Here is a 45,041-nt window from a genome sequence, read left to right as displayed (position 1 = left end):
GCCATGGGATGGGATGATCGCCGTTAGCTTTAAGAGTGGGTGACCCCTAGTAGGGACTCGCTTGCGCGAAAAGAGCTTTTCACGCGGGACGTCTAATTTTATCGACATAGACTATCCGGAGATGATGCGGGGTAAGCGCGATGCGATGGCGGAGCAGCGTGCGACATCAGTTTATACACGCTGCGCAACATGGTTGAACGCTGCTTTAACAAGGCAAAAAGCAACTGTCGCCTAGCAACCCGTTATGCCCCCGACGGCATTCTTCGTTTTCATCTTCATTGGCCGCTTCAGGACTTGGCTTCACCATTTATCAAAGTGAGTTAGAGACACTGTAAGGTAATCGTATATTTCTGGTAAATTGAGACGGTGCCAGTGCCATAGCTACGGAATCGCTGGCCGGGAATGCGCTGGAATTCGCGATAGGGGCGGTTGTCACAGGCTCGTTTTGCCTTTCGCGCGATTTGCTTTTCGAAGCCACCTTCGGTATCCCAAAGGCTCCATCCGAGATAGCGATCGGCGGTAATGCTGCGCAGCGCGATGGGCGTTGCGGATGGATAGGCCTGCGACGTAAGGGCAATTGGTGCGCTTGTCGGAGTAGCTACGGCGGGCGCATAGGTTCCAGCATAGCCTGGCGCAGCGTAGGTCTGAGGACTGTAAGGCAGAGCCAGCTGGTCTGAGCTTCCTACGTCCGTCGTGCAGGCACCAAGCAATATCAAGGCGCAAAATGCACTGAAAACAAATTTCATTTTAATTTCTCCGAAGTCGAACGAATGTTTATATTGTTCTTTTGTTTCTTACATTCCCCAAGCGGCCTGCCATCTAACGATAAAATCGGTCAATCGTGTTTTTTAAACAAGCGACTTTTGTTTTGAGCTACGTGTGAGGTAGCGCAAAACTTTGATCGACCCGCGAACCAGAACCTTCCTAGCGTGATAGCAACACGGTTGCCTACTTCCTCAACCACGACAACCGCGCCACCGAGGCCGCAAGCACCGTCTCTGCCGGTAAAGCCCAGCTTGCCGCCCAACTTGGTGTGAACCCCACCGAATATACTCTGGCCGAGCTGGTCACTGCTGACAGCGCTCTGCGCAACGACAGCGCGCAGAATGCAGCCTTCATCCTCTCGGGCGATGCCCGCAACGAGGTTGCACCGCTGCCGGTTCCCTATCTGGGCCAAGGTCGGGACTGATCCCGACCGTTCGAGGTCCACACGCTGCACGTCGGGAGATGTGCATCTCCAGTGAAGAAGGGCGATCCTAAGGGCCGCCCTTTTTGTCTTCCGTTCCATAATACCCGTTGAAGGCTCTAATGCTTTAAGCCTGTTCTACTGCATATCGCTGCTCCGGCGACAACCTGTATGGGAAACGGTGACCATCTCAGAGCTACATATTTAGTGAAGCAGGAGGGGCTAAGAGTTGATAGTGTATCGAACGTAGTCTCCCAGATCAGCGGCTAGCACGTTTAAGTACTGCTCTCTGGCTGCCATATATCGGTTATAATCTTGCCGATACTTGCCATAGAAGATCATCCACTCTTCCGTATTCGGAACTGGGGGGGATGTCACGTCGTAGTATTTGCGCAGCGTAGCGATCGTGTCGATATAATCTGCAATTGCCGTCGAGGTGTCTGGTAATGATCGACTGAGTGCCTCCATGGAACGAATATATGTCTGTGCCGCAGTTGCATATTCGCGCCCTGCAGTCGGCAACGGTTGACCATCAAACACCATGTCGATTTGCTGCAATTTCACTTCAAACTGTTCTTGGGCTGCAACGACCGCGCTCCATTGCTTATGCAGCATCTCTTCATGGCTAGACCGAAACTCCCAGAAGCCTGTAAGGAGTTGGACGATAATGGTTACGGCCGCGCCGACAATTATCCCAAGAACTTGGAAGCGTACGAAGCCCCACGCGGCCTTTTGACCGAGGGCGCTCCATTCCTTCCGAGTGCTCGGAACCTTGATCATCTTTCAACCTCGACAGTTACATTCGTCCGCGCGCCAGTGTTATCGTGCGCTTCGCGCAGAAGGTTACAGGTCCGCTGAAAATCTTCCTCTGCAGTTGACAGCAACGTTAGCATATTTTCAGTGAGTCGACTGACTTCCTGACTGCATACATCGGCTACTTCTGCCGATCCGCTGTTGCTTACCTCGACCACTGTATCTTGAGCGAATGCTGTTGCATCGAAACCCACTGACGCCAATATTGCTAGCGTTGAACCTATTACCAAAGGCACAACTGACCGGTCGAATACAGCCAAAAAGCCCGGAGAATTAATGTCGATCTTCACTTGAAGATCGTCATGTTCAAGCTGTTCGAACGCCGCTTGTACTAGGCCAAGGAGTTCTGCCTCCCTACCGTCTGTTTCAAGGCGATCTACGTTTTCCGCGACCATTGTGACGAGCGCGTTGAGAACGTTCCCATCAAAAGGCGTGAAGTCGCGTTTGGTTGTGAAAATCCGTGATACAAACTTATCGTCAAGAACGAAGTCGTCGTAGCCGAGTTCAAAAATGCGGCGCTTTACAACGGAGTTGCTGATTTCAGCAAGGCCTGTCGGAGCCTTTGCCAGCTCGATCACCGATCTAGGGAGGTCAGCCATCTTCACCATTTTGAAGTGGCCGAAGCGGCGACCGTCGAACTCGAACCCTGTGAAACGGCGCGTACCTGGAATTTTGACTACAGCGCTGCCGATGGGAAGCAACTCTGCAATGATCGCGTCCCCGAAGTAGGATGGATTAGGGATTACTAAAACATCGCCCGCATTCAATTCATGAAAATAGGAACGGACGATGCCGTCAATCTGAGCATGACCTGATCGTTTATTGGCGTCGTGGTAGTCATTGACGCTTTGCGAGGGCCTATCCCCTTGCGCCTCGCCGGACTTTCGTAGCCAGCTGCTGAACGCGCGTGCCCGCTTTATCTTTGCTTCGACATTTGGATCACCGTCGAGACCATTCCGTAAGTCAAGGTCAAGCATCGGCAGGTCGGGGCCAATTGCTCGATGTTCTAACACTTGCTGAAACATGTGCCCTTGCTTTCCAGCTCTTGCTAGAAAGACACGCGCATCATTCGGAATAATCTTTGTGTTCAAATCAACGCGGAAACGGGTCAAAAAACGTTCTCCGATAATGAGTTTCCAGCACGTTTAGAGATCAAATTGGTTCAATGCCATATCAAATGTTACGCATAGCGAACGGAAGCCCTGTATCATTTTGGAAAGACTTTTCGAAACGGCAGCACATGTTAACGCTTTGCGGCGTCCGGCGGCTCAGTCCGTATTGCTATCGTTTGTACCGGATGTGTGGCGCACCCGTTCCGCGCGACTCCCTTCCCGTCTCTCCTGCATTCCATAACATCCATTCCACTCCCCAGCGCAACGCAGGCGGGAAACGGGGGGCTACAGGAGCGCCAAGGCCCCGCGATCCAAAAGATAGGCCTCTGCCTTGTTGCAGGCGTCGATATCCGGCGCTTTCATGGTCATCATCCGCTCCTGAAGAAGCATGAACGTACCGCTTTTGTGAGGCTCCATTCTGGCCAGAGCAGAGTTTGCCCCACGGGACAGGTCTTGCGGTGTCCAGCCCATCCACCCAAATGACCGGCGATCGTGGAAGAGGTTTTTCTGTAACCCGACATACATGGTCGGTTGGGCGACGATCCAGTCGACTTTCCAGATATCCATGACCCCGAACATGATATCACGCATGACCGTCCAGTTCTGATACCAGAAGTCTGTGTTATCGTGCATGGGCATTTGGAGCGTGATACTGCCGAAATCTCGACCGTTGCAGTACACCACGCGTTCAATCTCGCCCTCATAGGTGCCATCCGTGCGCACGGATAATGATATGGGTGCGTCAGGGTCATCTACTGTTTTGCGTTGATGCGCTGTAATCATGGATTTGAGGAAATTCTCGGGCGCATCGAAAAGAAATGTCGTATTCGGAGCGGCGGACAAGCGGTCAAGTTCGGCAATATCTTCAGCACTTTGATCATCCTGAAGGCTCATTTTATCCATGAGCGCTTGCCCGCGTGCGCTGATCTCTGTGTCCATTACGCCGAACCGCCCGAACAACGGATGTAAGGAGCGTACATGATTTGCAAGCCGTATGATGCGGTCGAACTCTTCGCGGATTGCATCAATGTCGCTGGCGGCCCGAACACCGGGTGTAAAACCCGCAATTCTGTACATGGTTACTCCTGAATATAGCCACTATGTGGGTCTGCATGGTTCGGATTTGGTGTGTAGATAGGCACAATCGGCACTCCTGCAGACTGGAATTCTTTGGTGAGAATAATGACCAGAGATATTTGGGCGCAGTGCCATTGTAGCTGAATGGGCGGACGCGGGCGTGCAGCTCCGTCTTGCCGCCTAGCCTCGCCAACCAACTGTATTTTTGCGGCGGGATCACCTGCTGCTCGTTTGAAACGCCAATCTACGGACGTGATGGAAGCATCGCTGAAAAATCCGCCATCATCGGTCTGCACAACTAACATGAAAGCATAATTGTCTTTGGCCTCGACCAGCGTACAGATCGGTTGCCAGAAACCGTCGAAATAGACGCCATTATAGTTGTATTCTACTCCGCGCGGAAAACCGGTGATGAATTGCTGATACTGTCTTGCGCGGGCTGACATGTTCCAGTTTCGCGCAAGGGGGTGTCCTCGATTGGCCTCACATGCTTCGCATTTAGCAGGGTCTGCTGCACAAGTGGCTTCCATCTCTTTAGCGAGCGCGTCTGCCTTCGCTTGATCGTCTGCAAACTGGTTATCGATGTCGGTATAGTCTTCCGGTGAAAGTGTGCCCGCTGTAACGGCCGCGCGATAGGCCGCTTGTGCTGCCCTGCTCGCGGCCATCTGTGCGGCGCGGCGGACGACCGTGCGAATGACTTGCCGTGCAGCCAAGCGCGCGCCAATCGCGCCAGCAACCCAGATTCCTCCCCAGACGACAGCAGGCAGAACCATTAATCGCGCTCCTCTTTTGCCATGGCGGTGAAGCGACGCTTAATGACGGTGTCGTAATCTCTGAAGGTCTGATCCGGGTCAGGAGATTGACGAAACATAGTCTCTATAATTTCGTGTCTGTGAAAACCTGGAGCCAGTGCGACAGCCGTGATGATGAATTTTGCACGTATCTGTCCGTTACGTAGCCCAAAGTCGTTTGCACTCATCCATGCATCCTGAACCTCGCGTTCGACAGCCGCGCGTTTGAGGTGAGAGACATGATCTGGAAAGGTCTCGATGATCTTGTCTGACAAGGCACTCCGACGGCGCATTGTAAGCATTTGGCCGATTTGCCGAACGTGCTCTGTAGTCAGCTGTCCGGGTCGATCCCACGCCTCTTCCATGGCGGTAAACTTGTACACATCCGACCCGACCCGGCTGACCACCGAAATGTCTGGTGAGATGAGTGCTTGTATATGTGGGATGCCAGCTTTCAGTAGTTGCCCAAGTAACCCGGGCTCCCAATACCGCAGGAAAAGCGCAGACTTGCGTTCTGCAACGCGGGGTCTGTGGAATTTTCTTAAATGGCGTGTCAGCTCCAACAGGCTTTTTGTCGATAGAAAAAACAGCCCTGGGTCTATGGACCACATTCCAGATGGCATTTTGTCAGAGAGAAGATCCCGCAGTAGAGCGTCGTGACGCTCTATGCGCGCGATCCATGGCAGTGCGTTTGCAGTTTCTTCTTCTGATGATGGGATCAGGCAGCATGCTTCATGAGGGTGCGACTGCAGTCTCTCCGGTAAGTCTGGGAGCAAAGCGCCGTCCAACATGACAAAGACCTCGCGCCCGTCTTGGAACAGAAGGTCCAAAAGAGCACTCGTATCTCTTGGTGTGAGATCCATAATTTCGGGCTGAAGCTGCATTTGTTCACTTAGGCGTTGTTACCGTATGGCGGCCGCATCAGATTAATTTCGAAGAACTTAAATTGTTGGCTCAGTTTTAACCGAAAAGCCGCCTCCGGAAACCCTTCTTTTGTGTAGGGGCTGCTAGCGCTGCTTTTTCTTGTGCAGTTCTTAAAGTGGAAAGTAGCCCCGTTATGGTGACGGACAAGCTTCGCTCTTATGGAGCCGCTAAAGTGGAGATTGTGCTCGGCCTGGAGCATCGCCAGCATAAAGGTCTAAACAACAGGAGCGAAGCATCGCACCGACACACCCGACGGCGAGAAAAGATGATGGGGCGCTTCAAATCCCCAAGGCAAGCGTAACGATTCCTGTTCGCTCATGACCAGATTACCTGTCTGTCCCACCCAAAACGCCACCGCCTGTCCGCCAAAGCGTACCGCCACGCGAGAAACGATGCTTTTGACTTATGGGCTGGCTATGCAGCAGAATTGGCCGCCTAAGTGGCAATGTTCACGCCAAGCTGAGTCTGAGCGTCAACAACCTGACAAAGCCTCGGCAGGAACTTGGCATTTCCGAACGCCGCGCCTGTCGGACTGTGGGACCGCACCGGTCGACACAACGCAAAATCCCGCTTGGTCATCAGGACGAATTCTGGATTTCAGGCCAATTTCTCCACCAGAAGAAGGTCGACGTCGCGCTCGAGCGCATGGGTAAGGATAGGCATCAAGGTCATTCGCGGTTTGCCTCGTCTGACGTCAGTATGTGCGTCGTCCCCGAGTTCCGCATCAATTTAACACTATTACTAATAGTGTTAAATTCGTAGTCCTCCACCAAGGCCGGATCCGCGGGGCAGGAAGCTTTCTGGGCTTTCCGGCTTAACAGTATTCGGGCATTCTGTTTCACATGAGTGAAATGCGTCTCCATGACACCGCTGGGAACCGGCTTTATCTAAACGCCGAAGAGCGGGCGGCCTATCTCGCCGCCGCCCGGCGTCAGCCCGCCCGTGACCGCACGCTTTGCGAGATGCTGCACTGGACCGGCTGTCGGCCGTCCGAGCTCCTCGAGATCACCCCGGCCCGGGTCGATCTTTCCGGTGGCAGTATCGCGATCCGCTCATTGAAGAAGAGAAAGGACGCCCAAGGGCGGCAGAAGGTGATCTTCCGCTCCGTGCCCGTCCCGACGGAATTCCTCGACACGCTCAACACCGCGCATGGCATCCGCGAGGCGCAGCGCTCGCGGAAGAAGGCAGCGCAGCCGATCTGGAACCTCGGCCGGGTGCGGGTCTGGCAGATCGTGAAGCGCGTCATGATCGAGGCGGGCGTTCCCGATGCCCCGCATCGTAGTCCGAAGGGGCTCAGGCACGGCTTCGGCGTGCATGCGACCGTTCAGGGCGTGCCGCTGCACATGCTGCAGCGCTGGCTCGGCCATGCGCAGCTCTCGACGACATCAATCTACGCGGATGCCGTCGGCAAGGAAGAACAGAACATCGCCGCCAGGATGTGGCGGTAGGTGACGCATGCCATCGGCGCTGTGCCAGAATGCGAAAATCCTTTTTCCTGTGCTTTATATCGTACGACCGATTTGCACCGCCCGCACTGCTGCCCCAATGAAATCAAGAGGATTGCCGCATAACAGCCGATCAATACGCCTCTCCCCACCCCAGAATCTTGGATTTGTGAAAAAAACAAGTTCACAGAATTTGCGAAAAAACCAAATATATCAATTGGTTGCATAATTATGAGGGGTCATCTAAGGCGCGCTTCAAGCAAGGAGTGCAATATGACCAATACCCATACTACCAGCAGTTATCCGCCAGATTGGCTGCCAGGTTTCGTCACCTGGAGCAGATGCCTGAGTGAAAGCGTCGACAGCGAAGACGTTGCCCCGATCGAGGTCTGGGATGGCGACAGCGGCGGCACGCGGTCTTCTCGGACGGAACGCACCATCATAACCACGCACGCCGGCCGCCTCCTCATGCTCATCCGTATGGCCGCCAGCTTCGGACCCGGGGAAAAGTTGCAGGAGCGGCTTCTGCGTTCTGGAGGCGTGAGTATGTGGGCCGGCATCAAGCCGCGCGAACTGTCCCTCATCGACTATCTTCTGAAACACGGCGTGCTGCCTCCAGACGTGCAGGTTTACACGCGCAGCCCGCACCGTCCGAGTGGGCCGGTCCTCCAGCTCTGCAAGCCCGACACCCAGAACACCGGGGAAGTTTCCAAGGCGCAGCAGGCCGCCTTTGAAAATCGCATCAGCGAAGCGCTGCCCTTGTCGGCCCCCATTTTGATCTTACTACCCAACGGACTGGAGCTGTCTGAACCTCTCCAGCGCATCCTGCCATATGCGGAACGCCTCGCACCCATTAATCGCATCATCATGCTCGTCCTGATCTGCGAGCTCTACAACGTTTCCAGCGCAGAGGACCGCGAAGCTGTCCTGCGCCTGCTGCCGGATGACGCCGCTCTGGCCCAAATCGCCCCCCCATCCATTCTCATGGCCTTGCGAGCGCCGACGGCCGTCGCGGCGGCCCAAGCGCTGCAAAAGATGGTCCAGCCTGATCATTCCGTGCGTCAGGATGGCCTCACCCTTGAAGAAATCGGAGGGTCGTCTCATGCGCATCGCATGGCGGGAGACCTCGCTGTGGATATTCAGGCATGCAAAACGGGTGGGGCACGCTGGTCGGAGATCCCGCGGTCCTTGCTGTTTTATGGCGAGCCAGGAACTGGTAAGACCGTGTTGGCGCAAGCCATCGCACGGTCGGCGGATGTGGAAATTGTCATTGCCAGCGCTGGCGAATGGCAATCACGCGGTCATCTCGGTGATATGCTTGGGGCCATGCTCAAGACATTCTCGGACGCGGCATCGCGCCGTCCCTGCATTGTTTTTCTCGACGAGATCGATTCATTTGGTGCCCGGGATGCCAAGGACAGTGAGCGTAACAGCAATTATCGAAGGCAGGTGATCAACACGTTACTGAGGGAAATCGATAAGTTCCTTGCACTCGACGGCACCGTTTTGGTTGGGGCCTGCAATGCCGTAGACACGCTCGATCCTGCGATCGTCCGGCCTGGCCGCTTCGACCAGATCGTGGAGCTCACGAGGCCGCCGCTTGCGCAGATTGCCCACATGCTCCGGCAGGTGTTTCCCGGTGCCGCGGATGTGACGCCCCTAGCGCGGCTCTGTGCTGGGCAGACACCGGCCGAGATCGACGCGACGCTTCGCGCGGCGAGGGCCAAGGCGCGCCGCGACGGGGCCCCCTTCGACGCCGACTTGCTCGCGGTACAGCTGGGCGGCGGGCGACTGGACCAGCCGGCCCTCGAGCGCCGCATTGCCCTGCACGAGGCCGGGCACACCCTGGTCGCGGCGCGGCTGCTCGGCGCCGCCGCCGTCGAGCGCGTGGTGATCGGACAGGAAGACGGACGGACGATACGACAGTCTGCACTCCGGGAGGGAACGCTGGCAGAGTTCGAGCGTGAAATGATGATGCATATGAGCGGCCGTGCCGCGGAGCGCCTTGTCCTTGGAAATGTCAGTGCTGGCAGCGGTGGCGGTCCGGGAAGCGATCTCGAGCGCGCCACGCACCTGCAGATGTTCTTCGATCGACAAACGGGACTTGGAATTCATGGCCCCGCCTGGCTCGGAGAACCTGACACGACCCGGATACCCGAAAAGTATTGGGGTCGCGTGCGCGTCAAGCTTTGGGGCTTCGAACAGAGAGCGGGTGAGCTCCTGCAACCGCACCGGGATCTGCTCGAACGCCTTGCTGAGGAGCTGCTTGTCCGGCGCGAGATGAATGCCGCAGAGCTGCGGCCCTGGCTCAGCGAACTGACCCTCAAAGCCTGATCCCTGCCTTTCTCCTTTCAAGAAACTTCGGAATACCTCACGTGTCATACTCTTCTCAGGGCGCTTCCGGCGCCCTCTTTTCCCATCTCTACCGCATCCTGTCGAATTCTCACCTTCCGCATCTGCCCGAGGCACCAGGAATCTACGTGCTCCTGATGAATGGCAATCTCTACATCGGAAAGAGCTGGAACCTGCTGCGTCGGGTGCCAGAGAGCCAGAATGAACGCCGCATCTGGGGCGCCGTGTATTTTCTGCCAATGAGCAAAATGCACCATGCCTTCAGTCTAGAAGAGAGAAAAATTCTTCTGAACCAAGTGGAAGCGAGTTGCATATCCGTTGCTCACACGATGATCCTAGGTCATCAATTGCCCTTGCTACTCGGCAACAGACAGCATGCGAAAACCCTGCCCTTGTCTGCCTGGGCATCGCAGCACCTGGTCTGGCCGCCGAGCCAGCGGCACGACGTCTCACTTGGCATCAATGCCATGACAACTATCTTTAAAGATGTCGGCGTGGCTGCGCGTCATTGCAAACTCCCCAGTCGCAAGATGCTCGCGTCCGTCCGGGGCATGGAGTTTTCTGAAAAATGGAGTGCATATGAACATGTTATTGCAAACTTGTTTCAGCCAAATTTTGCTGTGCCAAGACCAGGATGTTTCGAGGTAAAGAAGTTCAAGGTGCCTTCTATTGCAGTCAATGACATACTTCACGGGAGCATAAATCAAGCCGCATAAGAGGACGGACGGAATTGTCCTTTGCTAGGATGCGAAGGATAACATCGGAAACAGTGCAGGCGCAGGATCTACAAATGGTCGTGCAAACAGTCTTGGCTACCGCGATCGCGGTCAAAAATATAGCCTTTGGGGCACGCCCTGAACACAACGGCTAGACCTATGAAAGTTGTTGCCATTGGATGAGGCCGCAGCTGGAAGACCAGCTGCGAGGCCGGCCTTCCAGCTCAAACATCTTTTGGTATGTTTTGTCCGAATTCTCACTATGCTCAAGGTGCTCTTGATTGGATTTGAGGCTCCGATGTGCTTACAATGTTTGACGAAGCAGTCTCAGGTAATCGAGTGCCGTTCGATGAAACCTTGCTCTTTCACCTGATCGAAGATTCGAAAGCCCGGGTGCGCCTTCGGCTGCCATGTCCGGCCGAACTCGATGGCGCAGGCCGTTGGCACAGCCGGGAATACGGATAGCTCGACATCCATCCCGTGTTGATCTTTGATAGCGTCAAAGGTTTTTCCGACGACTTTGCGAAACTCTGACAAGTCGTTCTGGCTGCGCAGCTCCGAAGTGCCGAGCCGATTACTGCGAACTTCCCAAATGGAAACGTCGTCGTCACCATATGCGGCTATCACGCGCTCGTTGACGATTTCTGCTGAAACTGACAACTTCAGTGCGACCTTTTTCGATCCCGTTCTTCCCCTGAACATTGAGAAACCGAGAGGCGGTCGATCGTTCGGCCAGGCCCAGCCAGGTTTCGGTTCGCGGTGTTTGCCGTATAGGGAGACAGCCGAGAGGTCAGATAGAAGCCGACCCAGCTCCATCAAGATGGGCATCGGCGCAAAGCCAAAGATCGCCAGATGCTGGAGTTCTCCCTCCTCAAATCTTCCTCGGATTTCGCGATCATATTTCGAACGCAGAATCTTGAGCGCTGTCGGATAGTAATCAGGGTCACTGTCCTTGGTCGCAATGTCACGCATCTGGATGTCGATCGGGCGGCGGTCTGCCAGATAGAACTCATTCCTCATGGCCTCAATGCAGTCAGCCAGCGGGACGCTGGTTTCATTCTCTCCGATGGAAGCCGCGAACCGCACTACATGGGCAGGTTTAATTAAAGGATTTAAGAACAAATGCGCGACCTTGTCTTCGTGCTGGTGCTTCATCTGCCGCAAGACGCTGACGCTATATCGATCCCTCTTCTTCGGGTCATCGATCTCACGGTGGTGTGGATCACACATCAGCATGATGTTGTCAGGGTCGTCCGAGAGTTCATGAGACAGAATTGGGTCGCCGCGCTCTCCACCAGGATCGGAAGCTATTATGTGGGCAAGATAGGCATTGTTCTTTCGTAGGTCGCCGGAAATCAAGTCTTCATCAAGGCGTTTAGAACAGCCCGGGTATTGACAGTGACCAGCGGCACGGCCCCAGACGAGCATGCGGGTTTTGGTCTTTGGGCTAGCTCCTCTGGTCATCTTGGCCTCCTTCGGCAAGTCGACGCATTTCACGTATGTTGATTGGGCCCGGTGCATTGGCTCCTCGCCAGATGCCGTCGACATGCCAGAACTCATAATGGTGAAGCCATTCTGATGCCCAAGGGATGATCGTGTCCGAAATCCACATGGTATTGTCCCATTGACCCTCATCAGGGTCGAACAGGCAAAGCGCGGAGTTCTCTGGGACCTCGCTGTCCAAGATCAGATGGGGGATGTCGATATAATCCTCGCCGTTCCGCGGCTTTAAAGCTGGTTCGAGCAAGAAGACATACGGTACCGCAGCGGTTTCCAGCCAACTCCATTGGGCAAGTATCCGATACTCTCGCTGAAAGCCCCTGATCTGCCCTATCCATTGGATCGAGGGCGTCGCATTTAGGGTCAGCGGGCGATACACGCGCATCTCTAGGGATGGCCATCTATGCTCCATCCGCTGAACCTGGGATTCCGCTGATCTGGGCTTGCTCCGCTTCATTTCTTCCGCAGCTCACCTACATGGAAATTGTGGGCGGGCGCCTTGGAGGTTGCTGCAGCGCGTGCAGCGCCAGATAAAAGGAGCGATGGTGCTGCTACAAAGCCCTTCCCCAATTCAAACGTGCTTTTCTGCGGAGTATTCGACAAGCTGTCCATGTATGTCCTGACGGCGTTGCCACTGATCCGTTCCCCAAACAATCCATCGAAGATCTTCTGAATCTGTGCCACATCAGACGTCCGCGCCCGTTGGAGTTCGGTCGAGAGGTATCTCAGGTCCCCGCGGAACATTTCCATCTGGTACGTATTCTGAGGCCAGCGATCGTTGAAGTTCTCTTGTAGAAGCGCTGGATTGCGCTCTTCCGGACGACGGCCAGTATCGAGAGCGTACTTCATCCGTCGATCGAGTTCAGATCCAAGGTCTTCAAGCTGGGCGCAAATCCCGAATGCGTTCGGGGGGATTTGTGCGGCAACTTTTGACAGATAGACCGAGATGGGGCGTTTCTCGTTCCTATTGGCATACCTGAGGTTCAGATAACGCTTCATCAACTTCAGCGCGAGTACCTGTGGTGAATCTTGAATTGGGTCGACCGTCTCTGGCAGGTCGTCAATATCGGCATCGGCGACGATGATGCCGGGCCGCAGCCGATCCTTGATCTCAAGCTGCTTGCGCAGGCTGTGGACTTGGGCCCGGAACATCTGGCTGGGAAGAGAAATTTGCCCTTTGAACCATTCTGCAAATCCATAAGGGTTTACCTTGTGGCGTTCGTCGTGCCCCTCATCAGGGCTGTGATAGATGTCACCGACCCGTTCTGCCCTCGGCTTCAGCGCAGGATCCATAGGCGTCACATCGAGGTGCATGAACGCGAAGCGAAGTTGAATACACCGCGTGCAGCGTTCGATCTTTTGCACGTCTGGAAACCCTTGAAAGGCCTCGAAGAGTGCATCCAACACCCGGCGCGGTGACCAGCCGAACGGCGTATTGAACTCGAGAATGGCGTCCAAGTCGAAACGATCCTCATCCGCACCATGAACGATCGTGGTTCCAATCGCTCTGGAGCCCTGTGCGTAGACCAAAGCATTATCGACATAGAGGCGCAAAGGACTTCCTTCACGCTCAATGTGTGATGGGATCAGCTTGTAGCGCTTCTCAGCCACCCTGTTGTCGCGGGGGCTTAGCTCCATCTGAAGAACGGTCGCAATCAGAAGGGCGTCAAGCCCAGGGGACGTGTGATCAAGGGGCATGGACAACTCCTCTATTACCCAGTTGCCGATTGCCCCCCTCAATCGGTTAGGGTAACTATATATGGTGTATTTGCATTTAAATCAATACCACATGAGCCTATCGTTCCCCTTTTGTATTTTGTCAAGGTGTTTGATAGACATACGCAAGGCCTCGCTGCACTTTTCGGGGTGAGGTCATGGTGCTTTTTGTCCAACTGAAATCGGGTTTTACCTCTGCGCCATAGTTCACGGATCTCCCGAGGCTTTATTCACTAAGCCGTAAAGCCGTACGTTTTGATCCTGCATGAATACGTTACTCATCGCGTTGTCGTGCTAAATTATTTGGGACGAGGCTGCGGCATTATTCGCCAAGCGCGAATTGTTCCTGAGGTGGACGACTGGTGTGATCCCCTTAGCGATCCGGAGCACAAGACTTAAGTTTAGAAGATCGCTTTATTGATATGAAGAGTTCTCCCTCGAGAATATCTGCTTGCCTCTGTGGCCCTTGTCCCATTGGGTCGTTATATGAGGTGCTGAGAGATCGGTTCGATTTATGCCAATCTTGGACGCTGCGCCCACAGCGACCAGCCCCAATACTGCGCCAACTGGATGCAACTGTGCCAGAGTTTCATTTCAAGCTCCATAATAACGGAGCATTCCATCATACGTCCGGCGCTCCCTTCACAGGGCATCAGCTCTCGGATGAACATGTCGAGGTTACACACCTTAAGCCGCACGTCGAGAGCTACGACCTAGGTGATGGGACGGTGGTCAAGGTTCTCATCAGCTACTCCTCACACTGCTGGACCTGCAAGGCAAACGAAGCGCAGGAAGAGTGGCGAGGTCTGACCATCTGGGACCATCAACGTGCCCGTTGTTACGATCCGATAAGACATCAGACATCATTTCAGCTCCCTCAACTCATGGGGCAGCTGATGCTGAACAAAATCTACGTAACCCCCACAGATCGAAACTATGGCTGCTACAACGCCACGCTGCGCGACCTGAACGGGCACTTCTATACCGCCTACTTCACTCTCAAGACGGGTGCCGGCAGGTTCGATGGAATTCGCCACAAGTTCCGGCTGTTCGTCGAAAGTGCTTACCCCAAGGAGCAACAAGAGGACGGCTCGAAGACCAGCTTGCCCGCGATCATCGGGAAGGCTCGTGAGAACAAGACGGTCAAGTATCGCAGGCCCTAGAAACACCTAAGGGGCCCATCAGGACCCCTTGGCTATCTCGACAACCTCTTCGGCTTGCGCCTATCTACCCTTGCGGTTGGACTGCCTCACGGCAGCGGGGGGAATCTCACAGTCGATCGCGAAACCCTATGGTCATGTTGATACCCGCAGTTCGTTATCCAGTCAATAACTTCACTGCGTCTCACCAAGACCGTACGATGATACTACGCGCAGTTAGTCCGAAGGTTCCATCATGCGCTGCATCTGGTGATCGCCCAGAGCTACACTACACTCAGGACAGTTGGGCGATGCCCTGAGGCATGTCTCGCGCCTCCACTCTTATCATGCGCAATTGCTTCGCCACGTCCCAGCAGTGCCGGGATGACCATACTGGGACGGTCTCGGCATGAACTATTCGCAGGGGCCAGTAAGCGCCTGAACCTGTTAAGGCTTCAGCGCTTCCGCGATCTTGCAAGGCAACGGTAACACCTACCGCCTGGACCGTCGGAAGAGGCGTAACAAAATTACCAAATAACAACAGTTACTTAGTTAAATGTAACGCCGTAACAGGCGTAACGCTCAAAACGTATAACTATACGCGTAAACATGTACCTAACACTCTCTCATACATATACTTATATTATTAATCGTTACACTGTTACTTATACCTAATAAGATAAGTTATATCAGTGACTTACGAGTGTATCATGATGCGTATCACCGCTGTAACAGCGTTACACCGTTGAAATACCTAGAAAATTTTAGGCGTTTTCAATCGAGCATAGCGCAGGTGCGCACTTGGTGAGGAGGCTCGCACGGAAATTGCCCTCATCAGCGCGTTTCTCTAGACAGCAGAACTGCGAAAAGCTAACCTATCGAAGACACGGTGCTTAGCTGCATCTAGGGTCCCGCCGGGAGAGCGGGAGTGCCTGAATGGTCAACTACTGAAGCATGAACAAGCGGATCGAGCCGGCCTTACGCCACCTCAAGGATCCGAGCTTTGGGTCGCAGTTCTGAGCGGCCCCGCGACATGCTGATTGGCTGAGCTCACCGTGCTTGTTTTCCAAACCGTACGGCTTCTCTGAGACCAGAAGTCCGCAGGTCGTGTTTTTCAACACTGACCCCGGACCTGTCATGCAGCATCATCAGCACTTCGTGGCCGATCGGCCCCTCTACACCTACGCCCATCGGCTCTCTCCTGTCACCCTCCGCTTTCCTGCCGTCATGACGACTGCCGAGCTGGCCGCCTGGGCCCAAGTCGGCAAGAATGCGGTTCCCCAACTCGCGGCGCGCTTCGGGATCCGCGAGCTTACCGGACATGCGAAAAACCATCGCTTCGCGATCCATGACGTTCTGCGAAAAATCATCGGCGTTACCGCGGCGAGCCAGGAAGACCTGGCGCTGCTGCTGATGCCCCTGCAGAAGGCCAGCTGGGTGTCGCAGATCACCGGGTTGAGCACCTCGGCCCTCAGCGCCGGTATCTGCGAAAACCGAAGCCCGCTTCCTGCCCCTGTCGAGCTGACCGCCACGGGTCCGGACCAGGCCCCCGCGCGGGGCCGACGTTGGCTGCCGGTGCAGGTTGAGGCCTATCTGCGCGGGGATCCCATTCCCTTTCTCGCGCCGGGATTGCCGCTCCAGCAGCACCGGGACACGCCCGCCCAAGAGCGTGCCGGTAACGTTTTCGCGGCGATTTGTGCCGATAGCGCCGGGAGCTCCCGTCAAGTCCAGCTGTAACAAGCAGTCCCCGTCTTGCGGGGTCTGCAAGATCACGACCTTTCGTTACCGCTCCCCCGCCAATGCCGTTTTCTCCCTGTAACGCCAGTTCCTGCCCCGAGGCGCCTACCATGATGCACCAGATCCCGACCCTGCTCACGCTGCAGACCGCCATCGCCCACATCGAGGCGCACGGCACGCCGGCGCAACGGCAGGACCCCCGCAAGGCCCGCATCGCCCTGGCGCTCCACGGCTTTGAGGGACCGGACTTCGACAGCTTCCCGGCCGACCTCGAACTCTTCGACAGGAAGGTGCCGAAGCTCTCCGGCAAGATGCCGGCGCTAAAGAGGCAGATCCATGCGGCGGGCATTTCCGAAAATACCTACCAACAGTCGTGGCGGGCGGCGCGGCGGCTCATCGCGGCCGTCACCGGTGCGACCACGGAGAAGGCCGAGCGCCGCAGTCGGGAAGACGCCTGGACGGCATTGCTCGCACGCGTCGACATACTGGTGCGCAACGGGCTTGTGCTGCCGATCCAGCGCGCCTCGCTGCCGGCCCTGATTGATGTCTGCCGCGAGCGCCAAATGGCGCCGCCCGACCTGACCCCGGACACCGTCGCCGAGCTGTTGGCAGGCCGCGATGCCCACAGCCGGAAGACCCTGCGCAAGAGCCTCAAGACGCTCGACAGCCTGCAAAAATTTTCCCGCTTGCGCGACCTGCTGCCACCGGGTCCGGTGACCCCTGCCCCGAAAAAAACAGGGCGCCTCGCGACGTTGCCGCTGCACCTGCAGTCCGCCATTCTGGCCTGGGTCGATCGCGCCGCCCGCACCCAGGTCGAGGACGAGCGCTACGAGCATCTCTCCGAGCCCCTGTCCGACAGCGCCCGCTACCGGTATCGCGCTGCGCTCTGCCTCTACGTCGAAACACTGCTCACATCCGGCATGAGCATCCCCAAGGGTCCCGACCTGGAAGAGCTCTTCACCCAAGACCGGATCGATTCCGTGCTAGGCAAGTGGACGAGTGAGCAGACCCACGCGGCGCGCACGAACTTCCAGTATGTGATCGACCTTGCCAGTCTGTTGGCACGAAACGGTGCCGCAGACGCCGCCGAGTACCTGCACGGGCTGACGCGGGTGATGACCCGGCTGCAGGAAGGCCGGGCCGCCGGCCGGCGGATGGGCCGGAAGACCCGCAGATTCTGCGAAGCGCTTCTGAACGACCCCAAAAAGAAGATCCTCTTCCAGATCCAGCATGTCGAATATTACAGACGTGCCCTCGAGACCCTCTCGACCGCAAAGACCAAGGGCTTTGACCTGACCTTCCTCGCGGATCCCGCGCATATGGGCATGCTTTCCGACAACGCACGCAGCGAGGCCAAGCACCTCCTGCGCCGGGCCCGCATGTTCGGCCTGCTCGCGGCTTACGCTGCCATCGCACTTGAGGGCGCTCCGTATCGACGTCAGAATACCCTTTCACTTCGTCATAGCGGACCGCGCAAGACGCTCCGGCTCCATTTGTCCGAAAGAGATCCGCATGCGGTCATCAAATTCCCGAACGAAGAATTGAAAAACGGCAAACGGTTGAGTGAGCGCAGCGAAGAGCTCGAGGCGATCACCATCCGGAAGCGGGGTGCAGGAGATCTGGGCCCCGAGATCCTCTCCTTCTACCTGGAGCAGATCCGCCCGCTGTTCCCGGAGGCGTCACGAACGCACTGCCTGTTCCCGCCTATCGAGCGTGCCCATACCACCGAAAGCGGTTTCCTCACCGCCACATTTGACGTTTGGCTGGCAGAAGGCTCTGCCGAGATCGGGCTGCCGCTGAGTTCCCACAACTTCCGTCATGGCTACTGTTCGATCGACATTAACGAGGGCCGGAGATCGATGGAGGATCTGGCGAGGATCATGGGCGACACCGTCGCAACGATCCAACGCTTCTACTCCTGGATCGACGCGAAGCGCTCGGTCCAGGCCGTGCAGCAGGACACTGCCCGGCGCCGCGCCGAAATTGTGAAAGCACGGGAAGGACGACTTACATGACACGCGACCGGATTTTCGCAAGCCCCGTATGGCAGCACTTTCTGCATATCGAAGGCTTGCACGATCTGCCCGTCCCTGCCCTTCTCGCCGCTGACCGACTATTCGAGGAGATCAAGGCAACCGCGACGATCGCGCCGGCCCCCTCGGATTATGCCGCCTGGGCCCAGCGTTCCGGCATGGAGCCATGCGCATGGCTCGAGACGCTGACCGTTGCCGCGGAGGTAATCCTGCCCTCCGAACTCGAAAATATTGCAGCGGCGCGGCGGCTTCTCCGCCCGACTTCCCCTGCAGACTGCTCGGCACCGTCGCGCCAAAAGGTGACGGGCTCCGTCTGGGACCCCTGCGCCCGTGTTCCATCTCCGCGAGCACGGCGCGTGTCAGTTCATCCCTGGGACCTCCCGGAGCCGTGGCAAGCTGCTCTGCGGCGTGCCGCGCAGGGGCTGCCGGGGGAAAAGGCCGCTGCGCCTGCCCGCCACATCCTTCTGCGGATGCGGGAAAAGCTCTGCCAACTGGCCTGGGCGGCCCGAGAATCTTGGTTGGAGATCGGCCTCACCGAGCCTGTCCTCCGGACATACCTAGAGGCTCTGGAGGCGCGCCTGCGCGCCCGGGAGCATGGCATCCGCTGGGCCACGCTCCGCGCCACCGTCGAAGAGCTACACCGGTTTGCGCGCTACGTCGGGGACATTTCCGACACCGACCTCAGCTACCTGCGCAAGCGCCTCGGCCGATACGAATTACTTGAAAAAGGCCAGGACGCGCTCAAGTTCGCCGCCCTCCTCGAGACCGGCAACACGACCCTCACGCTGTTGGACCGTGCCGATGCCCTGCTCACCCAGGCGGCCCGCGCGAAAGCTCCGGCAACCCGGCACCGGCTGCGCAACGCCGCCGCGATCCTCGGTCTCTACAGTATCGTCCCGCTGCGCAACGCCGATGCGGCTCTCATCCTTGGCGAGACCCTGATCTGGCAAGGCGGGGCATGGATCATCAACACACAGATCCGCAAGACGCGGCACCGGTCGCCCGACCCCCTCGTGGTACCGCTGGAGCCGACGTTCGGCCGTTACGTTGATGCCGTGGTGCAAGGCGATTTCGACTTCAGGTACCTGCCCGCGCTGCGCAAGCAGGTTTGCGCCTCAGGTCGCCCACTGATCATGCACGCTGACGGCTCTCAGCCGAGCCCAACATACATTCCGCGTGTGTTCAAGGAACAGACCGGAAATTCCTTCACCACGACCCGCACGATGCTGCACAGCGATCAGGCAATCAGCCGCGGCGAACAAGGCACGCGTGATGCGATGGTCATCGCACATCAGACATCGCCGCAAACGGTCAAGAAATATCAGGCGCGGCGTGTACGGCAGGTGGCCGTGGAGCGCGTCCAAGAGGCAACAGCAACGCGGCGTGAGACGCTAATGCCGACAGAGCTTCTCATTGCCATTTCAAACCTAAATACCAACAACAGGACAGCTTCATGAAGCTTTGCGATATCCATGCGGCCCTCGAGGCGGAACAACTTCTTTCCGGAGATCAGGCCTTCGCGACGCTCGTCGCGATCGAACAGCTGGCCGCCTTCGAAGGGATCCCGGTTAAGATGCTCGATTACTCGGCTCCGCAGTTTGCACAGTCCTATCCCCTGCACAATAAACCTAAGATTGCAATGGGCCAGCCACAGTATCAAGCGTGGCGCAAGGCCATCCTTGATGCACAATTGCTTTCTGACCCGGGCGACGTGGATGGGGATCCATGGGTCTCCCTTGGCCGCGCAGAAATTCTGGGATCCAAGAAAAGAAGCACAACGCTTTATGATTTTCGAAATCATCTGCCAGCAGGGACATTACCGTGCGAGGTGTCCGGGGCATTGGTCCGCGAATGTTTTGGCGCCCTTACCATGTTAGAAAAACAGAGGTTCCGCGCAGGGTTCGCTTCATTCTTAAGACTATTCGACAATGATCTGGCACTGCGAACTGGCCTGCTTCCGATTGAAAAGCCCGCCAGATTACCGAAGTCACACAATCACTTCAGTCTCGTGACAATGGCTCCCGACTTGCGCGAGTGGCGGGCTACGCTTACCGCTCGGAAAAGCGTAAATGCGCTAGATTACCTTAACCGGCTGTGCCTAGCGGCAGGACGACTTAACGGAGAGACCGATACTTTGGAGGACCTCCGAAATAACCTTCCAAACCTGCCAAATCCTGAAAGTCTAGACCTGCCTTCCATCACCAAAGGTGTTCTTCGGATATACGTGATGCAACTACTGCGAGACCTTGGCGGACCCAATCCACACCTGAACGCTGTCGAACAGGCTTGGGCCGACCTCCGAACAGCCGCCCGCGCCGCCGGCTGCAAGACTAGCGAAATTTGGGCTATCGGGAAACCTGCGGCAGCCAAGGGGATCGCGCCATCACGGATCACAGCCGAGGACGTGACCGACATCATGCGGTCCTACAAACAGAATTCGATGCCTGCCGTGTGCCGTAAAGGCTGCACGCAGTTCGATGCATTGCGGGGCATCCTTCCGGAAACAGCACTGCCCCCACAGCCCTTGGGAATTCGCTATATTCCACGCCGCAAAGCCGCGCTTGCTCCTGAAGAGCCACAGACCTGTAAGGCTGCTACCCAGGCACACCATGGCTGGAAAGATCTCTACGCGGCGTTTCGCGCCCGAGGATGGAGTGCCTCAAAGGTAGGCGCCACCCTCGCACCACTCAAGGCTCGTTGTCTGGCAGCAGGACATGCACCCGAAGATCTGACTCAGGAGGTTTTCAGAGCCCTAGAAGCGGACACAGCCACTGCCGAGCAAGCCCGTTTTAGAAATGCCGTGCGCCATCTGCGCGCCTTGGGTCAAGACGATCCACGCTATGCCATGTTCCACCACTCTTTGCCGGATGTTCGGACGGGCCGGACACACGGCGGCGTTCCTGAAAGCTGCGCCGCCGACCTTGATGAACTCCTCGACTGCATGAACGCGGCACCACCTACACGGCGCAATACCCGCGTCACGGTCGGGGTTGTCGCTGATGCGCTTGGCCGCCCGGATATTACTCTCACAGATCTACTGCGCACGGACTTGTCGAACCTCGATCTGGGCAAGCATGAACCTCGAAAAAAAATCCATGCTGGCAAACTGCAGAGCCTATGCGGGTTCCTTGACCTTCCATGGACACCTGCGTGGCGGGAGCTCCAAACAGTGGTCGTGGCAAGTGGTCTCGGTGCAAAGGACAATCCCGTCCCTAAAATCCTGGCGTGGCATCCAGGAACGGCTCCTGAGGGGGTGTCCCTAGCCTGGGCCCAGGATCTGCACAGCAAGCTCCGATCGACGCTTCACAATCCTCCCTATGGCCGCGCTGATCTTGCCCAGTCCCTTGCCCGGAACCTCGCGGCCTTCGACAGGCTCCATGACCTGCCGCAGGTGGTGGCCTCTGGGCTGCTTCCGCCGAAAATCGGAAAAATTCGATAGATAGTTCCGTCAGCCCTTGCCGCAATCTGGCGTAGCCGCTCTTGTTGATCCCATGAAGGAGGTCATTAACGGTGACCGGTTCCAGGGGCGAGGGCTTCTTTCTCAGCTGAGAATTGATGGCGCTTCGACACCGCCATGATATGCTGCCCGTCTCCGGCCGTAGAGATGAAGGAAACAGGCGAACTGTTCCGAGACTATAGGCCGGAGAGAAGGAGCGACGAATGCTCAGCCGACCGCTTCCGTTTCCGCCCCGGCTGAGGAAGAGGGGGCCTCAAAGATATATCGACTGAGCAGATCGGTGTCCGGGGCACGCGTGTGCGTCGCTTCTAGGCCAGAAACCGTGAAGTTCTCTTGCACGTCGGATTCCGGCACAAGGAGGTAATGCCAAGGTTTCTCGCCGTTCTTTGCACCGGCTTGCGTCGCAACATGGCACCACAGGCTTGCCGCATCTGCCTTACGCAGAACCTCGGCGGCGGTCATTTCCGATTGGCGCTTCACCTCGATGATCAGCTTGCCCGTATCGGTTTCTACAACGAAATCGGGCTGATACGGCGCACCGTGATTATCGAAAATTTTGAACTGGTTGGGACCAGGTTTCATCCAAAGGCGGACCGAACTGTCTTTTTCAAGGATGATCGCCAGCTTGCGTTCTGGATCGGAGTCGAACTTCGCATACTGATAGCAGCCCTTCACGAATCCAGTGAAGATATACTTCCGGATCTCCTGCTTCTGATCTGGCGGTGTTTTAAAGTCCCGGATGAATCTCGTACCGGCGGTATCGAAGGTCTGCGGGCGCAGCTCGCCGAATGCAGATGTCAGCGAGACACGGTAGTTCGTGTGCTCACGCCACATATTCTGCTTCATCTGCGAGAAAATGCTTTCGGCCATCGCCTTCGCATGACCCCGGACGACACTGCGAGTTTGCTCATCGTCGTCCGCGAAGCGGTTGCGGGTTTGGATGACTGCCTGCCCAGCCAGATCATACAAAATGGCAGCATGGGCGTCATAGTCGATCTCAGGGTAGTCGATAAGCCGCGCGACGATGTAATCCTCCAGCCGGTTTGCGGTGTCACCCTTATCCTCGCTGGAAATCCGCGATGTCTTCTCTGTACGCAGAGCCTGGATCATGAGCTCATTGGACAACGGCTGGAAGTTCCAGCTCTTCATGTCCAGATCGAAGCGCTTGAAGCCGAAGGAAACCTGCTGCTGCGGAGTGATCGTGAGAGCAGGGATCGCGAGGGTCCGCTCTACGAAGTTCTTGCACAGCTCCTGAGCGACCGCGACGGCCTTTTCCTTCGTGATACTGGGAAGGAAACCTTCTTCGGGTTTCTGTGCTACAATGGCTGCTTCCGCGATGCGTTCGATCACCCTTGGATCGTTGAGAACGCGGATCGAGGACACTTCCTTGCTGAGCTGGGGGATCACAACACTGAGCACCGTGCGGGCGACCTTCAGGTCGCCTTCCGGCAGGGTGTCCGCGCCAAGGCCCTCGGTCGTCGCCGGGACATAGAGCATCCGGGAAGCGGTTTCCGGGTCGATGGCCGTGCCGCTGTCGCTGAAGGCTGCGAAGACCAGCTCGTCATAGACCTTGGCCGGGGTTTTCAGCCGGACCCGCGCCACGCGCATCCAGCCCGACTGCCCCCTAAGCAGGGCCACGTCGCCCATGTTGCCCTGATAGGCGCTATAATCGAGGTGCAGCATTGCAGGGGCCAGATCGCGCGACTTGGCCTTCTGGACCAGCTGATCGGCCAGCCCCTCGTCGCCAAGGCGGAAGAAGCGCCAGCCGCGCTCGTCGGCCTCGGGCCATTCGCTGGACCAGGTTTCGCCCCCGTAATCGAAGCGCTGCGCATGGTCGTCGTGGAAGCGGGCCTTCGGCAGCTCGGCCCGCGCGACACCAAGCAGCGCGCGCTTGAAGTCGCCGATGGCGGAATGCACGGCGTCTTTCCGGCCGAGAAGCCGCTCGATCACCTTGTCGTCCATCTCGGCCAGCAGCTGGTCGCGGGCGTTCTTCTTCGCCTCGTCGATCTCGACGCTGAACTCTTCCTGTAGACGGTCGAAAGCGGCGTCGATCTGGTCCGTGGTACGGCAGGACTGGACGATGTCGAGGATGCGCCGCTCGATGTCGACGCCGGACTCAATGACGCCCAGAACCTCGTCGGACGAGCCGAACACGCCCTCGAAGAGCTTGAACTTCTGTTCCAGAAGCTGGTGGATGCGCGCTTCTGCGTGGTTCTTCCGGTTCAGGAAGTTGATGACGGTCACGTCGATCTTCTGGCCGTAGCGATGGCACCGGCCAATGCGCTGTTCGACCCGCTGCGGGTTCCAGGGCAGGTCGTAGTTGATCAGCAGGGAGCAGAACTGAAGGTTGATGCCCTCGGCCCCGGACTCGGTCGCGATCAGGATGGTGCGGTCGTTGCGGAAGGCATCGACGATGGCGGCCTTCATGTCGGCGGTCTTGGAGCCCGAAACCACATTGGTGCCGCCGTGCTTGTCCAGCCAGGCCTTGTAGAGGGCCTTGCTGTCTGCGTCCGAGTTGGAGCCATTGAGGACGACGGTCTGTCCCTCGAAACCGCTTTGTTCGAGCAGATCGCGCAGATAGGTCTGGGTCCGCACGGATTCCGTGAAGATCACGGCCTTGCGCTGGCCGCCCTTGGAGACGATCTCGTCGAGCACGTTCGGCAGGCAGTCCAGAAGCGCCTTGCCTTTTGCGTTGTCCGAGATGGATGCGGCCAGATCGCGGTACTGGGTGAGCCGCTTGATTTCCGCTTCGAGCTGAGCGGGATCGACGCGCTCTGCATCTTCGGTGTCGTCCTCGATCGCGTCGGCTTCCGAACCGGAATCCGCTTCGCGCCAGTCTTCGGCTTCGTCGCTGAAGCCATCAAGGTCATCGAGCGTGTCCGCCCCGACGACGCGCTTCGCCTCAAGCCTGCGGATCATCTTGTCGAGGGTCTGCATTACGGCGAAGGAGGAAGATCCAAGGATCTTGCGCAGCATGAGCGTCACCAGATGACGCCCGTTCTGCCCCAAGGCGATGGTGCTGGGGTCTTGGAGATACTCGGAAACCTTTTCGTAGAGGTCGGTTTCCAGTCGACCAGGCGTGAAGTCGAACGTCTTGGGGAGACGGTTAGTGTAGTTGATCAGGCCAGCGCGTTGGACTTGGCGGCGCAGGGTTCTCTTGCAGATAGGCTCAAGGCGTTTCGCGAGCAGGGCCTGAGAGGTAAGACCTTCTCGTCCGCCAAACTCGCTGCGGAAGGCTTGCTCCGAGCCGAAGTAGGTTTCGTCGATGATGCTGATGAGGCCGTACAGCTCCATCAGGTTGTTCTGCAGAGGGGTCGCAGTCAGAAGGAGCTTCTGACGCCCCGCGAGCGCCTTGCGCAGAACCGAAGCCCGAGAGTTTTCGGCGGCCTTGTAGACGTTACGCAGCTTATGAGCTTCGTCGAAAACCACGAGGCTCCAGGGCGTACGTCGCAGAATGTCTGCAATTCGTGCGGCGTACTCGTAGGAGACGATGATGATGCCTTCTCCGCGCCCTACAGGGTTCGGAGTGCCTTCTTTCTCAAGGTCTTTGACGCGTTTGGCATCAAGAATGAACGATGGCAGCGAGAATTTTTCACGCAGCTCGGTCGCCCACTGCTTGCGCAGAGAAGCAGGGACGATGAGGAGAATGTTTCTCTCACGTTCCCACCAGCGCTGGCTAATGACCAGTGCAGCTTCGATTGTCTTTCCCAAGCCGACTTCATCAGCCAGAAGAACGCCCTTCGACAATGGAGAGCGTAGGGCAAATGTCGCAGCATCCACTTGGTGAGGGTTGAGGTCCACCTTGGCTGCTGAGAGGGACTGCGTCAGAGCGTCTTCTTCCTGAATGCCTTCGGATGTCAGGTGGTGCGCAAAGAACTTTGATTGATATTCAGAAAACTGGAAGAGCAATAGGTCAGGCTCCAAGGCATATTAGTTAAGGGAAGGTTCTTCTAAATGCTGTCAAGTTATGGCCTGTGGCTTGATCCGCCAGCACGAAGGATTCCCTTCTGCCCAGGATATTGGGCCTTCTCGTTATCACGCCACTGAAATGTCACCTGTACTGCGATACCATGCCTGTCGGCTATTCTGGAAACTTCTTTCCAAGCCTCCTGGGCTGATTGCCCTTGGATAGAGATGCCGAGGTCAGGGTAATATCGGAATCCTTCCTCTTCGTAGCACGCCGGCTTGGTAGGAATCTGTATGGCCTCAGCTAGGCGTTCTCCGGATAGGCCCTTAGCCTTAAGAGAACTCACTGCGCCGAGAAGAATTGCTGCCCAGTTTGGCTTGTCTATCTTCTTGCGATCAACCTCCGCAGATAAGACCTTTGTAAATGAAAGGCCTGGAGTGGATTTGAACTCCATGAAGCTGCTGATTTCCGAGGTGGGATCAATGCCGATCTCGATGTCACGCTCTAGGTCTAGCGCTGCCATCTTCTCCCGTACCAGCTGCACGATCGTTTCTGATGGAGTTTCCGTCCCCATCCAAGTCGAGATGCACTTCAGATCGACAAAAGTTGCGTCGTTCAGTCTGACTACAGGCATGGGCATCATCCTCTGCTCTACGGCGTGTAGTATGTTACACATTCCATACCGCTACAATATAAAATATGTATCATATTTCATATTTATACTTTTCTTGCATTTAGTTGCGCAATCGTGCCGAATTTAGGATGGTCGATCGGCGGTTGTCGTCACACTATAAAGTGTGACGACAACACCGAAATTGGGCCGGTATCGCCATCATCTAGCACGCCATCACTGACCGATGCAGACCGCCGAAAAACTGTCCGGAAAGGGGGGCCACCTCAACGTTCACGCTCTCCCAAGACGGTCGTCGTGGCCTTTTCTGTCGAGGTCAAGCTGCACGAGATGGCTCAAGGCAGGGCTCGATGAACGCTATGTGATGATGATGGTGGTCAATGAGCAGAACCGCATGGAGAAGGAGCTTGCAGCGTAGGTTGAGAAGATATGACCTCGCGCACCAAGATCACCCGCACACGCATGGCCGGAGACGATCACGCGGTTATCTCCCTTGAAGGCAGCAAGGGATCCTATCGCCGCCAGCAGTGCGCCGGATGCCCGTGGCGCAAGGACCAGACCGGCGAGTTCCCCGCCGAGGCGTTTATGCCCACACTCCGCAAACTTTGCGACAGAACCTTGATATCCGGTCTCCTCTATAGAGAGCATCGCTCGCAGAAATCCGGAACGGAAGTGATGCAAGTCCACGGCATCCGCGAGACCTAGGGAGAGGTCAACCTCTCCCCTCTCCGCGAAATTCGAAAAAGTGAAGAATCTGGGGAATCAGTCTTCGTCGAGCAGGTCACGCGTCGCCAAACGCGCTCGTCTGCCCATCGTATCGATCGAGGGCATTGGACCAACATGTTCCACCGTGCCGGAGATACGGGCGCGTCGGCCGACGCGCGACCGTTGAGACTCAGCGAAGGCCGCCTTGAGCTGCTCCTGGTCCTTGGCCCACCATCCAAGCCGGATCCGAGCCACGGCTCTGCCCTCTTTGAGAGGAATGACCTGGACGTTGAAAGGCGCAAGCGCGTTGATCTCCTCAATCGCCGGCTTCACTACATGCTTGTTGAGCGCACCGAACGCTGGGTATTTTGACTTCTCGACACCCAGCAGATCGCGGAACTCGCCCAGGCTCATCTCGTGCCACGTCTTGTGCGACAGGCCCGCCCACTGACTGGCGTTCTCGTAGAGCGAAACCGCATACTTTGAGGAAAAGGCCATCAGGACTGGGATGGCGATGCGCCCCCAAATCCTTGAATCCTTTAGAATTTCAACAAGACGCTTGTCGAATGAGTATGTCAGAACGCCCCGAGGTCTCCCTGGGTCATCCATATCGTTACCGCCGAGAAACTGGACGCGCCGAGTCTTGCCATCCGGAAGTTGGGCCGTCAGCACAGTCTGCATCAACGAGATGATGGCCTCCTCTACAACGCCGGAGCCTTTATGCCCGTCGGTCCTCAAAGACGCGATCTCAATCGTGTAGTCCTTGCCTTCCTCGATCCCTTGTCTGTGCGCATTATGCCAGAGCAAGGTGATTGCACGACGTGCCGCCAGCGACAGCTGCTGATGTCCGGAGATCCGGATCAGCTCAGACGGCTTCATCGCCTCTACGTCCGTCGGGAACAGTGTTACAAGTCGTTGCGATTCCATACTTCAAGATAGACACTCTGGGACGAAGAGTGAAAGAGATTTGATGATCTTATTCATCCGTCCTTGTGGATAAGTCGAACCCACCCCCAGAAAACTCACCCCCCAGATTCCTCACTTTTCGCCCCAGAAACCTCACCCCTCGCCCCAGAAACCTCACCCCTCGCCCCAAATACCTCACATTTCAGTAAGTAAGCTTATGTTTTTAAACGATGAATCGGCCCTGAAAATAGAATTTATGAAATAGAATAAAAGAAGGGCAACCCGATCCCTCATTGAAGGGTCAGACTGCGAAAAATGAAGTCAAAACGATCCCACAAGCGACTCAAATCCCGCAGACACAGATCACCATCTTCGATGAGAGGCACAATTTCCGATCTGACCTAGTAGTCGAAGGTGCCCAATGAACTTTGTTTCGAAAAAGTGAAAGCGCTCCCCCTTGTGGAGGTTAAACCTTCAAAACTGTGAAACAATCCAGAAGCGCGGCCGGAAGGCCATCGATGCTGTTGGCTGTCGCAACGAAGTTAGTATGCAAAAAATCAACTTGGGCTCGGACGAATGGACAGGTGAATGTTCGCGCGGTGTTTTCTTGGAGAAGCGAAAAAAGAGAGCGTTGATCAAATTTGCCGCCACCGAGTGCGCCAGAAACGCCACGATGCGCTTATAAATACGTTCCGATAGACATGATCAGACCCCACAATGGTGAAGAAGGGGGCCTTCGAATGAGCGGGATGCGCAAGTCATGACGAAGCGCCCTCGCTTGGCTAGGCTTCATAGTGTGGATGGCGGCTTTCCAATCATGATATCGAATTCAAGAGCCGGATCTTTATGCGGACATTTCGGCGTCAGTAACCCTTTGGGTCAAGTGTGAGGTTTCTGGGGGGAAGGCTAGCCCCCCCTACCCTTCCCCACGAAGCTATCCATGAGAATCTCGAGCATATCGCCATAAGTACGCCGGTCATCGGCGCACATCTGACGAAACCGCTCAATCGACTCGAGAGAAGCTTTGATCGAGATCTGACCATCGGCAGCGGGCTCGCGAGACACCCAGCGGCTGCCACCAGCAGCTGCTCTTCGCTGCGTGGATGAACCAGCGCGCTTGTGAGCCGTCTTCTGGGCTGACTTTGGTTCGAGTTCAGGTGTTGATATTGTCTGCTCGACAACGGGCACCTCTTTTTGCGAGGTTGCCTTCTTCCGTTCGTTGAGGCCTTCTAAAGCGGCGAAGTTAAGAGGCTTAGGCATTGTCGGCCTCCATCAAAATCTCGAAGACCTCGGCCGCATAGGCCTCAGCGTTCACGATCGCCTTGTCGATGCCGTTAACGTCATTTGGGTCGAGCTCGCGAAGTCCGCCGCCCGCGTTGTGCAGCGATGAAAAGGCCGTTCTGCGGTTAAGCTCGGTCTTCAGAACTCGGCCTGCTTTCTCGAGCTCTGCCGCGATGTGCTTCTCCAGCTTGGATTTGACGGCTGCAGCGGTGCGGGCCTTGAGAATGACGGCTGGGATCTTTTGTCGGCGGGCTCTGGACTCGCGGCGTACTTCGGCGAGTGTCTCGAGAGCCTCGTTGGCGTCCTGCTGCTCCTCGGCTGTGGGGATGATGACTAAATCACTTTCCGCAATTGCGAAACTCGTGAGTCTAGAGGCGGTCCCTTCTAGATCGATGATGACGACGGTGCTTTTGGATGCGGCCTCTTCGATCTCGGCTTGGATGTGCCGCTCTCCTCCAGAAACCAGGACTGTAAGATTATCCGATAGGGGCGCAAGCTCCGACCATCTTGCCAAGCGGCCAGCGGGATCCGCGTCAATCATGGTGACACTGGTGCCTTGTGCCAGCTCGGTCCCGAGGATGATAGCTGACGTCGTTTTTCCAGCCCCCCCTTTAGACGAAGCAAATGAAATTACGGGCATGAGCCACTCCTGTGCGAATCTCTATTGTCCTAAAATCTAGTATGACATGCCATGCAATGTAAATCCTAACCATGCCTACCCTGTGCATGCCATGCCTAGGGTAGGCATGGCATGCTTTAGAATTCTTTTAGAAAGCAAGCTTATGGTTAATTTGTTTGGGAGACAGCAGGGCAGAGGAAGCCCCCTTTACGAACTAGGCAAAATACAGGTGCCAACCTTCAAAAGAGCGCAAGGGGTCTCATGCACAACAGGAGCAAAGTTTTCCAACTAATTCGGTGAAACTTCTCCTTCTACTTTTCAATGCAGGAGATTTTTATTGTCGCTCACAATCTCGCGAGATAAGAGTGTCTGATATCATTGATTGTCGAGATCTTTTTACGATGAAACGTATTTCTGCGCGACTCTCCGACCGCCGCTCTGCACTGAATGCCTTTTCCGATCTGATTGGACGCGGTCTGAGGATCATACTCTGCGCAGTAATTTTCGTGCAGCCCGGGCTGACCGAGATGGCAAAAGCGCAGGAAATTGTCATCGACCCGAACGGCAACGTTGGGTACGCGGCTCCAGTGCTAAAGCGAGCATCGCGCCCGCAGATTGTCGACATCGCGACGCCGAATTCCGGCGGTGTCTCACTTAATCAGTATGATCGCTTCGACGTTACCTCGCGCGGGGTGGTATTAAACAACTCTGCCACAACCTCTACAACAACCGTCGCAGGCAGTGTCGCAGGCAACGCCAACCTGACTTCAGGTAGCGCCAGTACGATTGTCAATGAAGTCACGTCGACCGACGATTCGTCGTTGGTTGGTCCGGTAGAGGTTGCTGGTGCGCGGGCCAACGTAGTGATCGCCAACCCAAATGGCATCACCTGCAACGGTTGTAGCTTTATCAATACCGATCAAGCGACGCTGAGTACCGGTGTGCCGACCATTAACGGCGGTACCGTTACGCTTGATGTGACTAAAGGCAAAGTCACGATCGGGCGCAGTGGTCTAAATGGCGCGGCTACGGGCGTGTCGACAGTCAATTTGCTTGGCCGCGAGGTGGTGATCGACGGTCAGGTGACCGCAGTTGATGCGCTCAATATTGTGGGCGGCGGCTATCGCTACGATCTGTCGAAAGGAGCTACGAGCGCAACCTTGGCTCCCGAAGGCGCTCCTGCGAGCGGCTTTGCGATCGACGCCACTGCCTTTGGGGCAATGGAAGCAGGCCGAATCCAGATCATTGGTACTGAGCGCGGATTTGGTGTGCGGAGTCTGGGCGCGATGCAGGGCGAGGCGGGCGGCGTCAAGGTTTCTAACCAAGGTGCGATCGAAGTATCTTCCGTCGCTGCCAAAGGCGCGGTCACGATCGGCTCGAGCTATGGGGAGGTTAACGTCTCGAACGATGTTGTCTCGACCGCGGCTGATGTGAAGATTACCGGTCGGCGCGATGTGGTCACCGCTGAGGGTTCAGGCATTTATGGCTTCTCGGGAGTCACAATCAACTCGTCCAAAGCGGCGGTTGATCTAAATGGCGACTTGCAATCGGGCGCGGGGCTCAACGTCAGCGCTTCGACGACGTTGAGTTTCTCGGGACTGGCCTCTATTGCTGATACGGCGGCAATTACGACGAGCGGTACAGCTGAGCTGAATGGGTTGACGCTGGTCGCCTTAGCGCTGAACGCCTCAACCGCAGCTGCCGATTTTGTTCTAGCCGATACGGCGATTTTCACGACTTCGGACCTGAGCCTGAGTGCAGATGATTTTACGTTGGGTGCGAATGTCTATTGGGCCGGGCTTGACGACGATACTGCGACCAAGCTCAGCGTTACGGCGACGGGCGATTTTCACAATAGCGCTGATTTGCGGATCTATGATGATTTCGCAATCGACTATGATGGGGCATTCTACAACGAAGCGAATGGCGTACTCGCCGCCAACGCGATTAGCTGGCCGGTGGCCGGACTGGTGCAGAACGCGGGCACAATTCTTTCAGAGGGTACGCTCAAGCTGGATTTGAGCCAGTTCACTAACACTGAAACCGGCCTAATCTCCGCCGAAGGGTTGCAAATCACTACCACCGGCGCGTTGGTTAATGAGGGGGCGATCCTGGCCGATGGTACGCTAAAGCTGGTCTCAGGCGGCGATTTGACCAATACAGGCTACATTAATGCAGCTAGCGCCATTTTGAGTGCGGCTAAGGTGGTCAATGCTGCGGCGGGTGATATCCGAGTTGCTGGCACGCTGTCGGTCAGCGGTACGACGAGTGTGTCGAACCTAGGTCAGATAGGTACGGCAGCCAACCTGAGCGTCACCGCGCCGAACTTGACTAACGTGGGCACGATGATCGCCGAGACCTCGGCGGTGTTCAGCGCAACCAACCTTAGCAATGGCGGCAGTCTGATTGCGGGCATTGACCTAAACGTCACGGGCAGGAACGCAATCACCAACAGCGGTGACATTGCGGCCTATCATTCAGCTACACTAATTTCCGATGCCACGATCACCAACACCGGCAATCTAGTGGCTGATGCAACGCTGTCGATCCGCGGTGCTTATTTCCTCAACTCTGGCGCAGATGCTCTCGTGCGGGCAACCTCTGGCGCGATTACCACTGCGAAGATCCGTAATGAGGGAAGTGTTTTCCTAGTCAACGACTTCAAGCGTAGTGGCGATATTGATCGGTTCGAGAACTATGGCACATTCGCAACGGCTGGCTCTATAGGGCTGACTGGACGGGATGAGACTTCGGTTCTCGTGCTGGCTGCGGGCAGCAGCTTGATTGCCGGTCTTGCACCCGTAGATGAGACCCAGACCTTAATTTCAGGTAAGTCGGTTTCCACGACTTTCACGGCGAACATTATCGCGGGTACAATCGCAGCAGGCGGTAACGTCAGCCTTACCGGTAATCTCTCGGCAGGCGAGCTTCTGGTTGATGGTCAAGTCCAAGCTGGTGGAGCACTAGTTTTAACAGCTTACAAAATCAAGACTGGTACTGACGCGGTATTGAACGCGAGCGGTATCGGAAAGTTCACTTCGACGCAGGGATTGGCGAATTCCGGCGCCATCATACTCGGAAGATATATTGACCTCTATGAGTTAGTAGAGGACGGGGGCTTTGGGGGACTAAACAATTCGGGTGTAATCAGTACTGAACGTACGCGCACATTCACGTTGAGCGGTGATTTCTCTAACAGCGGCGTATTCCTTACCACCAGCGGCAACCTGACGCTGAAGGCACGTAATATTACTAACACGGGGCTGCTACAATCAGCGTCGGCGGTATCGCTGACCACAGTGACCGAGGGGGCCCGCCAAACGCTGAGCGGTTTCATCAGCGCTGAGCGCGTCGTGACGTTAAGCGGCGGGGCGATAAAGACTAGCGCCGACAGCACGCTGGCGGCGGCCTCGCTCAATGTAACCGGAGACAGCTTTGCTTTCTACGGTGCCGGCTCGCTCGATAGCACTGCGCGTAGCGACTGGATTACGACGGGTGCGACCTCAATATATGGATCGCTCTACGCGGCAGGCGAGTTGCGCTTAATCGCGGGTAGCTTTTCGACCGTAGCTGGCAGTCTTCTGGCATCGGGGCAGAAACTTGGGGTGACTGCGGACGGCGCAATTTCAGTGTCGGGCGTGCTGACCGGTGATAAGGTCCAGTTGACGGGCACGACGATTACCACCGCTGGTACGGCGGCAATCTCGGCGACTGATTATGTAATCCTGACCGGGACCAGCGCGGCGTCGCTCAGCGGTGAACTTGTGGCAGGAAATTTACTTAGGGTCGCTGCCAGCAGGTTCGATCTTAAGGGTAACGCATTTTCCAACGCGATCGAGCTGACTGCGACCGCTGGAACGGGTTATACACGCGCGCTGACATCGGCTACCGACAAAATTACAATCTCGACCACCGGAGATATGACCAACATCGGCGAGATGGAGGCAGCAAATAGTATTCGCGTGACCGCTGCGAATTTAACGAATGCCGTCGATTCCAGTATCCAGTCAACAGATCTGCGAGCCACTCTGAGTGGTTATCTTCACAATCAAGGCACGCTTTTTGGCGCACATGAGATTGACATACGCGCGGGCTCATTGAGCAATTATACAGGCGCGACGATTGAAACTGTTTCGCTCGGGAGCAACCTCGATACCTATTTCTCAAATAAGGGCAAGGTGGATACCTATGGGTTCTTCGGGGATATCGGAGGGAGCTTAAACAACCAAGGGCAGTTCCGTGCGCAAACCTACTTCGGCCTCGATGCAGCGAGTTTGTACAACAACACCGACGGCTTGATCGATGTTTTGGGCGGTTATCTTTATGTCAACGTGATCGGCGAGATGGTCAATGATACCGACCGTGTGATCCGCGCCGATAAAATGGACCTGAACGCCGGCACTTTGACCAATAAAGGCACGCTGCGCGGTTCGGAACTAGTCAATCTCGATGTGACTGGGGCGTTCACCAACGCTGAAGGCGCGGCGATTTATGGCGATATCATTTCTGTCTCGGCAACGGGAGCCATTACCAATGCAGGTTCTCTAGGCTACAGCTCCACCAGCAACGCACTTTATTCTGAAGAAATCTATATCGCAGGACAGAGTTGGCTGAGCAATACTGGCGCGATCCGCGGCGCAGAGCTGAAGCTTTCGCTCAACGATAAGATCACCAATGCTACCAGTGCGATTATCGAGGCGCGCGACACAATCGGCCTGCAATCGCGGGCGAGCGATCTGGAGAACCTCGGCATAATCAGAGGCCCCGAGGTCTATATCGATGTCGCTAAGACGCTCTACAACAAGAACCTGATCAACGGCACGGAGCTGCTAACGATCTCGGCCAATGCGCTCTCGAACTATAATCCCGTCACCACAAGCACGGTCACCGCCGTTCTAAAGGGCAACCAAACGACGATAGCAGTCGACACTTGGTTGACCAACTATGGCGAGATTTCGGGCTGGCAAAATCTCAGTTTGCATTCAGGGGGCACGACTACCAACTATGGCGCTATTTATGGGCAGGAAATTTCGATTCTTGCAGATGGCGGCCGGTTCGAGAGCTTCACCAAGCTGACCTCGGGCGGAAAGATAGTAGTTAATGCCAATAATGTCTTACTTCATGGGGGCGCCACGGTCACCGATGCGATTAGCCTTGTCGCGCGGGCGGGCGATGTCAGTGTCGGCGGCACATTGAGCACTAAAGCGCTTTACGTTGAGGCCGCAGACGATGTCTACGCGGCGGCCAAGGTCTTCAAGGGCTCAGTTTCGACGACAGTTATTGCTGATGATATCCTGCGTTATGAGGGATCGACGCCTTGGACTGGCAGCACCACTCTCGCAAGCGGTTATGTATTTGAGCGCACGAATGCCAAGCTAGGTACCTTCGATCCGAATCAGAACGATCTCTATGTCAAGCTGCGTGAGGGTAGTTTAGGCAGCTTCGGTTCGCTCAGCCAAGACATCGACGAGCTAACGACTGTCGGCGATATTGAGATCGGACAGCTCTATTCCGACAGAATTAATTCTTTAGTGGGCATAATCGCTACCTACATTGATACAAGAAGCGGCTGGCACCTCTACGAATCGAGCCCAATTAATGCCACTGGGTCGATTGCACTGATCGCAGATCAGGGTGATATCCTGCTGGCGGGTCAGATCACTGCCGGCAAGGATATTTACGTTCAAGCCGGACAAAATATCGGCTTGAAGAACCTGACGCTGAACGCAGGTTCGTTGGTGCATCTCGAGGCGAGCAGATATCTGAAGAATTATGGCGGGGTGACGCTGAACCCGGGTAATAAGCTCGAGCTGATGCAAACCTATGGCTGGTTCTACACTTCCGATTGGTTTGGCCGCGAAGTGCCGTATAATGTTACGGTTTTTGCGGGTACAATCGCGGTGACTGGTGATCACCGCTTTGCCGCTTACAACGACGCCGGTGCGTTGGCGCTTAAATCGCTGACGCTGAGCGCTTACAACAGCCTGTGGCAGCGTGACCATGTGGTTATTGCCAGCGGTATCACTTACTCTGCCGGCGGTGGTATCCTGATCGAATTCGATCCATTTTCTTGGCGCGCTAATAACGCGAGCCGTCTGAGTAACCTCAGTGGAGACTGGTGGGATCTGGCCACTGCTGGCGCCGATGGGCGTACGTTGCAAAGTGGCGGGGGCGGTATTACGCTATATGCTGCTGCCAACGCCAATAAGTTGCCCGCGAATTTTGATACGGTGATCGCCGGGATCAATCTGATTTCTGGTAAGATCCGTTCGGGCGGCGATCTGGCCATTGTCTCTGAGGGCAGGCTCATCAGCCAGCCGATGTATCTGGTGAATGATGGGAGCGAGCGCCCTGAATATGTTGGGTGGGCTTTTGATAACTCGATCTATCAGGCGCGGATTTCGACAAGCCATGACTGGGGCCGCATTGATCTTGAAGAACTGCGCGCCTACGAGAACCAGCTCTCCGCCGCGGGTAATGTCTCGTTGTCGGCGGGAGGCAATATAGAGCTAATCGGCAGCCAGATCACCTCGAGTAACGGCGATCTAACGGTCCAATCACTGGCGGGCACTGTGATGATGATCGCAGCCCCCGGTGAGTGGGTCTATCATTACGACAAGACCACCACGAAACGTAAATGGTGGGGCAAGAAAACGACTAAGACCTATACTTACGACGCCGACCGTGATGTCTATAAGCGTACGGCATTGAAGGCGCTGAATGGTACGATCTCGATCTCCAGCGCAGCGACATTAGATTCCGAAGATTATACGATCCTATCCGCTGGCACCGAGATGAGCGCGAAATCGGTTACGGTCAGCACCCGTTCAGGGGTCGGCTCGATTTGGCTTGGCACCTATGCTGAAACCAACACCATGAGCGCGAGTACTCGCACACGCAGCTCGTGGCTTGGCATTACCTATCGTAAGAGTAGCTCGACCCATACCGAAACCGGTATTTTGCAAACCGGCAATAACCTGTTGGCAGACGAAATTCTAACACTGTCGTCCAGTCAGAACCTGCGGATTACCGGCGGCACCCTCTCCGGTACCACCGTCCGTTTGAGCGCGGCTAATGACCTCATCATTGAGGCTGCGATCAATTCCACTGCCTCCAGTAGTTTTACCCAGAAGCAGAACCTGATCACGATCACCACGATTCAGGAGGGGTTCGAGCGCGAGACGGCCGAGCTGCCGCAGATCTTTGCGCCGAACATCGAATATGATCTCGGCGGCGAGGTACATATCCAAGGCGCCCGTGGCGCGACGCTGAACGATCAGCTGGTTACCGCTATTGGCACGCATGATTTCTCGGACATTCTGCCCGAGCTCTATACCACGAGCCAGGCAAACGCGGCGGCTGATGCGACCAAGGCGGTTGCGGATCAGTTCACCCGGGCCTTCGTGTTGCCTACCGCAGCCGATGGGGCGCAATTCTCCTATCTCGATACGCTGGTGCGCGATTATGATGCGCAATACGACACGATCTTGCTGCGTGATCACAGCTGGTATGACAAGCAGGTCCAGCTGACTCCCGCCTTCCAGGCACTACTCTCGATCACCGTGACCTATCTGACGGGCGGAGTGGGTGGAAGCCTCGGGCTGCAAGGAGTGTTCGCCTCGGGCTTCAATGCGGCCCTGTCGAGTACTATCACCGGCGTCATCGGCGGGACAATCACTGGCGATATCGACATGGATATGATCCTGCGTGGCGCGATACTTGCGGGTGCGGGTGCGTCGATCAACACCTATCTGACGCAAAAGATCGATCTCGGCGACCTGCTTGGCGCGAGCGATACGAGCCCCTTTGTCAATGATCTGCAAGGTCATTTCTCGCCCGGACAGCTGCTCGACCGGCTTGGCGATCGGATTGTCTCGAACGGAGTGACCAACGTTCTAAACGGGCAGGATTTCTTCGAGGGTCTCGACGATCTTGGCCGAACCTTCTTGGTGACCGAGACGATGGGCGTGCTGCAATTCGGCATCGGTGAGCTTGGTGCGGGGCAGGGCGACTGGGAAGGTTCGCTGCCGCATATGCTTCTGCACGGCGGGTTCGGCTGCGTCGCAATGGAGGTCATGGACGGTAATTGCGCCTCTGGTTTCTTTGCAGGGGCTAGCTCGTCGGTATTGGCTGGGTCAGGGCTGACTGATCAGCAGAAACTTGACTTAGCCCCTGTGGTCGGCGCTTGGGCATCGTTCTTCTGGTCGGATGGCAAAGCGGTTAACGTCAGCTTTGCTTCGACGCTCGCGCAGTCAGCCGTAGTAAATAATTATCTGACGCATAAAGACGTCGAGGAGGCGGAGGCGCTTAATGCGGAATGCCGCGTAAACCAATCCGAGAAGGTCTGCGACCAACGGGTGGTCGATTTTCTTGCGAAGCGAAGCGAGGCGAATGATCGGGCCCTGATCGTTGATTGTAATTACGACCCTGTTTGTATCAAAGGCTTTACATACGACACTGCGAACGACCTAATTACAGGCGCGGAACTCCTGCACGAGGATAGTGACCTGAGTGTTGCTCTGCGAAATCGTATCGTGGCGTCCGGGGCAGCTAACTATGGCGCAAGTGTACTTGAGCTCTTGCCGCTTACCGACGAGGATCGCGCTTATATTGCTTCGCAACCCGCTGAGCTTCAGGTCATTTCTGTGGCCGAGACCCTAAGCGAAGTTACCCCTGAGGAGTTCTGGACACGTGTGCTCGCTGGCGGAGCTGTGGCGCTATCACCGGTTGTGGCAGCGCGTCTGATGGCAGCCTGCACGGCATCACCTGTCTGCAGTGGCCTACTTGGACGCGCAGCGATTTCGGCCGAGCTAGCCACTGGGGTTGCGGATCTTGCGGCCTGCGCCGATGGTGACTTGGTGAGCTGTGCAACCGCAGTTGGTCCTGGTTCGACGCTGAGTGGAGCACTGAGTGAAGCGCGCCTATTCGACAATACCTTTGTTACTGCTGAAGAATATGCGACTTATGTCGCGCGTAAAGAAGCGAAAGGCGAGGTGCCACGTTCTGTGGCTGAGTATATAGCCGCACGTGAGCACTTCGCCGTAATCCAGGCAAATCACAATACCGCTGTCAAAGATCTCGATTCCTATCTGGTGGCTGGTGGCGCAAGGACCGAACGGGAGGTCACGCTTATCGCTCCGGACGGGACGCGCGCGCGCACCGATATTATCGCCTTCGAGCAGAAACCAGGTGCAACCTTCACGGTGCCGAATGGCTATCGAGCCGAAGATATTTACGGCAATGTGCTGACCGAGCCGGTCACCTTTGACGCTAGCGGTGCCTTGACCATCGAAGTAAAGACCGGAGGCGCTGGATTGACGTGTAATCAGGCCTGCGTATACGAGTATCAGGTTACAGGCGGTGAAGTCGTTGCTGCCGGACAATACTCGGGTACCACTGTTCCAAGCAATGTTGTGGTACTGCGCAGGATCAACTGATGGGGGCCACGATGAAATCTCATCTCAAGGCAGAGGTTCAAAGTATCTGTGCTAAATACGCTATAGGGAAAAAAGCGGAGAACTGGCGTTATCTACGCGGTGGTTCGAGCTTTGTGCAGCAGCCTTGCGCTGGTATTAACCTCGTGGTGACACCTAGTTTCACCTATATCGAGCGCGGTCTGATATGTCTTAGCCAGCCAAAGGTTAATCTACACAGTGCGCTTTTCGCCGCAGCGCTGGGACAGGTTTTCGAAAAGCCTTTGGAGGGGCCGATAAATTTTAGCCTAAAAAGCTGGTCGTTTATCGGTCCCGTCGTGGGAGCTAAGTTACGTGAAAGGTACTTTTCATACGGGACGCCAAGTTTCATAGACATAGACTATCCGGAGGTGTCCGCAGAAATGGGATATTTCCAGACCGAGGAGCTTCCGGATTATCTTGATCTGGTGTTAGACGCTGCCCTTACGGTCGTGCGGAACAAGTATGACCTGACAAGTGAGCGGAACTTCCTAGCCTCTCTGCCCACGCGGCTTGAGTTGCATTATCCCTTTGCAAGCCATCGACTTGGCCCGCAGGTGACTTTCGCCGTTCTTGATCTTATGCGCGGTAATCGTAATGCTGTAACCGATTTGCGTGCGGCATGGGATTATCCCATTGCTCCTGCGCATGACCGGTATTTGTGTGAACTCAAGGCCGCAGCGGATCGGATTATTCCGTTAGCCTGACACTACCATCCCTTCACATCCAGCCGGACCTGCATCAGCGGATCGCCGATCTTTACGTGGTTTTCGTCGATCATCGGTACGCCGATTAGCCCACCCAGTGTTATCCGGTCTGAAAACCACGAGATCCCGAGCCCGGCGCCTGCGGCGGTTTCGCGGCTATGCCTCCCGCGGTCCCAAGCGACGCCCATATCGAGGAACAGGTGCGGCTGAAAGCCGCCCGCCAGAGCTGGGATAATCTTTTCCGGCAGAACGCGCGACCAGATCGATTGGTCGAGATAGAGATCATTGCGGATATAGACCCCACTGTCGCCTGCCGCGGCCGTCTCGGAATAACCGCGCACCGTGGAATAGGACCCGAATGCGATCTGCTCAGAGCCATAAAGCGCATCAGCCGAGAGCTGACCACGCAGGTCGTTGACCATCGTACCGAGTGAACCGAGTGCGCCCTGCCGTTGCCAGCCGAAGGACAGTGCGGCAAATTGCGCCTGCGGTGTACCTGCAACGGCGGTTGGATCGTCACTGTTGGCGCCAAAGGCATCTAGGCCAAAGCGCAGTGTCGCATCAAAGGAATTCCGCGCTCCGGCACTAAGGCGCATATGAGTTGCGCCGATCTCGAATGTGCTGAGTACTTGCGGAGTAAGCCTAGCTGCATTCACGAAGCGATCTGCGCGACGCAGGTTCAGCGCGACACGGGCCTCGGTAGTGGTGAACTGGTCACGCTTGAGCATCCGGCGCGCCTCTATTCCGCCCTCAATCGTGGTGCCGAAAAGCTCCGCACTCGGGCTTAGGGGGGTCAGATATTCCGAATACCCTGCGCTCATCCCAAATGTCCAATAGCCCCTAGGTACCGAGCCATAGAGGCTGAGCGCATTGGTATTCTGGCTACCGGTATAGCCAAAGCCCCAATTGTCGTTCCACCCCAGCATATCGTCGAGCTCAAGATCGAGCGAGATCCGATTGCGCCCTGTGCTCTCGCCACCTAAGTCATCAAATCGCAACCAGCCGCGAAAGCGATCAGCCTGTTCGCGCTGCACCACGACAAAAGATCCACCAGGTTCGGCGCCGGGCTGCAACTGTAAAGTCGCTTCCACCGATCGCAGGCGGTTCATTTGGTCAAGGCCTTGCTCGAAATCCCGTAATTGGAACAGGCCTCCCCGTGCTTTTGGGAAGGCACTGCCCAGGAGCCGCTCGGCCCGCGGCCCGGTGACCTGCGCGCCGCTCTGGACGAGGAATATGTCCTCAACACGGCCCTCGAGCACGCTTAATATTAGCGACCCGCCGCCGAGGTTCTGCGCCGGAATATAGCTCCGTGAGGTGATATACCCACGATCGGCGTAGAGCGCGTTCAACCCTCGGATCAGCGCCTGAATGTCCGCACCCTCGAGGCAGCGTCCCGCATAGGGGGCGGTCATGGCCTCAATTTGTGCGGGCGGAAAAAGAGTGACACCCTCAATAGTAATCGTGTCGACTGAAAAGCAGGGGCCGCCACGTGCTTGTGCCGGACCTGGATCTGGAGTTGCGCCGCGCTCGACCATCGTACCAAGCGCATTGGTTCGCTCTTCGAGCGCGCGTTGGCGATGGTCCTCGAGCAGTGGATCGGCCTGCTGGCCGGTAGCGACCCCAGCCCATAGAAGTACCGCGAGGGCGAAAAATGCAGTTTTAGTCATTGATCAACGGCAACTTGCGGAGCAGACCGACCCTGTGATTAAGCGCTTGCGAGGTAATACCCGGTGCGCGCACCAGATCTTTTCCAGCGTCGAGAACGATCTCACCGCCAGCCGCGATCTCGCCGCCGTCGATGCGCAGAGGGGTGGAACTCGCAATGTGCAATTGTCCAGTTTCTGCGATCAGTGTGCCGAACTGGTCACGCAAAAAGATCCATGCAGCTTTTGAGCGCCAGAAATTATAAAGTCCTGCCGGCCGTGATACCAAAACTGGTACATCAAGACTGGTGGTTTCGGCTTCGACGGCGCTAATCGTCAGTCCGCCGATTGCCTGCACTTGACCGCCGAGGTTAGCAAAGCGATCGGTTGCCGCGATAGAGACGTCGCCCGAGGCTGCTATCCGTCCACCTAGAACCGAAACCTCCCCCTCAGTCTCATAGCTACAAATAATAGCGCAGCTCTCGCGTAGCGCTAAACGTCCAGAAGGTGCTCCACGGGTCTCGATATTAGTCGCGGTAATGTGCAGGTCGCCGCCATTCGCCGCGATCTCGCCACCCTGATTGAGCAGGTTGTCTGCAGTGATTGTCAGCCCATTACCTGCTAGAAGCACCGGGCTACGATCTGCGTCCAGCAGGGGACCGAAATCATAAACCTGCGTCTCGATACGCTCTCGCATGAGCCACAGCGTATACCATAGGCGTTTGCCGCGTCTCGTTTCGCTGCTAATTTCTGGGGTGATGTCAGTGGTGCTGATCCGATTGTTTAGATCGCCGCCAAAAGTTAGTCGTAGATCACCATTTGCAATAATCCGACCTTGCAGATTCCCCAGATCGCCGCCTGCATTGATTTGTAGGTCCCCCCCGGGGGCGAAGAGCACACCAAGCGCATTCTCGGTACTAGTCAAATTGACGTCGCCTGCTATCGAAAAAGTCGCAGCCCCTGCCGCCGCGACGCCTGCGCTATTGCTTAGCCCATCGTTGGCGAGCGCGCCTTGCAGCAGCACACCCGAGACTGTCAGGTCACCCTCGGTTGTGGTTCCTGAAGTGCTCAGTACTAGGCTTCCGCCCTGTGCGGCCCAGACGTGTTGTTCTTCCGATGCGGCTAGATCAACCCGATCCGCATCAATCAGTAAATGACCAGCCGCGGTAACCTCACTGTCACGCGCCACGAGCGCGTCTCCCGACGACAGGGAAACGGACCCAGTCGTCGCCTGCAACATACTGTTTGTGAGGTTTAGGGCGTTGTCGCTGGCCAGAGCAAGGACCCCCGCAGTGGTAATGGTGCTGTCGCGTATATCGAGTGTTTCGGCGGCGAACGACAGGCCATCGGCGGCGGTCAGCGTGGCGCCCTCGGCCTCTACGCGGCCATCGGTACGCAGCACAAAATCCTGTGCATCGGCGTAACCCGCGCCAGCCATCCGCACTCCGGCGCCCGCACCATTTACCAAAATTTCAATTCGATTAGAGCGAAGAACTCCCGGCGCCAGCAAATCAACCAGAACCGCACCATTTTCGGCGCTGTCCGAAGAGACCGTAGTTGCCCATCTGGCTGCCGCATTGCCCGGCAGTACGCCGCTGTCAAAGGTTGTCACACCGTTGCCCGCGCGTAGCTTGATCGCAGCGTCCTCAGCATTAGCGGCGTTGGTGATCGGCCCCTCGATGCGTAGGTCATGTGCAATGAGCTCGAGCGCATCCATCTGTCCTGATAGCCCTCCACCGAGGACATGGATCCGACCGTTGGCAACAGTGGTCGTTACATCCTCGCGCGTTATCATAGGGGCAACTTGTGTCGTGGTACTACCAATCGCACCTGTGGTCAGCGCGACCCGCCCAGTATTAATAAAGCGCCCGCCGTCGATGGTAATACCATTGGGGTTCGCGACGATGATATGGGCGCGTTGGCCGAGTACCTCGAGCGGCCCTTCTATCTTTGTCTCAGTCGGGCCTGTCACTTCGTTGACAATGGTCCGTGCGGCGGTGGTGCGGTTGTCGAGCTGCACACCGGGTTTGGCCACGTTAAACGCATCATAACGGTTTAGACTGACGCCATTGCTGGTTGCGGGCGCTAATGCCACACCGACCGAACCATCAGCGCCCAGCGTCACTACTGTATCAGTCGAACCGTCTGGCACCACCTGGGCGCCAGACTCACCGATACTCAAGGCAAGTGCGGAAATTACGGCAAGACCGCGAATACCCCGCATGATTAGTTCTCGGTGGGGTCAGCGTCGGCCTTGGCCTGCGCGGCCTCAATCCAGGCACGCGCCGCCTTCTGGCCTTCGGTGACTTGTTCGGGGGTGAGTTCTTTCTCGATTGCGTCGCGCAGGGCGGGAGCCTCAGGATGCTGCCGCGCGGCGGCGATATTGGCATAGGTATAGGCCTTGACCTTGTCAGTTTCGGTACCCACACCTTCGTTCAGCGCGACTGCCACCTCATAGAGCCCCATCGCATTGCCTTGCTCAGCGGTTTTTGAGAAGAGCGAGAAGGCTCGTGCCGGATCGGCCGTGACGAATTCTCCTGACTTGAGGTTCAGCGCCAAAAGGTTTGTCGCCGCGATATGGCCTTTGTCGGCGGCCTGCTCCCAAAGCGTCAGTGCGCGCGTTGGGTCCTTATCGATGCCGCGGCCCTCCATCAACACTACACCGCAATTAAATTCGCCATTTTCTTCGCCTGCCGCGGCGGCGTCACAGACGAGTTTGGCACCGGTATTATAGTCGCGGATAACGCCTTGTCCGTCGAGGTACATCAGCCCTAGTCGGTTCTGCGCCAATGCCGAGTTTTTATCGGCTGCAGCCTGAAACAGTTGTGCTGCGCGGCCTACATCGGGGGCAGTTCCCAAACCCATCTCGAACATCCGCCCCAGATAGAACGCTCCGTCAGCATCACCAGATTCGAAGCTGTCTTGAAACTCGCGCGCGGCGGTCTCTGGATCATTAGCTTGGAGAGCATCTACCCCAGTCTTGATATCGGCATTGGCGGGTAATGCGAGGGTTTGAAGCGAAAAACAAAGGGTGGAGATGACAATCCAGTCGCGCATGGGAAATCCTTGGCAAAAACATGCGCTTATCTCCTAACCGGTTTTTTGATTTTTTCAAGTGATCTGTCTCCCATGAGTTCTCTTAATCTGCGCAGTGCGTTTTTCGTGCGCGGCGCTAGTATAAGTATCCGGGCA

The 45,041-nt window shown here is 56.4% G+C and carries 28 protein-coding genes and 2 pseudogenes; 14 read left to right on the top strand and 16 right to left on the bottom strand.

Translation table 11 applies throughout. The features are described 5' to 3' along the window. Nucleotides 1-162: 162 nt before the first annotated feature. Nucleotides 163-246: pseudogene (locus WDB88_RS18085) on the top strand (IS5/IS1182 family transposase); the annotation flags it as partial. A gap of 74 nt (nucleotides 247-320) precedes the next feature. Here WDB88_RS18085 and WDB88_RS18080 read toward each other — a convergent pair. Next, nucleotides 321-746, bottom strand: coding sequence for a hypothetical protein (locus WDB88_RS18080; protein WP_339110150.1), 426 nt, complete (start codon nucleotides 744-746; stop codon nucleotides 321-323). A gap of 287 nt (nucleotides 747-1,033) precedes the next feature. Between WDB88_RS18080 and WDB88_RS18075 the strand changes: the two genes are divergently transcribed. After that, nucleotides 1,034-1,189: a hypothetical protein gene (locus tag WDB88_RS18075; RefSeq protein ID WP_339110149.1), complete on the top strand. Its 156-nt coding sequence runs from the start codon at nucleotides 1,034-1,036 to the stop codon at nucleotides 1,187-1,189. Nucleotides 1,190-1,408: 219 nt separating this feature from the next. Here WDB88_RS18075 and WDB88_RS18070 read toward each other — a convergent pair whose 3' ends face one another. The 5 genes from WDB88_RS18070 to WDB88_RS18050 all read right to left on the bottom strand — a co-directional run bounded on the left by WDB88_RS18070 (nucleotide 1,409) and on the right by WDB88_RS18050 (nucleotide 5,863). Then, nucleotides 1,409-1,966 (bottom strand): hypothetical protein, encoded by a 558-nt coding sequence (locus WDB88_RS18070; protein ID WP_339110148.1) that lies wholly within the window; start codon nucleotides 1,964-1,966, stop codon nucleotides 1,409-1,411. After that, on the bottom strand, nucleotides 1,963-3,111 hold the full coding sequence (locus tag WDB88_RS18065) for a hypothetical protein (RefSeq protein WP_339110147.1): 1,149 nt from the start codon (nucleotides 3,109-3,111) through the stop codon (nucleotides 1,963-1,965). The genes WDB88_RS18070 and WDB88_RS18065 overlap by 4 nt, the downstream gene beginning before the upstream one ends. A gap of 285 nt (nucleotides 3,112-3,396) precedes the next feature. After that, complete coding sequence (locus tag WDB88_RS18060) at nucleotides 3,397-4,188, bottom strand: Imm52 family immunity protein (protein ID WP_066012958.1); 792 nt, start codon at nucleotides 4,186-4,188, stop codon at nucleotides 3,397-3,399. Nucleotides 4,189-4,190: 2 nt separating this feature from the next. Then, the gene (locus tag WDB88_RS18055; protein WP_339110146.1) at nucleotides 4,191-4,961 is read right to left on the bottom strand and encodes a Tox-REase-5 domain-containing protein; all 771 of its coding nucleotides are present in this window, start codon (nucleotides 4,959-4,961) and stop codon (nucleotides 4,191-4,193) included. Beyond that, on the bottom strand, nucleotides 4,961-5,863 hold the full coding sequence (locus WDB88_RS18050) for a DUF4123 domain-containing protein (RefSeq protein ID WP_339110145.1): 903 nt from the start codon (nucleotides 5,861-5,863) through the stop codon (nucleotides 4,961-4,963). The genes WDB88_RS18055 and WDB88_RS18050 overlap by 1 nt, the downstream gene beginning before the upstream one ends. A 146-nt stretch (nucleotides 5,864-6,009) precedes the next feature. Between WDB88_RS18050 and WDB88_RS18045 the strand changes: the two are divergent. The 4 genes and pseudogenes from WDB88_RS18045 to WDB88_RS18030 all read left to right on the top strand — a co-directional run. After that, nucleotides 6,010-6,342, top strand: a pseudogene (locus tag WDB88_RS18045) (DDE-type integrase/transposase/recombinase); the annotation flags it as partial. Between the two features lie 403 nt (nucleotides 6,343-6,745). Continuing rightward, the gene (locus tag WDB88_RS18040; RefSeq protein ID WP_339110144.1) at nucleotides 6,746-7,351 is read left to right on the top strand and encodes a site-specific integrase; all 606 of its coding nucleotides are present in this window, start codon (nucleotides 6,746-6,748) and stop codon (nucleotides 7,349-7,351) included. A 270-nt stretch (nucleotides 7,352-7,621) separates the two neighbouring features. After that, a complete protein-coding gene (locus WDB88_RS18035; protein WP_339110143.1) occupies nucleotides 7,622-9,682 on the top strand; it encodes an AAA family ATPase in 2,061 nt (686 codons plus the stop codon). Between the two features lie 146 nt (nucleotides 9,683-9,828). Next, nucleotides 9,829-10,416 (top strand): hypothetical protein, encoded by a 588-nt coding sequence (locus WDB88_RS18030; protein WP_339110142.1) that lies wholly within the window; start codon nucleotides 9,829-9,831, stop codon nucleotides 10,414-10,416. A 327-nt stretch (nucleotides 10,417-10,743) separates the two neighbouring features. Here the strand turns inward: WDB88_RS18030 and WDB88_RS18025 are convergent, their stop codons facing one another. Both WDB88_RS18025 and WDB88_RS18020 read right to left on the bottom strand, forming a co-directional pair. Further along, on the bottom strand, nucleotides 10,744-11,880 hold the full coding sequence (locus WDB88_RS18025; protein ID WP_339110141.1) for an SAVED domain-containing protein: 1,137 nt from the start codon (nucleotides 11,878-11,880) through the stop codon (nucleotides 10,744-10,746). 489 nt (nucleotides 11,881-12,369) lie between these two features. Further along, nucleotides 12,370-13,614 carry a nucleotidyltransferase gene (locus WDB88_RS18020; RefSeq protein ID WP_339110140.1) on the bottom strand — a complete coding sequence of 415 codons (1,245 nt, stop codon included), beginning with the start codon at nucleotides 13,612-13,614 and terminating at the stop codon, nucleotides 12,370-12,372. A 914-nt stretch (nucleotides 13,615-14,528) separates the two neighbouring features. Here WDB88_RS18020 and WDB88_RS18015 point away from each other — a divergent pair. The 5 genes from WDB88_RS18015 (at nucleotide 14,529) to WDB88_RS17995 (ending at nucleotide 21,980) form a co-directional block, all read left to right on the top strand. Continuing rightward, nucleotides 14,529-14,795, top strand: a complete 267-nt coding sequence (locus tag WDB88_RS18015) for a hypothetical protein (RefSeq protein ID WP_339110139.1) — start codon at nucleotides 14,529-14,531, stop codon at nucleotides 14,793-14,795. 1,113 nt (nucleotides 14,796-15,908) lie between these two features. Next, the gene (locus tag WDB88_RS18010) at nucleotides 15,909-16,508 is read left to right on the top strand and encodes a hypothetical protein (RefSeq protein WP_339110138.1); all 600 of its coding nucleotides are present in this window, start codon (nucleotides 15,909-15,911) and stop codon (nucleotides 16,506-16,508) included. A 110-nt stretch (nucleotides 16,509-16,618) separates the two neighbouring features. Beyond that, on the top strand, nucleotides 16,619-18,523 hold the full coding sequence (locus tag WDB88_RS18005) for a hypothetical protein (RefSeq protein WP_339110137.1): 1,905 nt from the start codon (nucleotides 16,619-16,621) through the stop codon (nucleotides 18,521-18,523). Continuing rightward, entirely contained in the window at nucleotides 18,520-19,998 is a 1,479-nt protein-coding gene (locus WDB88_RS18000) for a hypothetical protein (RefSeq protein WP_339110136.1), read from the top strand. The genes WDB88_RS18005 and WDB88_RS18000 overlap by 4 nt, the downstream gene beginning before the upstream one ends. After that, nucleotides 19,995-21,980 (top strand): hypothetical protein, encoded by a 1,986-nt coding sequence (locus WDB88_RS17995; RefSeq protein WP_339110135.1) that lies wholly within the window; start codon nucleotides 19,995-19,997, stop codon nucleotides 21,978-21,980. Before WDB88_RS18000 ends, WDB88_RS17995 begins: the two co-directional genes overlap by 4 nt. Nucleotides 21,981-22,205: 225 nt before the next feature. Here WDB88_RS17995 and WDB88_RS17990 read toward each other — a convergent pair whose 3' ends face one another. Beyond that, the gene (locus WDB88_RS17990; RefSeq protein ID WP_339110161.1) at nucleotides 22,206-25,907 is read right to left on the bottom strand and encodes an SNF2-related protein; all 3,702 of its coding nucleotides are present in this window, start codon (nucleotides 25,905-25,907) and stop codon (nucleotides 22,206-22,208) included. A 56-nt stretch (nucleotides 25,908-25,963) separates the two neighbouring features. Beyond that, complete coding sequence (locus tag WDB88_RS17985) at nucleotides 25,964-26,539, bottom strand: hypothetical protein (protein ID WP_339110160.1); 576 nt, start codon at nucleotides 26,537-26,539, stop codon at nucleotides 25,964-25,966. A gap of 426 nt (nucleotides 26,540-26,965) precedes the next feature. On the opposite strand from WDB88_RS17985, the gene WDB88_RS17980 reads away from it, so the two are divergent. Beyond that, entirely contained in the window at nucleotides 26,966-27,241 is a 276-nt protein-coding gene (locus tag WDB88_RS17980) for a hypothetical protein (protein ID WP_339110159.1), read from the top strand. 57 nt (nucleotides 27,242-27,298) lie between these two features. Here WDB88_RS17980 and WDB88_RS17975 read toward each other — a convergent pair whose 3' ends face one another. From WDB88_RS17975 to WDB88_RS17965, 3 genes are all read right to left on the bottom strand, one after another. Continuing rightward, the gene (locus WDB88_RS17975) at nucleotides 27,299-28,120 is read right to left on the bottom strand and encodes a replication initiation protein (RefSeq protein ID WP_339110158.1); all 822 of its coding nucleotides are present in this window, start codon (nucleotides 28,118-28,120) and stop codon (nucleotides 27,299-27,301) included. Nucleotides 28,121-29,053: 933 nt separating this feature from the next. Further along, the gene (locus WDB88_RS17970) at nucleotides 29,054-29,407 is read right to left on the bottom strand and encodes a hypothetical protein (protein WP_339110157.1); all 354 of its coding nucleotides are present in this window, start codon (nucleotides 29,405-29,407) and stop codon (nucleotides 29,054-29,056) included. Beyond that, nucleotides 29,400-30,068 carry a ParA family protein gene (locus WDB88_RS17965; protein WP_339110156.1) on the bottom strand — a complete coding sequence of 223 codons (669 nt, stop codon included), beginning with the start codon at nucleotides 30,066-30,068 and terminating at the stop codon, nucleotides 29,400-29,402. Before WDB88_RS17965 ends, WDB88_RS17970 begins: the two co-directional genes overlap by 8 nt. Before the next feature lie 344 nt (nucleotides 30,069-30,412). Between WDB88_RS17965 and WDB88_RS17960 the strand changes: the two genes are divergently transcribed. Together WDB88_RS17960 and WDB88_RS17955 are read left to right on the top strand one after the other, a co-directional pair. Next, nucleotides 30,413-39,484, top strand: a complete 9,072-nt coding sequence (locus WDB88_RS17960) for a filamentous hemagglutinin N-terminal domain-containing protein (RefSeq protein ID WP_339110155.1) — start codon at nucleotides 30,413-30,415, stop codon at nucleotides 39,482-39,484. Between the two features lie 11 nt (nucleotides 39,485-39,495). Then, a complete protein-coding gene (locus tag WDB88_RS17955; RefSeq protein ID WP_339110154.1) occupies nucleotides 39,496-40,206 on the top strand; it encodes a hypothetical protein in 711 nt (236 codons plus the stop codon). Between the two features lie 2 nt (nucleotides 40,207-40,208). Here the strand turns inward: WDB88_RS17955 and WDB88_RS17950 are convergent, their stop codons facing one another. From WDB88_RS17950 to WDB88_RS17940, 3 genes are read right to left on the bottom strand one after another with little or no spacing between them, the layout of a single operon-like run. Continuing rightward, nucleotides 40,209-41,873, bottom strand: a complete 1,665-nt coding sequence (locus WDB88_RS17950) for a ShlB/FhaC/HecB family hemolysin secretion/activation protein (RefSeq protein WP_339110153.1) — start codon at nucleotides 41,871-41,873, stop codon at nucleotides 40,209-40,211. After that, complete coding sequence (locus WDB88_RS17945; protein ID WP_339110152.1) at nucleotides 41,866-44,073, bottom strand: filamentous hemagglutinin N-terminal domain-containing protein; 2,208 nt, start codon at nucleotides 44,071-44,073, stop codon at nucleotides 41,866-41,868. Before WDB88_RS17945 ends, WDB88_RS17950 begins: the two co-directional genes overlap by 8 nt. Before the next feature lie 2 nt (nucleotides 44,074-44,075). Further along, the gene (locus WDB88_RS17940) at nucleotides 44,076-44,906 is read right to left on the bottom strand and encodes a tetratricopeptide repeat protein (RefSeq protein WP_339110151.1); all 831 of its coding nucleotides are present in this window, start codon (nucleotides 44,904-44,906) and stop codon (nucleotides 44,076-44,078) included. Nucleotides 44,907-45,041 lie beyond the last annotated feature (135 nt).

Source organism: Thioclava sp. GXIMD4216 (genome assembly GCF_037949285.1).
Lineage (GTDB): Bacteria > Pseudomonadota > Alphaproteobacteria > Rhodobacterales > Rhodobacteraceae > Thioclava > Thioclava litoralis.
This window is presented reverse-complemented; position numbering and strand designations above follow the sequence as displayed.

Bases quoted from the DNA above. Each gene is read 5' to 3' on its own strand.
- WDB88_RS17965 (WP_339110156.1), bottom strand. From the start codon at position 30,068: ATGCCCGTAATTTCATTTGCTTCGTCTAAAGGGGGGGCTGGAAAAACG.
- WDB88_RS17940 (WP_339110151.1), bottom strand. From the start codon at position 44,906: ATGCGCGACTGGATTGTCATCTCCACCCTTTGTTTTTCGCTTCAAACC.
- WDB88_RS18035 (WP_339110143.1), top strand. From the start codon at position 7,622: ATGACCAATACCCATACTACCAGCAGTTATCCGCCAGATTGGCTGCCA.
- WDB88_RS18000 (WP_339110136.1), top strand. From the start codon at position 18,520: ATGACACGCGACCGGATTTTCGCAAGCCCCGTATGGCAGCACTTTCTG.
- WDB88_RS18005 (WP_339110137.1), top strand. From the start codon at position 16,619: ATGATGCACCAGATCCCGACCCTGCTCACGCTGCAGACCGCCATCGCC.
- WDB88_RS17955 (WP_339110154.1), top strand. From the start codon at position 39,496: ATGAAATCTCATCTCAAGGCAGAGGTTCAAAGTATCTGTGCTAAATAC.
- WDB88_RS17980 (WP_339110159.1), top strand. From the start codon at position 26,966: ATGACCTCGCGCACCAAGATCACCCGCACACGCATGGCCGGAGACGAT.
- WDB88_RS18020 (WP_339110140.1), bottom strand. From the start codon at position 13,614: ATGCCCCTTGATCACACGTCCCCTGGGCTTGACGCCCTTCTGATTGCG.
- WDB88_RS18055 (WP_339110146.1), bottom strand. From the start codon at position 4,961: ATGGTTCTGCCTGCTGTCGTCTGGGGAGGAATCTGGGTTGCTGGCGCG.
- WDB88_RS17995 (WP_339110135.1), top strand. From the start codon at position 19,995: ATGAAGCTTTGCGATATCCATGCGGCCCTCGAGGCGGAACAACTTCTT.
- WDB88_RS18015 (WP_339110139.1), top strand. From the start codon at position 14,529: ATGCTGAACAAAATCTACGTAACCCCCACAGATCGAAACTATGGCTGC.
- WDB88_RS18080 (WP_339110150.1), bottom strand. From the start codon at position 746: ATGAAATTTGTTTTCAGTGCATTTTGCGCCTTGATATTGCTTGGTGCC.
- WDB88_RS18010 (WP_339110138.1), top strand. From the start codon at position 15,909: ATGCAGCATCATCAGCACTTCGTGGCCGATCGGCCCCTCTACACCTAC.
- WDB88_RS17985 (WP_339110160.1), bottom strand. From the start codon at position 26,539: ATGCCTGTAGTCAGACTGAACGACGCAACTTTTGTCGATCTGAAGTGC.
- WDB88_RS18060 (WP_066012958.1), bottom strand. From the start codon at position 4,188: ATGTACAGAATTGCGGGTTTTACACCCGGTGTTCGGGCCGCCAGCGAC.
- WDB88_RS17970 (WP_339110157.1), bottom strand. From the start codon at position 29,407: ATGCCTAAGCCTCTTAACTTCGCCGCTTTAGAAGGCCTCAACGAACGG.
- WDB88_RS17945 (WP_339110152.1), bottom strand. From the start codon at position 44,073: ATGCGGGGTATTCGCGGTCTTGCCGTAATTTCCGCACTTGCCTTGAGT.
- WDB88_RS18025 (WP_339110141.1), bottom strand. From the start codon at position 11,880: ATGACCAGAGGAGCTAGCCCAAAGACCAAAACCCGCATGCTCGTCTGG.
- WDB88_RS18050 (WP_339110145.1), bottom strand. From the start codon at position 5,863: ATGCAGCTTCAGCCCGAAATTATGGATCTCACACCAAGAGATACGAGT.
- WDB88_RS17975 (WP_339110158.1), bottom strand. From the start codon at position 28,120: ATGAAGCCGTCTGAGCTGATCCGGATCTCCGGACATCAGCAGCTGTCG.
- WDB88_RS18070 (WP_339110148.1), bottom strand. From the start codon at position 1,966: ATGATCAAGGTTCCGAGCACTCGGAAGGAATGGAGCGCCCTCGGTCAA.
- WDB88_RS17950 (WP_339110153.1), bottom strand. From the start codon at position 41,873: ATGACTAAAACTGCATTTTTCGCCCTCGCGGTACTTCTATGGGCTGGG.
- WDB88_RS18040 (WP_339110144.1), top strand. From the start codon at position 6,746: ATGAGTGAAATGCGTCTCCATGACACCGCTGGGAACCGGCTTTATCTA.